The 41,565-nt window shown below is 61.7% G+C and carries 39 protein-coding genes and 1 tRNA gene (1 of these 40 running past the window's edge); 20 read left to right on the forward strand and 20 right to left on the reverse strand.

Features of this window, described 5'->3' with window-relative positions:
* Positions 1-75: the 3' end of an endonuclease III gene (nth, locus tag HY067_00970; GenBank protein MBI3526522.1), read on the forward strand. It extends 582 nt beyond the left edge of the window; the window shows 75 of its 657 coding nt (coding positions 583-657); the start codon falls outside the window, past its left edge; it ends in the stop codon at positions 73-75.
* Positions 53-481: a DUF1841 family protein gene (locus HY067_00975; protein ID MBI3526523.1), complete on the forward strand. Its 429-nt coding sequence runs from the start codon at positions 53-55 to the stop codon at positions 479-481. The genes nth and HY067_00975 overlap by 23 nt, the downstream gene beginning before the upstream one ends.
* A gap of 72 nt (positions 482-553) precedes the next feature.
* Here the strand turns inward: HY067_00975 and HY067_00980 are convergent, their stop codons facing one another.
* The 4 genes from HY067_00980 to HY067_00995 all read right to left on the reverse strand — a co-directional run bounded on the left by HY067_00980 (position 554) and on the right by HY067_00995 (position 3,212).
* Entirely contained in the window at positions 554-886 is a 333-nt protein-coding gene (locus tag HY067_00980; GenBank protein ID MBI3526524.1) for a cytochrome c, read from the reverse strand.
* A gap of 28 nt (positions 887-914) precedes the next feature.
* A complete protein-coding gene (locus tag HY067_00985; protein ID MBI3526525.1) occupies positions 915-1,238 on the reverse strand; it encodes a cytochrome c in 324 nt (107 codons plus the stop codon).
* A gap of 118 nt (positions 1,239-1,356) precedes the next feature.
* A complete protein-coding gene (locus HY067_00990; protein ID MBI3526526.1) occupies positions 1,357-2,190 on the reverse strand; it encodes a quinoprotein dehydrogenase-associated SoxYZ-like carrier in 834 nt (277 codons plus the stop codon).
* 71 nt (positions 2,191-2,261) lie between these two features.
* The gene (locus HY067_00995; GenBank protein MBI3526527.1) at positions 2,262-3,212 is read right to left on the reverse strand and encodes a quinoprotein relay system zinc metallohydrolase 2; all 951 of its coding nucleotides are present in this window, start codon (positions 3,210-3,212) and stop codon (positions 2,262-2,264) included.
* 72 nt (positions 3,213-3,284) lie between these two features.
* On the opposite strand from HY067_00995, the gene HY067_01000 reads away from it, so the two are divergent.
* Both HY067_01000 and HY067_01005 read left to right on the forward strand, forming a co-directional pair.
* On the forward strand, positions 3,285-4,256 hold the full coding sequence (locus HY067_01000; protein MBI3526528.1) for an MBL fold metallo-hydrolase: 972 nt from the start codon (positions 3,285-3,287) through the stop codon (positions 4,254-4,256).
* Between the two features lie 18 nt (positions 4,257-4,274).
* A complete protein-coding gene (locus tag HY067_01005) occupies positions 4,275-4,595 on the forward strand; it encodes a hypothetical protein (GenBank protein ID MBI3526529.1) in 321 nt (106 codons plus the stop codon).
* A 261-nt stretch (positions 4,596-4,856) separates the two neighbouring features.
* On the opposite strand, the gene HY067_01010 is transcribed toward HY067_01005, so the two are convergent.
* Positions 4,857-4,936 (reverse strand) — tRNA-OTHER (locus HY067_01010).
* Between the two features lie 668 nt (positions 4,937-5,604).
* On the opposite strand from HY067_01010, the gene HY067_01015 reads away from it, so the two are divergent.
* The 5 genes from HY067_01015 to HY067_01035 all read left to right on the forward strand — a co-directional run bounded on the left by HY067_01015 (position 5,605) and on the right by HY067_01035 (position 8,155).
* Entirely contained in the window at positions 5,605-5,928 is a 324-nt protein-coding gene (locus HY067_01015) for a hypothetical protein (protein ID MBI3526530.1), read from the forward strand.
* 24 nt (positions 5,929-5,952) lie between these two features.
* The gene (locus HY067_01020) at positions 5,953-6,135 is read left to right on the forward strand and encodes a hypothetical protein (GenBank protein MBI3526531.1); all 183 of its coding nucleotides are present in this window, start codon (positions 5,953-5,955) and stop codon (positions 6,133-6,135) included.
* A 143-nt stretch (positions 6,136-6,278) separates the two neighbouring features.
* Positions 6,279-6,842: a cob(I)yrinic acid a,c-diamide adenosyltransferase gene (locus HY067_01025; protein ID MBI3526532.1), complete on the forward strand. Its 564-nt coding sequence runs from the start codon at positions 6,279-6,281 to the stop codon at positions 6,840-6,842.
* Positions 6,829-7,404, forward strand: coding sequence for a sigma-70 family RNA polymerase sigma factor (locus HY067_01030; GenBank protein MBI3526533.1), 576 nt, complete (start codon positions 6,829-6,831; stop codon positions 7,402-7,404). The genes HY067_01025 and HY067_01030 overlap by 14 nt, the downstream gene beginning before the upstream one ends.
* Before the next feature lie 37 nt (positions 7,405-7,441).
* Positions 7,442-8,155, forward strand: a complete 714-nt coding sequence (locus HY067_01035) for an anti-sigma factor (GenBank protein ID MBI3526534.1) — start codon at positions 7,442-7,444, stop codon at positions 8,153-8,155.
* A gap of 16 nt (positions 8,156-8,171) precedes the next feature.
* Here HY067_01035 and HY067_01040 read toward each other — a convergent pair whose 3' ends face one another.
* The 6 genes from HY067_01040 to HY067_01065 all read right to left on the reverse strand — a co-directional run bounded on the left by HY067_01040 (position 8,172) and on the right by HY067_01065 (position 17,418).
* Positions 8,172-9,041 (reverse strand): cobalamin-binding protein, encoded by an 870-nt coding sequence (locus tag HY067_01040; protein ID MBI3526535.1) that lies wholly within the window; start codon positions 9,039-9,041, stop codon positions 8,172-8,174.
* A 30-nt stretch (positions 9,042-9,071) separates the two neighbouring features.
* A complete protein-coding gene (locus HY067_01045) occupies positions 9,072-9,611 on the reverse strand; it encodes a cyclic nucleotide-binding domain-containing protein (GenBank protein ID MBI3526536.1) in 540 nt (179 codons plus the stop codon).
* A gap of 124 nt (positions 9,612-9,735) precedes the next feature.
* Entirely contained in the window at positions 9,736-10,866 is a 1,131-nt protein-coding gene (locus HY067_01050; GenBank protein MBI3526537.1) for a 3-deoxy-7-phosphoheptulonate synthase, read from the reverse strand.
* A 124-nt stretch (positions 10,867-10,990) separates the two neighbouring features.
* The gene (gene tldD / locus HY067_01055) at positions 10,991-12,451 is read right to left on the reverse strand and encodes a metalloprotease TldD (GenBank protein ID MBI3526538.1); all 1,461 of its coding nucleotides are present in this window, start codon (positions 12,449-12,451) and stop codon (positions 10,991-10,993) included.
* A gap of 179 nt (positions 12,452-12,630) precedes the next feature.
* Positions 12,631-13,539, reverse strand: a complete 909-nt coding sequence (locus HY067_01060) for a carbon-nitrogen hydrolase family protein (GenBank protein MBI3526539.1) — start codon at positions 13,537-13,539, stop codon at positions 12,631-12,633.
* 66 nt (positions 13,540-13,605) lie between these two features.
* Positions 13,606-17,418, reverse strand: coding sequence for a TIGR02099 family protein (locus tag HY067_01065; protein MBI3526540.1), 3,813 nt, complete (start codon positions 17,416-17,418; stop codon positions 13,606-13,608).
* Positions 17,419-17,637: 219 nt separating this feature from the next.
* Between HY067_01065 and glnE the strand changes: the two genes are divergently transcribed.
* Complete coding sequence (glnE, locus tag HY067_01070; GenBank protein MBI3526541.1) at positions 17,638-20,361, forward strand: bifunctional [glutamate--ammonia ligase]-adenylyl-L-tyrosine phosphorylase/[glutamate--ammonia-ligase] adenylyltransferase; 2,724 nt, start codon at positions 17,638-17,640, stop codon at positions 20,359-20,361.
* Here the strand turns inward: glnE and HY067_01075 are convergent.
* Entirely contained in the window at positions 20,349-21,635 is a 1,287-nt protein-coding gene (locus HY067_01075) for an adenylate/guanylate cyclase domain-containing protein (GenBank protein ID MBI3526542.1), read from the reverse strand. The two genes, glnE and HY067_01075, sit on opposite strands and share 13 nt — an antisense overlap.
* 193 nt (positions 21,636-21,828) lie before the next feature.
* Between HY067_01075 and HY067_01080 the strand changes: the two genes are divergently transcribed.
* The 7 genes from HY067_01080 to HY067_01110 all read left to right on the forward strand — a co-directional run bounded on the left by HY067_01080 (position 21,829) and on the right by HY067_01110 (position 27,863).
* Positions 21,829-22,749, forward strand: a complete 921-nt coding sequence (locus HY067_01080; GenBank protein MBI3526543.1) for a branched-chain amino acid transaminase — start codon at positions 21,829-21,831, stop codon at positions 22,747-22,749.
* A 5-nt stretch (positions 22,750-22,754) separates the two neighbouring features.
* The gene (locus HY067_01085) at positions 22,755-22,961 is read left to right on the forward strand and encodes a zinc-finger domain-containing protein (GenBank protein ID MBI3526544.1); all 207 of its coding nucleotides are present in this window, start codon (positions 22,755-22,757) and stop codon (positions 22,959-22,961) included.
* 191 nt (positions 22,962-23,152) lie between these two features.
* Complete coding sequence (gene waaF / locus HY067_01090) at positions 23,153-24,166, forward strand: lipopolysaccharide heptosyltransferase II (protein ID MBI3526545.1); 1,014 nt, start codon at positions 23,153-23,155, stop codon at positions 24,164-24,166.
* Positions 24,166-24,591 carry a nuclear transport factor 2 family protein gene (locus HY067_01095; protein MBI3526546.1) on the forward strand — a complete coding sequence of 142 codons (426 nt, stop codon included), beginning with the start codon at positions 24,166-24,168 and terminating at the stop codon, positions 24,589-24,591. Before waaF ends, HY067_01095 begins: the two co-directional genes overlap by 1 nt.
* On the forward strand, positions 24,591-25,577 hold the full coding sequence (locus HY067_01100; protein ID MBI3526547.1) for a hydrolase: 987 nt from the start codon (positions 24,591-24,593) through the stop codon (positions 25,575-25,577). Before HY067_01095 ends, HY067_01100 begins: the two co-directional genes overlap by 1 nt.
* Before the next feature lie 64 nt (positions 25,578-25,641).
* Positions 25,642-27,018, forward strand: coding sequence for a phosphomannomutase/phosphoglucomutase (locus tag HY067_01105; protein ID MBI3526548.1), 1,377 nt, complete (start codon positions 25,642-25,644; stop codon positions 27,016-27,018).
* 134 nt (positions 27,019-27,152) lie between these two features.
* Positions 27,153-27,863 carry a flagellar brake protein gene (locus HY067_01110; protein ID MBI3526549.1) on the forward strand — a complete coding sequence of 237 codons (711 nt, stop codon included), beginning with the start codon at positions 27,153-27,155 and terminating at the stop codon, positions 27,861-27,863.
* A 74-nt stretch (positions 27,864-27,937) separates the two neighbouring features.
* On the opposite strand, the gene HY067_01115 is transcribed toward HY067_01110, so the two are convergent.
* The 4 genes from HY067_01115 to recA form a co-directional block, all read right to left on the reverse strand.
* The gene (locus tag HY067_01115; GenBank protein MBI3526550.1) at positions 27,938-28,417 is read right to left on the reverse strand and encodes an SRPBCC family protein; all 480 of its coding nucleotides are present in this window, start codon (positions 28,415-28,417) and stop codon (positions 27,938-27,940) included.
* The gene (alaS, locus tag HY067_01120) at positions 28,414-31,068 is read right to left on the reverse strand and encodes an alanine--tRNA ligase (protein MBI3526551.1); all 2,655 of its coding nucleotides are present in this window, start codon (positions 31,066-31,068) and stop codon (positions 28,414-28,416) included. The genes HY067_01115 and alaS overlap by 4 nt, the downstream gene beginning before the upstream one ends.
* Positions 31,069-31,300: 232 nt before the next feature.
* The gene (recX, locus tag HY067_01125) at positions 31,301-31,750 is read right to left on the reverse strand and encodes a recombination regulator RecX (protein MBI3526552.1); all 450 of its coding nucleotides are present in this window, start codon (positions 31,748-31,750) and stop codon (positions 31,301-31,303) included.
* A gap of 9 nt (positions 31,751-31,759) precedes the next feature.
* On the reverse strand, positions 31,760-32,779 hold the full coding sequence (gene recA / locus HY067_01130; GenBank protein ID MBI3526553.1) for a recombinase RecA: 1,020 nt from the start codon (positions 32,777-32,779) through the stop codon (positions 31,760-31,762).
* A 152-nt stretch (positions 32,780-32,931) separates the two neighbouring features.
* Between recA and HY067_01135 the strand changes: the two genes are divergently transcribed.
* Positions 32,932-35,340 carry an HDOD domain-containing protein gene (locus HY067_01135; protein MBI3526554.1) on the forward strand — a complete coding sequence of 803 codons (2,409 nt, stop codon included), beginning with the start codon at positions 32,932-32,934 and terminating at the stop codon, positions 35,338-35,340.
* Positions 35,341-35,356: 16 nt separating this feature from the next.
* On the opposite strand, the gene pncC is transcribed toward HY067_01135, so the two are convergent.
* The 3 genes from pncC to thiL all read right to left on the reverse strand — a co-directional run bounded on the left by pncC (position 35,357) and on the right by thiL (position 37,497).
* Positions 35,357-35,851: a nicotinamide-nucleotide amidase gene (gene pncC, locus HY067_01140; GenBank protein ID MBI3526555.1), complete on the reverse strand. Its 495-nt coding sequence runs from the start codon at positions 35,849-35,851 to the stop codon at positions 35,357-35,359.
* A 205-nt stretch (positions 35,852-36,056) separates the two neighbouring features.
* Positions 36,057-36,560, reverse strand: a complete 504-nt coding sequence (locus tag HY067_01145; GenBank protein MBI3526556.1) for a phosphatidylglycerophosphatase A — start codon at positions 36,558-36,560, stop codon at positions 36,057-36,059.
* Entirely contained in the window at positions 36,544-37,497 is a 954-nt protein-coding gene (gene thiL, locus HY067_01150) for a thiamine-phosphate kinase (protein MBI3526557.1), read from the reverse strand. The genes HY067_01145 and thiL overlap by 17 nt, the downstream gene beginning before the upstream one ends.
* A gap of 207 nt (positions 37,498-37,704) precedes the next feature.
* Between thiL and HY067_01155 the strand changes: the two genes are divergently transcribed.
* Positions 37,705-37,923, forward strand: a complete 219-nt coding sequence (locus HY067_01155) for a hypothetical protein (protein MBI3526558.1) — start codon at positions 37,705-37,707, stop codon at positions 37,921-37,923.
* A 9-nt stretch (positions 37,924-37,932) separates the two neighbouring features.
* On the forward strand, positions 37,933-40,311 hold the full coding sequence (locus tag HY067_01160) for an EAL domain-containing protein (GenBank protein MBI3526559.1): 2,379 nt from the start codon (positions 37,933-37,935) through the stop codon (positions 40,309-40,311).
* A 74-nt stretch (positions 40,312-40,385) separates the two neighbouring features.
* Here the strand turns inward: HY067_01160 and panB are convergent, their stop codons facing one another.
* Complete coding sequence (panB, locus tag HY067_01165; protein ID MBI3526560.1) at positions 40,386-41,252, reverse strand: 3-methyl-2-oxobutanoate hydroxymethyltransferase; 867 nt, start codon at positions 41,250-41,252, stop codon at positions 40,386-40,388.
* Positions 41,253-41,565: the final 313 nt, after the last annotated feature.

Raw genomic sequence — 41,565 nt, forward strand, 5'->3', positions numbered from 1 at the left:
CCGGCCTGCTTGATCCGTGACCTCTGCGAGTTCAAGTCCAAGACCAAAGGCGATGTTCAATCCGTCGCGCGCTGACGCTCGCCGTTTTTTCTTCGAGGCCTGGGGCAAGTATCGCTCGCAGGCGCCCCTGGAAGGACTGGAACGCACCGCTGTGGAGATCATCCTGCTGCACCCCGAGCACCATACTTTGCTCGACGAGGCGCAGCGCAACCTGGATCGGGACTTTTCCCCGGAGAGCGGCGCGATCAATCCCTTTCTGCATCTGTCACTGCACCTCGCAATCGCGGAGCAGTTGTCGATCGACCAGCCGCGCGGCATCAATGCCGCGTATCGTGAACTGGCCAACCGCGCCGCATCCGAACACGATGCCCTGCACGTGCTGCTGGAGTGTCTCGGTGAAATGGTGTGGCGCGCGCAGCGTGACCGCGCCGCGCCGGATGAAGCCGCCTATCTCGAATGCATCCGTTGCGGACTCGGATAGCAATCGCGCATCGACGCGCATAAAAAAAGGAGCCGGTGGCTCCTTTTTTTCAAAATCGAGGCAACCGAAAGCTCAGTATTTGACCTTGAGATGGCCGCTCAGACCGGCGAAATACGTCGCCAGATCCTTCATATCCTGTTTGGACAGGTTCTGTGCTTGTGGACCCATCAGCGGATTCTTGCGCTTGCCGGACTTGTAGTCGCGCAACGCCTTTTCCAGATAGTCATTCGGTTGGCCAGCCAGTCTCGGATATTCGGGGGACAGCGGTGTGTTGCCATCGGCGCCATGACAGGCGCTACAGACGGCAGCTTTTTCCTTGCCCTTCGCCGCATCTCCTCCGGCGACAGCGTTGCCGGCCACGACCAACCCGGCCACGGCAATCATCGCGATCCACAACTTGTTCATATCTTCCCTTTTCAAATCTCGAACGGGCTTACTTGCCCGAATAGTACGCAGCCAGGTCGGCCATATCCTGCTCGGACAGGCTGGCGGCAATCGCCCTCATGGTCGGATGCTGGCGGTCGCCGGCCTTGTAGGCCTTCAATGCGTTCACGATGTAGCCCGCATTCTGTCCACCGAGCTTGGGTACATGGTAAGTCTCCGGATAGGCGGTGCGAAACCCGGCGATGCCGTGGCATCCGGCGCACATGGCCGTCTTGTTCTTGCCTGCCGCGGCATCCCCTTCCGCGTGCAGCGGAGCGGATAGTATCGACAGGACGGAAGCAAGACAGGCGATCGTGAAAGTGCGGATATTCATGGCTTGGAACTTCCTTGGTGAACTTCCCCGGTTCGGGACAGTCAATCGCGACTAAAAAACCGCGCAACTCTATCCGAAGCGGCCTGGCCGGTCAACGTTGGCGCCCGGGCGTCGCGAATCAGCCGCCGGGCATCGGCACGCCTTCGGAAATGTCCATCGAATGGCTGAATTTGCGGTCATGGGTATCCTCCACTTCGATCTTCAATTCCCCTTTTTCCTCGGGAGTGAAGAAGAAGCGGAAGTTCGGATTGTCCGACAGCGAAAAATCCACCTCCGCATCCAACACCGGCTTGCCACCAAACGTCACCTTCACGCTGCGCACGAATTGGGGTACCTGGCCCTCTACAAAATCCGCGGCGAGCGGCGATTCGTTCGGGTGGCGGATCATGAGCTGGACCAGATTGGGCTTGTGGTAGGTGATCGCCTCGTCATCGAAACGCAACTTCATTTTGCCCAGCAGGGATTCCGACAGTTTTTTGCCGTTGGGCGCAGAGCAGCCGCCCGCAGCCTTGACCCAGCGCTGCGACATGTACAACCTTCCGTCGTTCATCTCGGCCACCGCCCTGACGAAGCTGTAGTCCTCGAAGCGCAGCCGCGTCTCGACCTGGGCGCGACCGCTGTCCGGGGTGAAATGGAAGACGCCTGCGGTCGGCGACGGATTGCGCTCCACGATCACGTAAATCGATTTGATGTATTCCTTTTCGGTCTGGTCGATCTGCGCCCTGACCATCACCGGAACCGTGGAAGCGTCGTCGGCACGCACGTTCAGGTAGACGCGGATGATGTCGCGCGCATCGGGATTGATGACGCGGTCGGCGAACATGAGTTGCCGGATCGGGCCCCAGTACGGGCTCTGCGCCGGATCCGGCTCGGCCTTTTCGTTGGCGTAAGCCGGCGCGATTGCAAGCACGGCCAGAAGGCCGGCTGCCGCCAGGCGCAAACAGATTTTCATTCCCGTCTCCCCCTGTTCCTAGCAACTCACAGAGTATACCGCGTCAATGGGCGTACCCATTTTCCGGATCCTTATTCCCATTCCAGTTCGGCGAAGGCCGTCGTCACATTGCGGCGATGGAACAGGTCGAAAGCCGCCCAGTTGCCTGCTTCGGAAAGCCCGACTTCGTCGGTGGCCTGCTGAATGGTCTTGCGACTGCGGATGGCGGCACGGGTTTCATCCAGTATCACCGTGAAGTAGCGTTGCTGTGCGTCCAGCGCCTTCGGCCACGGCAGGTCGCTGCGTCCATGGCCGGGCATGTAGTGATCCGCCGCAATGGTGCGCAAATCCTTCATGACGGCAAGGAAACCGGTGATGGTGCCGTCGATCACCGGCGTGTGACCGACGAACAGCAGATCGGACAACCACAACGTGCGGGTCGGCGCGTCGAATACCGTCAGGTCGTCGTCGGTATGCGCCGGAGGCCAGGCCTGCATGACGACCGTCCTGCCGCCGAGGTCGAGTTCCAGCCGTTCCCTGACCAGCAGCGTCGGCCCGACGATCTCCGATCCTGCCGCAGCCGTGCCGAGGTCGCGTTGTAGCGAGTTCACGTACGAACGGGCGCGCGCGGCCAGTTGCGCAGGATAGTTTTCATGCGCGATGAACTGTGCATGATCATCGAGGAAGGCCGCGGCTCCAAAGAAATGATCCGGGTGCACATGGGTCAGCACGACATAGCAGACCGGCAGCGGCGTGACCCGGCGAATCGCCTGCCGCAACGCACGACCCACCGGCAGGGATCCGCCGGCATCGACCGCCAGCACGCATTGGTCGCCGACGATAAAACCGATGTTGGCGTTGTCGCCGAGATTGTCCGCGGAGCGTTCGTCGAAACTGCCGTAGTGAACGTAATTGCCGGGAGCGACTTCGGTAACGTCGAAATTTGCGATTGACCGGGTGTCCGCAGCGAAAGCAGAGTCCGCGGTCGCTGCCGCAAGGCACGCAATGGCTACCGCGGCGAAGGTTGTGATCGGGGAATGCATCGAATCGGTATGTTAAAGCAGAAAGACATGCCCGCCTTGCCCTTGTCGCCCGCCTCGTTTACGGTATGACCGATGTTCCCGTTCCTGATGCGCGCCATCCGTTTTGCCGCCGCCGCCATCGCGATGCTGCCGTTGACGTTGCTCGCCCGGGAGGCGCTCCATCCGGAAAAGGTCGCCGATGGCGTCTATGCTTTCATCGGCGACGCCGGGGAAATCTCCGCGGCGAATCGCGGCTTCGTCGGCAACAGCGGTTTCATCGTCGGGCCTTCCGGCGTGATCGTCATCGATACCGGCACCTCCTATCGACATGGCCGCCGCATGCTGGAGGCGATCGCGCAAATCACCGACAAGCCGGTGGAACTGGCGATCGTCACCCATGCAGTGCAGGAATTCCTGTTCGGCAATGCGGCGTTCGCCGAACGCGGCGTCCCGATCCTCGCCCATCGGGAAACGACGAAGTTGATGAAGGCGCGTTGCGAACGCTGTCTGGAAAATCTCAAGCCGGTGCTGGGCGAAGAACTCGAAGGGACCCGGCTGGTCCCACCACAACGCGACATCGATGCCACCACGACCATCGAGGTGGGCGGCCGCCGATTGGAGCTGCTTTACCTGGGCTGGGCCAGCACGCCGGGCGATCTGGCCGTGCTCGACCCGGACAGCGGCGTGCTGTTCGCGGGCGGGATGGTTTCCATTGGCCGCATCCCCGATATCCGTGACAGCGACTTCGAAGGCTGGCAGCGTGCACTGCGCGAACTCGCTGGATTTTGGCCTGCGCGCATCGTTCCCGGCTTCGGTCCGGTATCGGATCCGGGGGCGATAACCCAGACTGCCGCTTATCTGGATGCGCTCGACCAGACCGTCAAAACCCTTTACGCCGAAAGCTCCAGCCTGATGGAAGCGGTGGAAAAAGCGATCCTGCCGGCTTACCGCGACTGGTCGATGTACGCGACCACGCACCGGCAGAATGCATTGCATCGCTATCTGCAACTTGAGCTGCAGGACCTCGGCGCCGATCCGCGTTCCACAGCATTGCCGCAACGATGAGGATTGGGCGCGGTCGCGATGCTGAACGAAGACCCCGCATCTGCAAGCGGCAGCACCACGTACCATTCCCTCGGACTGCAGCGGGAACTCGGACTCAAGCCCGACCAGACCATCGACCATGTAAAGCTGAACGAAGCCACGGCGAACATGGCACGCCTTCAGGGCATCAAAACCGCACTTGGGGAATCGGCCAGCCTTGTTCGCCTGATCGACCAGAACACGGCAATTACTGCGGACGAAGAGCGGCAACTCATCGACACGCTGTACGGCGGCATGATTCAGATGGCCAACGCCGGCAACGATGCCTTTGCGGCGATTGGCAAGGCTTTGGGGAAATAAACCGTCTGATTCAGTGCGGGAAATATGAGGAAAGTGTCTTGATAACTAAAGGTTCTCCGACGGTTATCCACAGCGTCTGAGACTTTAGATATGCACATGTTTCTTATGGTCTTTAATTGCAAAACTTGTTGACTTGGGCACAAGATAAACTTGTTGACTTGGGCACAAGATATTGTGTACTTTCATACACAACACACATGCACGATGTGTGACGTAAAAAGAAAAAAGGTCTGAACTCAATTGAGATTCAGACCTTGATGTTGGGCCCGGGAACCAGACTCGAACTGATGACCTTCGGCGCGAGGTAATGCCGACGCTCTATCCTACTGAGCTATCCCGGGGGGCGCTTGCACACCCTATCTTTCAAACCCGCGCACAAACGCGGGTTTTTTCTTGCTCTGTCTCGGGGAATGGACTGATGCTGTGCGGGGCTACTACAGCTAGTGCATTTGCCCTTTCTACCCGACTAATTCTAGTAGCCTCACCAACCTTGTCAAGAAAATATGATATTTGAAAATCATAATGGCCGATCGTACTTTTTTTAGTGCGCGATGTGACGAAACGCGGCAGCAACGGAAATAATTCCCCTGCACATACCGGCGATTACCCTAGCATCCAGGACGCGGTTAATTCTGTTTACCGAAGTCGCTCTTGTCCACTTTCAGATACACCGCGCCCCCGCCTATCTACCGTTTGCGGGGCGTAGCTCCATTATTCGAAAGTCGATGAGGCACGCAAGAAGAAAAATAAAAAAAGCTGTTTTCACAGCAATATTTTTTCGAACGACCGCCTGGGAATCATCTTGTTGTGTCTACCGTTGCTATCGTGATTCGTGTCGAAGGCGATGATGAATTGCATGGAATAGTCTCCGGCTGCGTATGCGACTGCCGCAAGGGCCGCACCATTGCTGAAAGTTGATGAACTCCTTCAAATCAAACCGGCGTCCTGACAGAACTGGATTTCGGCGGGTGTATCATCTTCGCTGGCAATTTATTCGAGGACGAATCTCATGAAGCGGAAAGACTTGAAGACGCTCACGGCCTGCAGTGCCGTCGGTTTGTACGGTGTGGCGATGATTGCAGTAGCAGTTGAACACGGCAGAGAGGCGATAGATGAATCGTGTTCCACCCCTCTTGAGTGCCACGCCCCCCAGGATTTACCGGCCGAAATTTTCGACGGATCGCGGCCGATCGTGGGGCAGCAAATAGTCGCGGTATCGACGAGCACCGCCGGGCCGATTATTCCCGGCACTGGCGCACTGACGTTAACTACCGTTCCGCCCCAACAATACATCGAAACGCCCCAACCGTTCATCACACGACCCGGCGCGTAACTTACCGCGGGAAAGCACAGGGGTATGGCCGACGACCCGGACGAACTGCGCGCCAAAATCGAGGCGGAGCGGGAACACCCCATGTATGCGATGAAACTTGCCATCGAAGAAACCGAGGTCCATCTCAGACATGGAATACCGGCAGTCAAGCTAATTGGATGGGTAGTCGTCGTCCTGCTCGCGCTTATCCTTTGGCGGATTTGGTAACGGGATACATTTCTGCTACTTTTCGAAGGTTCTGGCTTTGCTGCCTGATCGGTTTTCCCTATGCAAACTCCGTTTTACGTCCTATTCCCTTATAGAATGCAGCGTTCGACGAAACCGATTGATCTCGATGGATAAGTGCCTGAATGGCTAACCGCCTCAGCAAGATCTACACGCGCACCGGGGACGCCGGCACCACCGGCCTGGGCGACGGTTCGCGCGTCGCCAAGGACAGCCTGCGCATCGAGGCCATCGGTGCGGTCGACGAACTGAACAGCGCCCTTGGCGTCTTGCTGGCCGAGACGATTCCCGACGACGTACGCGCCGCTCTGCACGAAGTCCAGCACGACCTGTTCGACCTCGGCGGAGAGCTGAGCATTCCGGGCTATACCAGCGTCGGGCCGCAGCACGTGACGCGGTTGGAGAACGAATTGGACCGCCACAATGCCGCCCTGACGCCGCTCAAGGAATTCATCCTGCCCGGCGGATCGCGTGGCGCGGCCCTATGCCACGTCGCGCGCGCAGTATGCCGGCGGACGGAACGCCGGGTCGTCAGCCTGAGCACCGCCGAGCAGTTGTCGCCGTCGCTGCAACGCTATCTGAACCGCCTCTCGGATCTGCTGTTCGTACTTTGCCGTGTTCTCAACCGCGAGGCCGGCGTGACCGACGTCTACTGGCAAAAGGGCAGAAATCGCAATGAATCTGCCTGAAGCGCCGGCTCCGGAACAACTTTCCAACCTGCTGGCACGCTGTGCGCTGCGCGACCAGCGTGCCTTTGTGACGCTGTATCAGTTCAGTTCGGCGAAACTGTTTGCCGTTGCCGTGCGTATAACGCGTCGTAGGGACTGGGCGGAAGAAGTGCTGCAGGAAGCGTTCGTCAACATCTGGAACCACGCCGCGGGCTATAACCCGGCGAAGAGCGCGCCGATGACCTGGATGACCGCCATCGTGCGTAACCGCGCGCTCGACTGGCTGCGCCGGCCACGCGAGGTCGAGATCGACGAGGAACACGAGGAACTGATGGCCTCGGTGCCCGATGAATCCCCGGGCCCCGAGGAATTGCTGCGCCGGTCGCTGGATGCCGGCGCGCTCGCCGAATGCATGAAGACGCTGACCGAAGAACAGCAGCGCAGCATCACGCTCGCATTCTTCTACGGTTTGTCCCACGGAGAACTGGCGGAACAGATGCGCAAGCCGCTCGGCACGGTGAAGACCTGGATTCGCCGCGGGCTCGACCGCCTGAAAGGCTGCCTCGACGAGTCGGGAAGATGAAGGTAACAGCCAACAGGGCAATGACCGGAAGATTGCAATGAGATTCCCCGACGAAGGACTGCGCGACAAACTGGCCGCCGAGTACGTGCTCGGCACCATGTCGGCGCGTGCGCGCCGGCGTTTCGAAATCCATCTGCGCGGCAATCCGCAATTGCGCCGGGCCGTGGCGCAATGGGAGACGCGACTCGCTCCGCTCACCGATGCCCTGCCGGCGATCGAACCGCCAGCGCGTGTCTGGCAGGCGATCAAGGCGCGCCTCAAGATCGGGCAGCCGGTTCGGTCGGGATTCTGGGAAAGCCTGTCGTTCTGGCGCGTATCGTCGTTCGCGTCCGGACTGCTGGCCCTGGCGCTGATCGTCATGGTCGCGCTGCCGAAACCGGAAACACCGGTGGACGCCGGCAGAATGGTGGTCATCATGAACGACCTTGCCACCCAGAAACCGGCCATGACCGCAAGCTGGGAACCGGGACAACGCGGCAGCCGTACGCTGCGCATCCGCGTGATCGGTCATGCCGAGATGGGGCCGAATACGGCGTGGGAATTGTGGATGCTTCCCGACGGCGATCAGAAACCGGTCTCGCTCGGATTGATCACCACGCACGAAACCCAGGTCGTTAAAATTCCGGGAGCGCTGGCCGTAAAACTCGACGCCGCGCATGGGCTCGCGATGAGCGTGGAACCGGCCGGTGGATCGCCGACCGGGCTGCCGACGGGCCCGGTGCTTTACGCCGGCGAATGCATCAAGATCTGACGATCCCGGACGAGCTTCAGTGCCGGGCCTTGTCGAGGCCGGCGCACATGCGCTCGGCGGCATCGACGATGCGAGCCGTTTGCCGGGTGATCAGGTCAGCGGAAACGGTGAACACGTTGCCGGTGCGCACGGCTTTCAGGTAGGAAAATTCCGTCCAGTTATTCACGCCCGCATCGTCGGCTTCGGAGCCGACCACGATGGCATCCGGGTCCATGACCAGCGCCTGTTCCACGGAAACTTCCCCCGCCAGTCGCGGCAGATCGGCAAAGATATTCTGTGCTGCACACAATGCGAGCACTTTGCTGATGATATGGTCGCCGTTCACCGTGAACAGCGGCCTGTGCCAGATCTCGAACAACACCCGCACCGGGGCGCGGCCCGTATAGCGGTCTCTCAGTGCATCGACCCGCCGTTCGAGTTCCAGCGCAACCGCCTGCGCCTGCCCGCCCAGGCCCGTCAGATCGCCCAGCAATCGCAGATGACGCGGAATGTCTTCGAGTCGCTGCGGTTCCAGCACCAGCACGCGCAGCCCGAGGGCACGCAACCGCGCGATGTCCACCGACCTGTTGCCGCTGCCCCAGGCCAGTACGAAATCCGGCCGCGAGTGCAGTATCCGCTCGAAATCGAGCCCGGAAGAATCGCCAATTTCGCGAATTCCAGCCGCTTCGACGGGAAAGTCGCTGCCACGCACGGACCCCACCAGACGATCCCCGGCGCCAATCGAATACATCAACTCGGTCAGATGCGGCGACAGCGAAATCACGCGCTGCGCCGGCCCGTCGAACCGCAGTTCGACCCCCAGATCGTCCATCACCGTGAGCGCCGAAACCGGCATTGCGACAGACAGGAGGATTACAGGCAGCAGGAAGGGAAGAACCGTGCGCACCGGGGGCTGCACGCCAGCGCACGCGCGCGATCAGCGCTCCATGTAATGGAGCAGATTGGAACTGGTCTGGCGCAGACGCTGGGACAGCAGGGTGACGAGCTTGACCAGCACCTTGGCACCGAGCCCCGGCTCTTCGAGGATGATCTGGACCATGCTGTCACGCGAAAGTACGGCGAAGGTAGTCGGCTCCAGCGCCATGCAGGTAGCGAAGCGAGGTTCACCGTCGATCATCGACATCTCGCCCAGCGTGGCGCCGGGACCGACCGTGGTCATTGGCTGCAGGTTGCCGTGGGAATCGATTTTCACGATTTCCACCCTGCCCTGGATAATCAGCAGCATGTAGTCGTCTATGTCGCCTTCGCGAATCATCATCTGCGCCGCTTCGGCACGATAAATATGCATGAACGCCGTCAGCCGCTGGATATCCTCGCGCGTAAAATCGGCAAAGAATTTGGAATGGCCGATCATGTCGAAAATCTGTTGCGCGAGCGCTGTGCCCTCGCCCAGATGTTCTAGCGTATGCAGAAGTGCGTTCTGCGGCGCTTGGAGATCGGAATCAGCCATTTGCACGAGACTAGTCTCTGATGTTATCCAGGCGCCGCTCCCGGAACGGCCCGGACGCCCCTAAGGCTTGGAATGACAAGTCATTATGCTGGAGCGGCCGCAGCCGGTAAAGCGCGGCCGGCGGGACGGCTCAGCCCGGGACCGTAGCGCGAACCTGCCGACTGGCCAGCTCCACGCGCTTCAGGTAGGCGCCGCGGGCAATGGCAACGTCTTCAATGAACTGCGGCAGCTCATCCAGGCGCAATGCCTGCGGCCCGTCGACCAGCGCCTTGGAAGGATTGGGGTGGAAATCCACAAGCACCATGTTGGCGCCGACCAGCACGCCCTGGGCGGTGGCATGCATGACATCGAGGATGCCATCCGGTCCGGCCATGCGCGAGCCGACCGAATGGCTGGGGTCGATGCATACCGGCATGCGGGTCAAACGCCTGACCACCGGAACCTGGGCGAAATCCACGAAATTGCGATGGGGATCGCCAAGGTTGGTCTTCATACCCCGCAACCCGAACACGACGCGGTGGTTGCCCTCGCTGGCGAGATACTCTGCCGCATTCAGGGACTCATCGAGCGTGATGCCGAATCCGCGCTTGATCAGCACCGGAAACTCCTTTTGCCGGCCGACGATTTTCAATAACTCGAAGTTCTGTGTATTGCGCGTGCCGATCTGCAGCATCACCCCGGTCGGATTGCCGGTTTCGCGCAACGCCTGCCGGATCTCCTCGACGTGCGATTCATGGGTCACCTCCATCGCGATGACGCGGATGCCGTGCTTTCCGGCCAGTTCGAACACGAAAGGCAGGCAGGACTTGCCGTGCCCCTGAAAAGCGTAAGGACTGGTGCGCGGCTTGTAGGCGCCCATGCGGGTGCACTGCTGGCCGTTGTCTTTGAGCGCACGCATCATGATATCGACGTGATCGCGGGTATCCACCGCGCAGAGTCCGGCGAAAATATGCAACGTATCCTGGCCGAAGCGCAGGCCCTGATAGTCGAAATGCGTCGGCCGGGTGTCATCCTTGTGACGACCGAGTACGCGAAACTCTTCAGAAACACGAATCACCCGTTCGACGCACGGAAAGCTCTTCATGTCGTCGATCTGCAATGCCTTGGTGTCGCCGAGCAGATAGACCTCGGTCACCGAGCGCTCGGTGCCCTGGATGCGGTGCGCCCGCGTCTTGATGTTCGGCAGCCGCCCCAGCGACTCCATCAACTGGAAGTATTCGGGGCTCTGCGGATCGGTGTTGTCGCTAAGGATGAGGATCATGTAAATGCCGTGACTGCGTGACTGTCGTGACGACGTGACTGCCGTTACGCTATCGCTGCAGCAACAATAATAGAGTTTGAATTTACGATAGTTACAACTACGATAGTCACGCGGTTACGGCCTTTCAGGCCGTTCCCCCGACCGTAAGGCCGTCGATGCGCAAGGTCGGCTGGCCGACACCGACCGGCACGCTCTGGCCTTCCTTGCCGCAGGTGCCGACCCCCGAGTCCAGGCTCATGTCGTTGCCGATCATGGAAACATGCGTCAGCGCATCCGGTCCGTTGCCGATAAGCGTGGCGCCCTTGACCGGATAGGTGATCTTGCCGTTTTCGATCATATAGGCCTCGGCGGCCGAGAATACGAACTTGCCGCTGACGATATCGACCTGGCCACCGCCGAAATTCGCCGCATACAGCCCATTCCCGACCGAGCCGATGATCTCGACAGGATCCTTGTCGCCGTTCAGCATGTAAGTGTTGGTCATGCGCGGCATCGGCACATGCGCGTAGGACTCGCGCCGCCCGTTGCCGGTGGGTGCCATGCCCATCAATCGCGCGTTCAGCGTGTCCTGGATGTAACCCCTGAGGATGCCATCCTCGATCAGCACGCTGCGCTGCGTCGGATTGCCTTCGTCGTCCACATTCAGCGAACCGCGGCGCCTGGAAATGGTGCCGTCGTCGACCACCGTCACGCCCGGCGCCGCGACACGCTGGCCGATGCGGCCGGAAAAAGCAGAGCTACCCTTGCGATTGAAATCGCCTTCGAGTCCATGGCCGATGGCTTCATGCAGCAGGATGCCGGGCCAGCCCGGCCCCAGTACCACGGTCATCGTGCCGGCCGGTGCCGGCCGCGCCGACAGATTGGTCACCGCCTGATGCACCGCCTTGGCTGCGTAGTCGTGCAAGATTTCGTCGGTGAAATAAGCATAATCGAAACGCCCGCCGCCGCCCGCACTTCCCTGCTCACGACGGCCGTCGTGCTCGACGATGACCTGGAGGGAAAGCCTGACGAGCGGGCGCACGTCCGCCGCCAGCATGCCGTCGGAACGCGCAATCAGCACGACTTCATATTCGCCCGCCAGCGAAGCCATCACCTGCGAAATGCGTGGATCGATATCGCGTGCGTAGCGTTCGAGCTTTTCCAGCAGCTTCACCTTGTCGCCGTCGGCAAGGCTCGCCAGCGGATCCTGTGGCAGATACAGTTCGCGGCCGCGAGTCCGGCTCGCAACCTGCGTCGCGCCTTGCTCGCCGCGGCGCGCGATCGCTCGAGTGGCCTGCGCCGCGGATTCCAGCGCCGGGAGACTGATATCGTCGGAGTAGGCGAAGGCCGTTTTCTCTCCGCTGACCGCGCGCACCCCGACGCCCTGATCGATGTTGAAGCTGCCGGACTTCACCATGCCCTCTTCCAGGCTCCAGCCCTCCGAACGCGAATACTGAAAATACAGATCGGCATAGTCGACGCTGTGGATCATGATCTGGCCGAAGACGCGCTCGATCCCGCCGGCGTCGAGGCCATAGGGTGCGAGCAACGTGCGGTCTGCGGTCGCGAACAGCAACTCGTGGTTGTTTGTCGGATCGTTGGGCAATTTCACTCCTTCTAATTCTTAGCCATCGTGCCCCGCTTCGCGGGGTACCGGCCTTCGGCCATAAATGTCGTGATGAATATCGTAAATGACGTGAATATCGCGTTTTTCAAGCAATAGACGCCTGCTCTGCGGTCATGCGAAGCAGGAAAAATTCACGATATTCACGTATTCACGGTCCTTCAAATTCTATGGATCACCCTGTGGGTCAGCGCCGGCAGGCTCTTGCGCAGGCTTGCCTGATATGCGGGATTGACCGAGGCGACAACCACGCCCGACCCGCGCGGCAAACGATCGAGTACCGTGCCCCAGGGATCCACCACCATCGAGTCGCCGTGAGTTTCGCGCCCGCTCAGGTGATAGCCGCCCTGTGCCGGCGCCAGAACGTACGCCAGATTCTCGATTGCCCGCGCACGCACCAGCGATTCCCAATGCGCACGGCCGGTGGTCTCGGTAAAAGCGGCGGGCACCACGATGATGTCCACATCCTTCATCGCCCGGTACAACTCCGGAAAACGCAGATCGTAGCAGACCGACAACCCGATACGCCCGAACGGCGAATCCACGACCTTGACCTGCTTGCCCGCTTCGAGCGTGCCCTCCTCGGCGAACCTCTCTTTGCCGAGATCGAGGTTGAACAGGTGAATCTTGTCGTAACGCGCGACCATCCTGCCGCCATCGTCGTAAAGCTGGCAGGAGTTGTAGATCTTGCCTTCGGTTGGCGCTGTCATCGGCACCGAACAGCCGACCAGCCAGATTTTATGTTTTCTTGCCGTTTCGGAGAGGAAGCGCTGGATCGGCCCGTCGCCGTCCTTTTCACGAACTTTTACTTTGTCGGTCGGACGCATGCCCATGATGGCGAAATATTCCGGCAACGCGACCAGCCGCGCCCCCTGCGCCACCGCTGCCTCGATGAGCCGGCCGGCTTCGTTCAGGTTGGCGGCCACGTTCGGACCGGAGGCCATCTGCACGCCGGCGATACGAAACGCCTGCGCGTGCCCCTGTCCTTTCACCGTCGCCGTTACCGGCGCGGCGTGATCGCGGGCGCCACGCAGTTTTGCGCGGCCGAATCCTGATTGGGTGGTGGCCATGCCGGTTCCGAAGCCTGATTCCTGTCGAGGCGAGGTCGGATTGTAACCTCGTGCGCGAGGAATGCTCTAACGTCCTTTTTCCTTCACGTCGGATGGCGACTTGGACACCCGCGCAATGACCGGATCGGCCCAGCTTCCAGTGACCGAATAATCGAACGATGCGATCTGGCTGAAGGGATCCTTGAGCGCTTTCTGCGCGATGAGCGCGGCAACGCCGATGGCGGGATTGACGATGGCACCGGCGATCGCAATACTCTCCGACAGCGACGGCGTGACCCGCACGATGAGATTCTGGGTTTCGCGGGCGAGATCGACCTGACCGTGCATCGCCACGCGCGCAGCGGAACCCTCCATCCGGAAATCCTGCGTATAGGCAACGCCCGCGGTGATATTCAGGTTTGCCGAGATGCGATCGAAACTGAAACCCTTGCTGAACACGTCGCGGAAATCCAGCGATACGCGTCTGGGCAGTGCCTGCAGGCTCAGGATGCCGAGCAGCTTGGCCACGCCCGGCTCGATCTGGCGGAAACGCCCGCCCTTGGCTTCCAATTTCAATTGACCTGACAGGGACGGAATGTCGAACCGGGTCGGATTGCCTCTCCAGGCAATCGGGCCCTCGAGCAAGGCAGTTCCACCCTGCACGCTGTCCGGCCAGCCCAGTCTCGTGAAGAACTTGCCGACGTCGGAAACCTCGAGCTTTACCTTGACGTCGGTGCGCGAAATTTCTCCGATCGCCCAGCGTCCGCTCATGGCGAACTTGCTTTCCGGATTGGCGATTTCCAGCCGCTGCAATTGCCAGCCGGAGGTCTCCGGTTGCGCCAGCACCGTCAGGCGTCCCAGATCCTTGCCTTCGTAGGTAAAGCTGTCGGCAACCAGATCCACGGAAGGCAGGCGCTGCTCGGCCCCGCCGCCGGGCTTGCCGGCCTGGATTTCCGTTGTAATCGGCGGCAGCACGAGCTTCGACAGGCGGGCAGCCAACTTGCCGTCGCCATCTGATACCCACGACATCTGACCGGCCACTTCGCGGCCGGCGAGCGTAGCCTGCCATCCGGCAGCCTGCCGGGTTGCTTCCACTTTGAGACCGTGAAAGCGCCGGCGACCGACGTCGAGGATGCCGATCTGCAGGTCCACACCGGCAAGATCGATTTGCGAATCTCCCGGGCCGCCGGACAGCAGGCCCTGCCAGACGTCCGCATCCACCAGGTCGAGGCTGCCCCGTAACCATAATCCGTCCGAAGTCGGTAGCGCAGCCGGACTGCCCAGGCTCACCATGCCGCGACTCACCCCACCGGGCGCGCCTCCATCGAGCAGTAGTTGCGCGGAGGCGACCTTGTCGAGGTTGACGGCGAGCACGCCCTGGCGTCCGGGGCGTTCGCGCAGTTCCACGCGCAGCGGCAGGCTGGCGCTGGCGGCCTTGGCGAACGGCGGCGGCAACGTCGACGTGAGGCCGACCAGGTTCGAGTCAAAGCGAATGGTGGCGATCTTGTTACGCACGACGATGGTGCCGCGCCACGGCGTCTGGCCGTCCAGGAAAGCAAGCATGGGATGTTTCCAGACCACCCGTGCCTGATCCACGTCCAGCGTGCCGACGATGCTCGCCGTGATGCCGCCAACCGCCTGATTGGAGGCTTCGAAAGACAGCGGCTCGCCGAACATCAGCGCACGGCCCTCCCTGACGTTGAAGGAATGCTCGGTAAACGCGATGCGCGCGCCGAAATGTTCGAAAGGCGGCAGGCGTGGGTCGAGCGTAACCAGGTTGTTCTGCAGCATCAGTACGCCTTTGACGGCGGACTCCTTGATCTGGTGCAGGGGCAGATCGAGTTCCAGATCGAGTTTGGCGTCGCCAGCGGCTTTCATTTCGTCGGTGAAGCGGTTGATGTGGCCCGCCACCGGCGTCGATGCCGCATAACGCAGGAAGTCCGATGTCGCTCCCTGCGCGACGCCTTTGACCTGCAGATGTTCGTTATGCCTGCCGAGTTCGGCAATTGACGCCCGCACGCCGGACAACTGCAGGCCTAGAATTGCACCGGACTGGCCGCGCAGGTCCATGCGGTCGCCTCTGAAAACGACATCGCCGGTAATACCGGTAATCGGCGGCCAGCCGTCTGCGTAGTCGATGGTCACGCCGCTGGCCTTGGTTGCGACTTCGAACACGCCGTTCTTGTCGCCGGCAAACGGAAAGTCCTTCAGCGGGCCTTTCAGCCGGAAGCGCATATCCTTCGACTCCCCGGCGAGCAGCGCCCGCTTTAACCAGGCCTGCGTAACCGGCGCCGCCACCGGCATGTAGCGCCAGAGCTGGTGCGCATCGGCACGCACCAGCATGCCGGACAGGTCCACGCTGCCGCGGCCCTCGGCCGCGTTGCGATAAGAACCGGAAACACTGCCGGCGAGGTGCTCGTTGGTGAAGTTCGCGTTCTTGATGGCGAGATCGACTACGTCATCATGGAAAGTCCATCCCGCATTGGCCGCGAGATAGTCCAGCGGCAGCGGCTCGGAGAATATTTTCGGCAGCTCCACACCCCCGTTTGTTGCCTTGAGCGATATCGTTCCACCGCGCTCATTCGCGTCGAACTGGCCGCTCAAACCGTGAAACCCGGGGAGCGAGCCGTCGGGCCGCGCTGCCATGGCGGCAAAACGGACCTTCGCCGAGTAGGGGTGGCCGGTGCCCCAATCTCCGTCCCAGGAAAAATTGGCGTCTTCGACAGTCCCGGTCGGAGCAGACCGCGCCAGGCGGCCGCGCAGCGCGGCATCAAGCGGCAGGAACTCCGCGAGATCTACCACGGGAGCGAGGTCAAGGCCTGACAAGTGCAGTTCGGAATGGCGCACGCCGCCAGCGGGCTCGGAACGCGCGTAGCTGAATTGCGTCGGCGCCAGCTTCAGCCCGTCGGCGGCCGTAAAGCCGAACGAAGTCGCGGAAATTTCGGTGCGGTCGCCGCGCTGCATCCAGCCCAGCCTGCCCTCTACTTCGGACAAAACAAGATCGGGCAGATTGGACGCCAGCCGGGTCTGCACATTGACCAGCCTGAGGTCGGCGGTGGCCGCGCCCAGGCGGGTGCCGTTCAGTTCAAGCCACAAGCGCAACGATCCGAGACCGCTCGCCAGTTCCAGCGGTGCCGGTATCCATACCTGCGCTAGCGCGAGGTCGGCGTAGCCGATTTCGGCATAGAGTTTTCCGTTCCACAATTGCACTTCGCGGACATCGCGGCCGAGAAATTCGCCGCGCGCAACGAGCGGGGAGGCAATCTGCGCAGGTGGCACCGCCGTCAAACCGAAGCGATGGATCGCGCCATCGCGGTCGAGCCGGAAATTGACTTTATCGAGCCGCAGTTCGGGGGCACTGCGCATTTCGTCCAGCCAGGTGATGGTGGCGTCGCGCACGAGCACCTGGCGTTGTGCCAGCAGCCACTCGCTGAACCCGCCGCCGTCAGCGGCTTGGCGCTGCATGGCGATGCCCGCGACCCAGAGCACGCCGGAAGCGTCGCGTTTGACCTCGAGCTCGGGTCCGTAGACCGCCAGGGAATCAAAACGCCACTCGGCCGACAGCAGCGACAGCCACGACAACACGGTTTCAACCCGGTCCAGCACCAATGCCGGCTGGCCGTCGGTGCCAAAGACCTTGACGTCCATGAGGTTCAGTTCCGGCCGGTAACCCTGCCAGCTTCCGGTGATCGAACCGATCGTGACGCGCTGCCCAACCGAGCGTGCGATCGTTCGCGCAATCGGCTCGCGATAGTCGTCGATATTGGGCAGCACGAGGTAGCGCAGTCCAAGTACCAGCGCGACGAAAACCAATCCGGCGATCAGGACCGCATAGGTCGCGGCGCGATAGGTCCAAAGCGAACCGTGCTTGAGGAAGGCGAAGCAGTATTTGAGAAACACTTGGTCGACGGCGCGCTATCGGGGCGGTGGAAAGAAACGCTGTTCGGTTAAGATACGCGGACGCAAATAAAATTCTCCGGACATCCACCGTATCCGCGGAAGCCCGATGGCGCACAAACCTGGTGGCGGCGTAATTGACGCACCGGCCCCGGAAAGGTTGACGTCGCTCCCCAGGACAGCGTTGCCGATCGAAGCCCAGCCATTCTAAACCAACGACGCATGTCCGCCGCCGCTTCCATATCGAAAGACTTGCCATCGGCCATCGCCCGCGCCGCGCGGCTGTCGCGCTACGTGCGCGACCTGCTGTCCGCGGAACCGGGACTGGCGACCGGCGTTACGCTGGATGCGCCGCTCGATCGCGGCTGGATGCACGCGCAGATCGAGGGTCGGGACCATGACGACCAGACGCTGAAGACTGAGCTGCGCCGGTTGCGCAAGGCGGTCATGCTGGGATTGATCACGCGCGATCTCGATGGTCGCGCGAACCTGGCGGAGGTGGTCGACACCGTTACCGCACTGGCGGAGGAAGCCGTGGCGGCGGCCACTGCCAGCCATGCGCAATGGCTGGCGCGGGAGTTTGGCAATCCATTGGGCGCAATCTCGGGCGACAAGCAGCAGTTGCACATCATTGCGATGGGCAAGCTCGGCGGCGGCGAACTCAACGTGTCTTCTGACATCGATATCGTGTTCGCCTACCCTGAGGACGGCGAAACCGACGGACCGCGGCGCATTTCGAACCATGAGTATTTCATCCGGCTTGCGCGCAGGATCATCAGCGCAATCGCCGAGGTCACAATGGACGGGTTCGTGTTCCGGGTGGATACGCGGCTGAGGCCTTACGGCGACAGTGGTCCGCTCGCGGTGAGTTTCGACATGCTGGAGGAGTACTTCACCACCCAGGGACGCGAATGGGAGCGCTACGCCTGGGTGAAAGCGCGGCCGGTCACCGGGGAGGCCGGCGCGGACCTCGATGCCGTCGTTACGCCTTTCGTGTACCGGCGTCATCTCGACTACAGCGCTATCGCCAGCCTGCGCAGCCTGCATGCGCAAATCCGCCAGGAGGTGCAAAAGCGCGAAATCGCGGACAACATCAAGCTCGGCCGGGGCGGCATCCGAGAAATCGAGTTCCTGGTGCAGGTGTTCCAGATCATCCGCGGCGGCCGCGAACCGGTGTTTCGGCTGCGCCCGACGCTGAAGGCGCTGGCGCTCCTCGGGGAAAGGCGATTGCTGCCGGGTGCGGCCGTCGATGAATTGCGCACCGCCTACGTGTATCTGCGCAATCTCGAACACCGTTTGCAATATCTGGACGACCAGCAGACCCAGATGTTGCCCCGCGCGGACGAAGATCGCGCGCTGGTCGCCGAGATGATGGGTTGTGCGGATTATGCCGGCCTGCGACGGGAACTCGACGCGCACCGCGCCGTCGTGTCGCGGCACTTCGAGGCGATTTTCGCCGGCGTACGGGAAAACGGCGGGGTGCAGGATCAGGCCGATCTCTGGCTGCAGGCGCTGTCCCGCGAAGACGCGCTCGCGCGGCTCGCCGGCATGGGCTTCAGCGATGTAGGGCGCATTTACGCGAGGCTCATGGCCATCAGAGGCAGTGCGCGCTATCGCCGCATGGCGGCATCCAGCCAGGCTTTGCTGGATCGGCTCATTCCGCAACTGATGGAAACCGCGCACGTGCTGCCGAATCCGGATACGACTTTCGAGCGCATGTTCAACGTCGTGGACAGCATCGGCCGGCGCGAAGCCTACCTGGCCCTGTTGCTCGAATATCCGAATGCGACCGCCCGCCTCGCGCGCCTGGCTTCGGCGAGTCCGTGGGCCGCAGATTATCTGGCCCAGCACCCGGTGCTGCTCGACGAACTGATCGACCCGCAAGGCAGCAGCGATGTGGCGGACTGGCCGCGGTTGCGCGAGACGCTGCACGCGAGCCTCGACGAGCACGACGGCAACACCGAGCGGCAGATGGACATCCTGCGCCACTTCAAGCAGACGCAGACGCTGCGCCTGCTCGCGCTCGATCTTGCCGGCGCGCTGTCGCTCGAGACGCTGTCCGATCACCTGAGCGATCTTGCCTGCACCGTGCTGGAAGAAGTGCTGCGCCTCGCCTGGAATGCGTTGCGGGTGCGTCACCGCGAACAACCGCAGTTCGCGATCGTCGGTTACGGCAAACTCGGCGGCAAGGAACTCGGCTACGCCTCCGATCTCGACATCATTTTTCTCTACGATGACGAGGACCAGGCCGCGCCGGAAACTTACGCGCGCCTGGCACAACGCATCAACACCTGGCTTACCAGCGCAACATCAGCCGGCGTGCTGTACGAAATCGATCTGAGACTGCGCCCCAACGGCGCAGCCGGACTCCTGGTTAGCCAGATCGACGCCTTCCGGGAATACGAGTTCGAAAAGGCCTGGGTGTGGGAACATCAGGCGCTGACGCGCGCCCGCTTCGTCGCGGGCGCTGACGCGATCGGCCGGCGTTTCGAGCGCCTGCGCATCGAAGTGCTGTGCCGGCCCCGCGATCTCGCCGCACTCGGAAGCGAAATCCTGTCCATGCGGGACAAGATGCGCGACGCGCACCCGAATGGCAGCGGCCTGTTCGATCTCAAGCACGATCGCGGCGGCATCGTCGACGTCGAGTTCGTGGTGCAATTTCTGGTGCTGGGCCATGCACACCGGCACGCCGGGCTGACGGGTAACATCGGCAATCTTGCCCTGTTGAAGCTCGCTGCCGGGCTCGGCCTGCTGCCCGATGATCTGGCCAGCGGCGCGCACGCGGCTTACCGTGAATTCCGCCGGCTCCAGCATGCGATGCGGCTGCAGGGCGAGCGTTACGCGCGCGTGGATCCTGCCGGGGTGGCGGAACACGTGCAGGCGGTGCTGCATCTCTGGGAGTGGGTATTCGGCAACATCCGGCGGGTGCCGGCTCAGCCCGAGTAGAGCTTGCCGGACAGGCGGTAGGTAGTGGTGCTGCCCTTGCCCTTGATTTCGATTTCCTGCGGCGCCTCGCAGGAATAGCGGTGTCCGAGACGGCGGAAAGTCGTCTTGTCCACCAGAATCGTGCCCGCTTCGGCTTCGGATGTCAGTCGGCTCGCGAGATTCACCGTGTCGCCCCACAAATCGTAAATGAAGCGCGTCTCGCCGATCACGCCCGCGATCGCGGGACCGGTCGCGATGCCTATGTGAAGCTGCACGCCCAGACGATGCATCTGCGGATCGGATCGAGTCAACTCGATCATCTCCAGCGCCATGTCGGCCACGTGATCCGCATAGTTGAGCCGGTTTTCCGCCAGACCGCCGACCACCATGTAGGCGTCGCCGATGGTCTTGATCTTGTCCAGCCCGTGATGCTCCGTCAGCCGGTCGAAACGCGTGAATACTTCGTCGAGGAAGGACACGACCTGGTTCGGCGTCAGTTCCTCGGCAAGCCGGGTAAAATTCACCACATCGGCGAACATCACCGAGACATCGGCAAATCCATCGGCGATGGTGCCCGGCTGATGCTTCAAGCGCTCGGCCACATGGGCCGGCAGGATGCTGAGCAGCAGCTTCTCGGATTTCTCGCGCTCGGCCCGCACCAGGTCGTGTTGCTCGGCCAGCCTGCGTTCAAAACGATCGCGTTCCTGCACAAAGTGCCTGAGCAGCAGATAGACCATGGTGGAGATGATCGTGAAATTCATCACGAAGAATACCGCCACCGTCTTCATCGGAATGCCGTTGCCTTCCCCCGTGGCAAGGAAGAAGTCGAACACGCCCGACAGGATCGTCAGCACCACATAAGCGACGAACCAGGGGATCGACTCGCGTGGCCCGAAACAGACCATGGCGCCCACCGGCGCCAGCAGCGCCAGCAGCGCAATCCCGGACGAACTGACGAAACTGCCGATCGACCACTGGATGACGAACGGAAAGAACAAAAACAGCGAAAGCTGCGCCACCCTGAAGAAATCGAAATTGCGGGTGCGCAGATAGATGGCCAGAACCGCGGCGGAGACGACCTGAAAGCCCAGCGGGACGGAGGTCGGGAGTTTAAGCCCCATCCACCAGTAGATCAGCAGCCAGAGAATGGCGGCCATGTTCATCAGGCCGCTGGCGAACATCAGCAACGTCTTGCGCAGTCTGAGTTCTTCGCTGTCGGACTCGTCGATCGCCGCCGCCCCGAGACGGGCGATCAGACCCCGGCCCGGTATGGCGCGATTGGAAGTTTTAGCCATGGATGCTGGAAGTTAACGGCTTCGAGGGTTGAAAGCGTTGTTCTTTTTCGGAGGATTCGTCCCGCACGCAAGACGGCAAGAGTAATGCATGCGGTCGCTTTCCGGCAAGGCGTGCCTGTTGTCTTCGTAGGGACGCTCATCAAAAACCGCTGCCTGCGCTAGAATTAGCGCTTTTTCGAGGGAGTGAAGCAACATGTCGATGGCCGACCGCGACGGTCTGATCTGGTACGACGGCAAAATGGTCCCCTGGCGCGAGGCCAACACGCACGTGCTCACCCATTCGCTGCACTACGGACTCGCGGTATTCGAGGGGTTGCGCGCGTACAAGACCGTCAGCGGCACCGCGATCTTCCGGCTCAAGGAACATACCGAGCGGATGTTCAATTCGGCGCACATCTACATGATGAAAATCCCCTACGACCGGGAAACGCTCATGGAAGCGCAAAAGGACGTGGTGCGCGCCAACCAGCTTGAATCCTGTTACGTGCGACCGATCGCATTCTATGGTTCCGAAAAGATGGGCGTTTCTCCCAAAGGCGCCAAAGTGCATGTGGCGATCGCCGCCTGGCCCTGGGGCGCCTATCTCGGCGTCGAGGGTCTGGAAAAAGGCATTCGCGTAAAGACATCCTCCTATGCCCGCCATCATGTCAACGTGTCGATGTGCCGCGCCAAGTATTCCGGTACTTATGCCAACTCGATCCTTGCCAACATGGAGGCCACCGAGCACGGCTATGACGAGGGTTTGTTGCTGGACGTGGACGGGTTCGTCGCCGAAGGCGCTGGCGAGAACCTGTTCATGGTCAAGAACAACAGGATGGTCGAGCCCGAGCTGAATTCCGCGCTGATCGGCATCACGCGCGACTCGGTCATCCAGCTCGCCGGCGATCTGGGCTACACGGTCGATGCGAAGCGCATTACCCGGGACGACCTGTACATCGCCGACGAGGTATTTTTCACAGGAACGGCCGCTGAAGTGACGCCAATCCGGGAAGTGGACGGCCGTACAGTCGGCGCCGGCAAGCGCGGCCCGCTCACCGAAAAGCTGCAAGCAATGTTTTTCGACGTCGTCAACGGCCGTTCGGAGAAATATCGCCACTGGCTGGACTACGTCTGAACGCAATGGAACCGGCCGCCAGGAACAGCAACAAGCAGAAACAGGTCGAGGTCACGGCGGCGGACATGCCGCTGCACTGCCCGCTGCCGTCGCAGGCGTTGTGGAACTCGCATCCGCGCGTATTCCTGCCTATCGGCGGCGACGGCGAGGCGTTGTGCCCGTACTGCGGCACAAGGTATGTATTGCGGGGTGCCGTAAAAGCAGCACACTAACCCTTAACCGCAAAGGCGCCAAGGCGCAAAGAAAACCACGCAAAGGAAATCGAAAGAACATTCTTGTTGGAAATTCCGGCGCCGCGCTCTGGACACGCAACCAAGAGATTCCTGACTGAAATGTCTCTGCCTTTCTTGGCGTTCCCTTTGCGCCTTCGCGCCTTTGCGGTTAACAGGTTTTCCCTGTGGCGATGACTAGAATCCTGGTGGTGGCGCCGTCCTGGGTCGGCGATGCGCTGCTGTCCCAGCCCCTGCTTACGCTTCTCAAGCAACGCGATCCCCGGTCGACGATCGACGTGCTGGGTCCCGGTTGGGCGCTGCCGATCTTCCGGCGCATGCGCGAGGTGGACGAGGCCATCGAAAGCCCGTTCGCCCACGGCGAACTTGCACTGCGCGAACGCCTGCACGTCGGCCTGCAGCTGCGAGCGGGACTTTACGATCGCGCCTACGTGCTGCCGAATTCCTTCAAGTCGGCTCTGGCGCCGCTGTTCGCGCGCATTCCCGAGCGCATCGGCTTCGTCGGCGAAGCGCGCCGCTGGCTGCTGACCGACGCACGCAAGCTGGACGAGCGCGCGCTGCCGCTGATGGTGCAGCGGTTTGCTCATCTGGCCGCACCGCGCGGCACCGCGGTCGAAGGTGAACTACCGAATCCGCGACTGCGAGTCGAGCCCGTGGAGCGCGATCGCCTGATGGCGCAGTTGGGGCTCGTGCGCCCGTCACGCTTGGTCTGCTTCTGCCCCGGCGCCGAATACGGGCCGGCCAAACGCTGGCCGCCGCACTACTTCGGCGAACTCGCCGCCGCGCTGGCCGCCGAGGGCAATGCGGTCTGGATCGTCGGTTCATCCAGGGAACGCGACATCGGTGAAGCGATTCGCGAAAGCAGCGCGGGCGTCGCGCTGAATCTTTGCGGACGCACGACTCTCGACCAGGCAGTGGTGGTGTTGTCCGGGGCGGACATGGTCGTGACCAACGATTCCGGCCTCATGCATGTCGCCGCGGCGCTCGATCGCCCGATGGTCGCGCTGTACGGCTCCAGTTCGCCCGCGTTCACGCCGCCGCTGTCCGGACGCGCGCAAATCCTCAAGCTGGATGTCCCCTGCAGTCCGTGCTTCGAACGCACGTGTCCGCTCGGACATTTCGACTGTATGATGAAACTCATGCCGGGCCGGGTACTTGCAGAAATCCACGGGCACTCTGCATTGTGATCACCAAAAATTGCGCCACGCCGCAGGACGCGGAGCAGGCGTTTTATCGCGCCTTCGAACATGCCGACCTGGTCGAGATGATGGCGGTATGGGCCGAGGAAGAAGACATCGTCTGCGTCCATCCGGGAGGCGGACGCCACAGCGGCCTGGTCGAAGTGCGCGAATCCTGGCGGCAGATTTTTTCCCAAGGGCCGCGCCTGCGCTTCCGGCTTGCGGGAAACCGCGTCTTCGCCGGACGCATGCTGTCGGTACACAGCGTATACGAACATGTGGCAGTGGCGGGCGATCCGCGACCAGCCAATCCGGTCCTCTCCACGAACATCTATCTGCTCACCGATCGCGGTTGGCGCATGCTGGTCCATCACGCGTCGCCGCTCGCGCCCGAAGCCGCGCCGCAGGAAGCACCGCCGTCCGTCCTTCACTGATGCGGCCCTACCGTGCGCCCTGGTGGCTGCCGGGCGGCCACCTGCAGACAATCTATCCGTATTTCCTGCTCAAGCGCCGTCCGCCGCCTTATCGTCGCGAACGCTGGGAAACGCCGGACGGCGACTTCATCGATCTCGACTGGGTGGACGAAAGCGCCGATCGCGCGCCGCTGATGGCGTTGTTCCACGGCCTCGAAGGCGGTTCGGGCAGTCACTATGCGACCGCGCTGATGCGTGCGGCTGCGCGCCGCCACTGGCGCGGCGTCGTCATCCATTTCCGCGGCTGCAGCGGCGAACCTAACTGGTTGCCGCGCGCCTATCACTCCGGAGACGCCGACGAGATCGCCTGGATACTGCGGCGCCTGCGCGCACTCAATCCCGCGATCCCGTTATTTGCGGCCGGCGTATCGCTCGGTGGCAATGCGTTGCTGAAATGGCTCGGACGCAGCCAAGCGTCCGCACGCGGAATTATCGATGCGGCGGCGGCCGTTTCGGCGCCAGTGGACCTGATGACGGCGGGAGACTTGCTGGGCACCGGCGTGAACCGGCTGTACGGCCATCATTTCCTGCAAACGCTGAAGAGAAAAAGCCTCGCGAAGCTGGAACGTTTCCCGGCCCTGTACGCAGCACACGTCGTGCGAAACGCGCGCACTCTTCGCGAATTCGACAACGTCGTGACAGCGCCTTTGCACGGTTACCTGGATACCGACGACTACTGGACGCGCGCGAGCAGCAAACCCGATCTCGGTGGCATCGCAGTGCCGACGCTGATCGTGCACGCGCGCAACGACCCCTTTCTGCCCGGCCGCTATCTGCCCGCAGCCAGCGAAGTCTCGGCCAGCGTCACCCTGGATTTACCGGAGGGCGGCGGACATACCGGGTTCGCATCGGGGCCCTTTCCGGGCCACCTCGACTGGTTGCCGGAGCGGCTGCTGGCCTTCTTTTCCGAAAAAATCACGACAAAGAGGCAATCGGCTCGCCAGTAACCTCGGCGCAGACTATGCAGGTCGCGTGTGTGATAATCGTCCGCAAACCAACTCCCTTTCCACCATGTCCGCCATCCCGTCCGAAATCTTCAAGGCTTACGATATCCGTGGCGTCGTCGGCAAGACGCTTACCCCCGAAATCGCCGAGTCGGTTGGCCGCGCGATAGGTTCGCAGGCGCGCGAACTCGGCCGGGACAAGGTCTGCATCGGCCGCGATGGCCGGCTGTCCGGCCCGTCCCTGTCGCAAGCGCTGGCGCGCGGCCTGCAAGCAGCGGGCGTGGATGTCATCGACGTCGGGCGGGTGACCACGCCGATGCTGTATTTCGCGACCCATCATTTGCAGACGGGATCGGGCGTGATGGTGACCGGCAGCCACAATCCGCCGGACTACAACGGACTCAAGATGGTGATCGCGGGAGAAACACTCTCGGGCGAGGCCATCCAGGAACTGCGCAAGCGCATCGAATCGAACAAGCTGGCCTCGGGCAACGGCGCATACAGCCAGAACGAAGTGGCCGAGGCTTATCTGAAGCGCATTACCGGCGACGTCAAACTGAAGAGAAAAATGCGCATCGCGGTAGACTGTGGAAATGGCGTGCCGGGTGCATTCGCCCCGGATCTGTTTCGCCGCCTTGGCTGCGACGTCGAGGAGTTGTTCTGCGAAGTCGACGGTAATTTTCCAAATCACCATCCCGATCCCTCGCAACCGGAGAACCTGAAGGACCTGATCGCCGCGCTTGAAAAAGGCGATGCGGAAATCGGCCTGGCCTTCGATGGCGACGGCGACCGCCTCGGCGTGGTCACCAAGCAGGGTAAGATTATCTTCCCGGACCGGCAATTGATGCTGTTCGCCGCCGACGTGCTGAAGCGCAATCCGGGCGCGGAAATCCTGTTCGACGTCAAGTGCACGCGCAATCTGGCGCCCTGGATTCGTGGTCACGGCGGCAAACCGACGATGTGGAAGACCGGACACTCCCTGATCAAGGCCAAAATGAAGGAAACCGGCGCACTGCTGGCGGGGGAAATGAGCGGCCACGTTTTTTTCAAGGAGCGCTGGTACGGCTTCGACGATGGCGCCTATGCCGGCGCGCGGCTGCTTGAAATCCTGAGCGCCGTTGCCGGTATCAAGGCAGCGTTCGATACACTTCCCGATTCGATCAACACACCCGAACTGCAGATCAAGCTCGGCGAGGGCGAGAACTACGCGCTGATCGGGAAACTGCAGAAGACCGCCAAATTTCCCACGGCACGCGAGGTCATCACGCTGGACGGGTTGCGGGTCGAGTATGCGGACGGTTTCGGCCTGGCGCGTTCGTCGAACACCACGCCGGTGGTGGTGCTGCGCTTCGAAGCAGACGACACGGCCGCACTCAAGCGCATCCAGGAGGATTTCCGTCGCGTGCTGCAGGAAAGCAGGCCGGGCGTGCAACTGCCGTTCTGATCGCGTAACGCAACCGCAGCGGGTCATCGCACGCCGCGGCTTTCCGGCTAAAGAACTGCCTTCCCGCAACCGTTAACGGGATCGCGTGCATGTGCGCGCAGATTCCCTGTTGGTATACGCACGCCCCTTCGCTCATGGCCGAACCAAACCCCGCACCGGCTGAAGCCGTTGCAGACGAGCCGCCCGTCTATCAATTCGAGGATATGCGGCTGAAAGCCGGCGACCGGCTGCAAATGCAGTTGCCGGCGAGCGTGACCCACGAAAGGCCCATCGTGCGGCTGATCGGTTATCTCGACAAGCAATGCCTGCTGGTCACCGCACCCGCCGGCCTCGGCTTGCAGAAACCGCTGATGGAAGGCGATCGCGTAATCGCGCGCGTTTTCATGGGACAGGGCGCATTCGGCTTCGTCAGCTTCGTGGACAAAGTCATCCGGGTGCCATTCGATTATCTGCATCTGTCCTTCCCGAAGCAAATCCAGGGCTTGATGGTACGCAAGGCGCCACGGGTAAAAACCGAAATCGCCGCAACGGTCGAGACCTCCTCCGGGAATGCCGAGGCGCACGTCTCAAACTTGTCTGCGACCGGCATGTTGCTGCACTCCGCGACGGCCCTTGGCGCCAATGGCGATAATTTGTCGGTCACGCTGCCGCTGAACCTGTACGACGTCAAAACCGAGCTCAGGCTGCGCGGCAGGATCAAGGCTGTCAGCTCGGCCGCGATCGAGGGTGGGGGCGACGAGCATCGATGCGGCGTGGAGTTTCTGGACCTGCAACCGAACGAAACGCTGATCCTGCAAAGCGTCGTCCATCATGAGCTGGCGAAACATCCCCACAGCGTGGTCTGAACCCGCGGTAATCCGTTTTTACCGCTCTTCGAGGACTTTTTTCAGGTTCGCGAGCCCGGAGCGATAAGCACCGTTCAGAAAATCCAGCGCCGCCTTGTCGTCCTGTCCTTCGGGAGGCTGCTCGGTCCAGTAAGCGAGCCGCTTGAAGCGCCCGCGCCACTCGACGATCGAACGGCCGTCACCGGCATCCTTGACATCAATTCCGAGTAGTAGTCGGATGCCCGCACCACGCCATCCACGTAGGTATAGGCCATGCGCCGGTTGTCGGGATCGTAGTCGAGCAGCTTTTCCGTGACCTGGGTGCCGTCGCTGCGACGTCGCAACACACGGATCGCGCCGGTTTCGTTGCGCTCGTGCAATATCAGGCGGCTGGATTCGGTGCCCGGCGCCCAGCGCTGAATGCCGCCGAAATCGCCCGCCATCGCCCACACTTGTTCCGCTGGCGCGTCGATCGTGATCGTGTGGAAGATGGTCAGTTCCAGCGCATCCGCGAACGCGGATAACGAGCTTGCGGCGAGCGACAGTCCCGCCATCCAGTATGCCAGTCCGTTCATGCTCCCCTCCCGGCCGGCGATGCCGGCGTTTGAGCGATTCTCTGCTTCACCCAGTCGCTCACGCTGTCCAGCGCCTCGGACAATTTCGTCGGGTCCGTTCCGCCGGCCTGCGCCATGTCCGCTCTTCCCCCACCCTTGCCGCCTACCTGCTGTGCGACGAAATTGACGAGCTCGCCCGCCTTCACTTTCGCGGTGAGGTCGGACGTGACACCTGCGATCAGCGTGACCTTCCCGCTTTCGACGGCGCCAAGCACGATGGCCGCCGACTTGAGCTTGTCCTTGAGCTTGTCCATTGTTTCACGCAGCGTTTTCGCGTCTGCGCCGTCCAGCTTCGCAGCCAGCACCTTTGCTCCGTCCACGTCAATCGCCTGCCCAGCAAGATCATCGCCCTGCGAACTCGCGAGTTTGGACTTGAGGCGTGTGAGCTCCTTTTCCAGCGCCTTCTTCTCATCTAGAAGATTGTTTACCGCTGCTTCCACCATTCCACCTCCGGGTCCCACCCTGAGATGCCTGGCGACTTCGTGCAATTCCTGCAGCTGGTTCATCATCATTGCGAGCGCGCTCACACCGGTGGTGGCCTCAACGCGGCGAATTCCCGCAGCGACCCCGCTTTCCGAATAGATCTTGAACACGCCGATATCGCCGGTGCGTGACACATGCGTACCGCCACACAGTTCGCGTGAGTTGCCAATGTCCAGCACACGCACCTCGTCGCCATATTTCTCGCCGAACAGCATCATGGCGCCTGATTTTTTTGCCTCCTCAATCGGCATGATCTGGGCTTTGGTCGCGACGTTTTGCATTATCTGATCATTGACCAGGAGTTCGACCCTGCGAATTTCCTCGTCCGTCATCGGCTTGTCTTGGGCAAAGTCGAAGCGCGTCTTGTCCGCGTCGACCAGAGAGCCCTTCTGCTGCACGTGCGGACCCAGCACGTCGCGCAGGGCCTTGTGCATGATGTGGGTGACCGAATGGTTGCGCATGGTGCGCGCGCGCAGGGCCGTGTCCACCCGCGCCTCGAGCTGGTCGCCAACCTTCAGCGTGCCCGCCTTGAGCGTGCCGTGGTGGCCGAAGACCTCGGCCTGAATCTTCTGCGTGTCGGCGACCTCGAATGTGCCGCCGGCGGCCACCAATTCGCCCTTGTCACCCACCTGGCCGCCGGACTCGGCGTAGAAGGGCGTGGCATCCAGCACCACGATGGCCTTTTGCCCTGAGGCGATCTCCTGCACGGCCGTTCCGTCGACGTAGATCGCCGTCACCTTGCCCTCGCCGGCGAGCCGCTCGTAGCCGGTAAAGCGCGTCTTGTCGCCGGTGTACTCGACGCCCAGGCTGGTCTTGAACTTACCCGCGGCACGCGCCTGCTCGCGCTGACGTGACATCGCCGACTCGAAGCCCGCCATGTCCAGGGTGATGCCGCGCTCGCGGGCGATGTCCGCCGTCAGGTCGACCGGAAATCCGAACGTGTCGTAGAGCTGGAATACAGTTTCCCCGTCGAGCATCCTGTCTTCGCGGTGCAATGCGTTCTCCAGCATCTTCATACCGTTTTCCAGGGTTTCGGCGAAGCGCTCTTCTTCCTGCCTGAGCACGTCGGTGACGCGCTGCTGCGCGACGCGCAGCTCGGGATACGCGTCACCCATCACGCGCGCGAGTTCCGCGACCAGCTTATGGAAGAACGGCCGGTTCTGTCCGAGTTTGTATCCGTGGCGAATCGCACGCCGGATGATCCGGCGCAGCACGTAACCGCGGCCTTCGTTGCCGGGGATGACGCCATCTACGATCAGGAAGGAACAGGCACGGATGTGGTCCGCGATCACGTTCAGGGAACTCGACGCAAGGTCCTTCGCCCCGGTCACTTTCGCGGCCGCCTTGATGAGGTCCTGAAACAGGTCGATTTCGTAATTGCTGTGCACGCCTTGCAGCACCGCGGCGATGCGTTCCAGACCCATGCCGGTGTCCACCGACGGTTTCGGCAGCGGATGCATGGTGCCGGACTCGTCGCGATTGAACTGCATGAACACCAGATTCCAGATTTCGATGTAGCGGTCACCATCGGCGTCGGGCGTTCCCGGCGGCCCGCCGGGGATGCCGGACCCATGGTCGTAAAAGATCTCCGTGCAGGGACCGCAAGGCCCGGTGTCGCCCATCTGCCAGAAGTTGTCGCTCTGGAATTTCTGCCCGCCCGGCTTGTCGCCGATGCGCGCGATGCGCTCTTTCGGCACCTTGATGTCGTTGGCCCAGACGTCGTAGGCGTCGTTGTCGGTTTCGTATACGGTGACCCAGAGGAGGTTCGGATCGAGCCCGTATTCCTTCGTCAGCAGTTCCCAGGCGAAACGAATGGCGTCGCGCTTGAAATAGTCGCCGAAACTGAAATTGCCCAGCATCTCGAAGAAGGTGTGGTGGCGCGCGGTATAGCCGACATTCTCCAGGTCGTTGTGCTTGCCGCCCGCGCGCACGCAACGCTGCGACGTGGTGGCACGCACATAAGGACGCTTGTCCTGGCCGAGGAACACATCCTTGAACTGCACCATGCCGGCGTTGGTGAACAGAAGCGTCGGATCGTTGCCCGGGACCAGCGGGCTGGACCCCACGATGGCATGGCCCTGCCTCTCGAAATATTCGAGGAAACGCGTGCGGATTTCGCTGCTATTCATTTGCTGTTGAACCGTCCAAATAGATCCTCAACCTTGCACCACGGAGTACACGGAGGAAAAACAAGACAACAAAAAGCGAATTGGCGAGAAAATCGGGGTGACTGTTCGCGAATCCGAACTGGCAATTTTTTGCCACGGATCATCATTCCATGAAAGATTCCGACCCGCACATTTTCCTTGCCCTTGGTTTTCTCCGTGTCCTCCGTGGTTCAATCCTGTCTCTGCTTTGTCCTCAATCTTCGCACGATTTCTTCAGCACCGCATGCACGATCTCGGCCGAAAATCCCCGGCTGGCGAGGAATCGCGACTGCCTGGCGCGCTCTTCCAGCGTCGTGGGCAGGCTGCCGAATTTCTTTTTCCACACCGCGCGCGCCGCTTCGACCTCGCTGTCCTTCAACTGGGATTGCGCTGCCACGAGTGCGGCGTCAGACACACCCTTTTCGCGCAGTTCGTGAAGGATGCGGGCCGCCCCGAACCTGCGCCTGCGCACGGTGGTTGTGTGCTCGACGAAGCGCGCCTCGGACAGCCAGCCGCGCTTTTCCAGATCGTCGAGCAGGGGCTCGATTTCGTCCGGATCTTCGGCAAAGGGTTGCAGCTTGGCCTGCAGTTCCTGCCGGGAATGTTCGCGCCGCGCCAGGGCTTTCAGCGCGCGGGCGCGCAGGCTGAGCGGTCGCGCCGGCAACTTGAGGCGCTACTCCGCTTTGACAACCTGCGCCAACGGCTTTTCGGCAACGTGGGCGCGAATCTTGGTCTCGATCTCCCTGGCGATCTCAGGGTGTTCCTTGAGGAATTCCCGGGTGTTGTCCTTGCCCTGGCCAATGCGATCCTTGCCGTAGCTGTACCAGGCGCCGGATTTCTCGATCATCTTATAGAGCACGCCCAGTTCGATGAGCTCGCCTTCGAGTGAAATGCCCTCGCCGTAGAGAATGTCGAATTCAGCCTGGCGAAACGGCGGCGCCACCTTGTTCTTCACCACCTTGGCGCGGGTCTCGTTGCCGACCACCTCCTCGCCCTTCTTGATCGAGCCAATGCGGCGGATGTCGATGCGCACGGAGGCATAGAATTTCAGGGCATTGCCTCCGGTCGTGGTTTCGGGGTTGCCGAACATGACACCGATCTTCATGCGGATCTGGTTGATGAAAATCACCAGCGTGTTGGAACGCTTGATGTTGGCGGTCAGTTTTCGCAGGGCCTGAGACATCAGCCGCGCCTGCAGGCCCATCTGCGGCTCGCCCATCTCGCCTTCGATTTCCGCTTTCGGGGTCAGTGCCGCAACCGAGTCGACCACCACGACGTCCACCGATCCGGAACGCACCAGCATGTCGGCGATCTCCAGCGCCTGCTCACCGTTGTCAGGCTGCGAGATCAGCAGCTCGGAAACGTTGCAACCGAGCTTCTGCGCATATTGCGGATCGAGCGCGTGCTCGGCGTCGATGAACGCAGCGGTTCCGCCGATTTTCTGCATCTGCGCGATGACCGACAAGGTCAGCGTGGTCTTGCCCGAGGACTCCGGTCCGTAGATTTCCACGATGCGCCCGCGCGGCAGACCGCCGATGCCAAGTGCCAGGTCCAGGCCCAGCGAGCCGGTGGAAACCACTTCCACATCCTTGGCTATGTCCTTTTCGCCAAGGCGCATGATCGAGCCCTTGCCGAACTGTTTTTCGATCTGGGAAAGGGCGGCGGCAAGTGCCTTGCTTCGATTTTCGTCCATGCAGTTTTCCTCTCTTGTGAACGCAGCATTATTGCATAACAACGCCGGGGCGCCGGAGCTGCAATTTCCGCGCTTTTTCAGGCACCTGCCGCCCATGCTCGGAACATGCGCGGGCTTGTTAAAGGCGCTTGCGGTTTTGCCGTAACCAGAACATGTTGGCCGCGTCCGCTCCAAAAAAAATCAATCGCTTCGAGATTCAGCGCACCCTCGGCGCGGGCGCGCAGGGGACGGTCTACCTGGCCCGCGACACCCGGCTCAACAGACGAGTCGCGATCAAGACACCCGTGGTCGGCGGCAAGGCGGAGGAGCACCGGCGCCGCGTCGATACCCTGCTGGCCGAGGCGCGCATGGTCAGCCAGCTTTCGCATCCGAACGTGGTCCCACTGTTCGATGCGGGCGAGGAAAGCGAACTGCCCTTCCTGGTGTTCGAATACGTCGAGGGCACCGTGCTTTCGCAGATGATCAAGCGCGAGCGCCGCCTGTCACCGTCGCGCGCCGTCGCGATCGCAGTCGAACTGCTCGCCGCACTCGGTTACGCCCATCACAAGGGTGTGATGCACCGGGACATCAAGCCCGGCAACATCATGCTGACCGCCGACGGCGGCACGCGGGTCATGGACTTCGGCATTGCCCAGCGGATCGCCGACAACACCCCTGACACGCCGGACGGCTTGCGCGGCACGCCCTGCTATCTCGCGCCGGAATACGTGAACAGCGGCCTCTACACGCCAAGATGCGACCTCTATTCGGCCGGCGTCGTGCTCTACGAGATGCTGACCGGCCGGCCCGCGGTGAACGGCCGCAACGTCTTCGAGATCCTGCACCGCGCCGCCAACGAGTCCATCGCCGCGCCCTCCACGCTGAATCCCGAGGTCGACGAAAAGCTCGACGACCTGGTGTTCAAGGCACTGGCACCGCAACCGGAACGCCGCTACGCCAGTGCCGAGGAAATGGAAGAGGCGTTGCGCGAATACCTGGACCCCGCCGCCTCCGCCGACGGTCCCGGCGCAGACGCCAGCGGCACGCTCGAGTTCCTGCTGCGGCGAATGCGCCACAAGAGCGACTTCCCGGCGCTGTCCAACACCATCAGCACGATCAACCGCGTCACCGGATCGGCCGATGAAAATGCATCCGCGCTGTCCAACACCATCCTCAAGGATTTCGCACTGACCAACAAGCTGTTGCGGCTGGTCAACACTGCTTACTTCGGACAGTACGGCGGCACCATCAGCACCGTGTCGCGGGCCGTCGTCATACTCGGCTTCGACCGCATCCGCAGCGTGGCGATGACCCTGATGCTGATGGAGCATCTGCAGAACAAGGCCCAGGCCGCGCAGTTGAAGGAAGACGTCGTAGCGGGCTACTTCAGCGGACTGCTGGCGCGCGAACTTGTCGCCAAGGCCAACATCCGCGACGGCGAGGAGGCTTTCATCTGCACCGTGTTCCACGATCTCGGCCGGTTGCTGGCACGCTTCTATCTCGTGGAAGAAGCGCTGCAGATCGATCGCCTGGTGGAACAGGGCACCGCCGACGAGAAGCAGGCGTCGCTGAAAGTGCTGGGCATCAGCTTCGAGGAACTGGGCGTTGGCGTGGCCCGTGCCTGGAATTTTCCTGAACGCATGGTGCAGAGCATGCGCAAGCTGCCGGACGAGCAGGTGCGCCGGCCGTCAGGCGCCGAAGATCGGTTGCGTGCAATTGCGGAACTGAGTTCGAACCTTTGCGCCACCCTTCGCGAATCCGATGCGCGGGCACGCGACCAGCGCATGCACGCGCTGGTCGCCAAGTTCGGCAAGGGTCTGAATGTCACCCCGCAGACCCTGGAGACTGCAATCCAGCAATCGATGCTCGATCTCAAGCGCGATGCGGCCGCGCTCGATCTGCGCGCGGCGGATGGTTTCCTGGCCCGTGTCGCCCTGGCGGTAAAAGCGGAAAAACCGACCGCGGGACAAACGCGGACCGATCAATTGCAGACCGCCATCGAGCACGCAACGCTGACGACACCGGTGGCCGCCCTGCCGGAAGAAGGCGCGCCACGGGAATCAAACCGCAAAGCGCTGCTCACGGCCGGCATCCAGGACATCACCAACGCCCTGGTCAGCGACTATCAGTTGAATGATGTCCTGCGCATCATCCTCGAAGCGATGTACCGCGGCATGGGTTTTACGCGTGTTCTGCTATGCGTGCGCGATCCATCCACCCATACCCTCAAGGGACGCTTCGGCTTCGGCGCGAACATAGACGAGATCATTCGCAAGGGTTTCGGCATCCCGATCGGCGGCTCGCGCGACGTGTTCCAGGCAGCCATCACCAATGGCGCAGATATTCTGATAGAAGACACCGAAGCGGAGAGCATCCGTTCGCATGTTCCGGACTGGTTCCGAAAACTGATTCCGGCGCAGTCGTTCGTGCTGTTTCCTATCCTCATCAACAAGAAACCGATTGGGATGCTGTACGGCGACGCGGACGCCGCCGGGCGATTGAAGATCCCCGCCGACGAACTCGCGTTGCTGAAGACATTGCGCAACCAGGCGGTGCTGGCGATTCGACAGCATTCGTCGTAACGCGGCGATGCAAGGCTCAGGAATTCCGGCCGAGCAACGCGAGCACTCCTTCGAGTGCAGCCATGACCGTCTGCCGGCGTACGGCATCCCGGTCGCCTCGGAAGCGAATGGACTGCGCCGTTACGCCGCCGCCCTTTTCCGCCCACGCCAGCAACACCGTGCCGACCGGCTTGTTCGGCGAGCCGCCGTCCGGTCCGGCGATGCCGCTGACCGCCACTGCAATCTGCGCACGGCTTCGGGTGAGGGCACCAGCAACCATTTCCCGCACCGTCTGCTCGGACACTGCGCCGAATTCATTCAATGTTTCGGCGCTGACCCCGAGCATGTCCTGCTTGGCTTCATTCGTATAAGTGACGAAGCCGCGGTCGAACCACTTCGAACTGCCCGGCACCATGGTAATGGCCTGACCGATCCAGCCGCCAGTGCAGGATTCCGCGGCAGTCATCATCAGCTTGCGAGCCTTGAGGGCATCGCCGACCCTTCCCGACAATTCGTAGAGTTCCGCGTCCATCCCGTTCATCTCATGAAAAGCTATTCACCACGGAGGACACGGAGGAAGAACAAATCGGGGTTAAGAGCAGGATAGTTATTCGCGGATCTGTGCCGCCAACTTTCGCCGTGACGGATCATCAGCCACCGAAACATCCCAACCCGAGCATTTTCCTTGCTCTTGCCTTTCCTCCGTGTCCTCCGTGGTTCAAGTACCGAATTTAAGTTCATCCGAACGAGAATTTCCAGCCGGCCAGGCATAACAGCGTGTAGAACGCCGCCAGCAGATCATCGAACATCACGCCCAGGCCGTTGCGGATGGTGCGATCGAAATGCCGGATCGGCATCGGTTTGACGATGTCGAACAGGCGGAACAGCAGAAATGCAAACGCCTGCCACGCCGGGGAAGCCGGCGTGAAGTACAGCACGATCAGGAAAGCGACGGTCTCGTCCCAGACCATGCCGCCGTGATCGTGCGCCCCGAGTCTCCTGCCGGTGACCTGGCAGGCCCAGACTCCGAGCAGGAACATTCCCGGCAGCAGCGCAGCGAATGCCTGGTCGCCCATCCTGGGAAGCAGCCAGGCATGCATCGGCAGCGCCAGCAACGTGCCGAATGTGCCGGGCGCAACCGGGATCAGCCCGATGCCGAACCCGAACGCGATGCAATGTGCCGGGTGCGAGAAAACGAAACGCGCCGATGGTCGCCCGGCAACGTCAGCGGAAATGGTCAAATCCCTTGTCCTTCACAGGCAACGGCCGGCCGGCCGAATCGAATACGGTAACCGCATTTCCCTCGACGATCCTGCCGATGCGCGTCAAGGCGATGTCCAGCGTCGTCGAAAGCGCCTCGATCCTGGCTGCGCGTTCCGGTGCGGCGGTGAAGCATAGTTCATAGTCGTCGCCTCCGGCGAGTATGGCGCGACTGACCCGCTCTTGATCGCGCAAAGGCAGCAGATCCGCGGAACACGGGACGGCGGAATACTCGACTTTGGCACCGACACCCGAGCATTCGCAGATATGCGCGAGATCGCCCAACAATCCGTCCGATACATCGATTGCGCTGTGGGCCAGCGCACTCAACTCCAGGCCGAGCGCGACGCGCGGCGTCGGCCAATCCAGCCGGATCCGGCAACGATCGAGCGCCGCCTGCTCCAGATTCAATTCGCCGCGCCGGTATGCAACGGCCGCCGCCGCATTGCCGAGCTGGCCGGACACCCAGATATCGTCATCGACTTTCGCGCCGTCGCGCCGCAACGCTTTCCCCCGCCTGACTTCACCCATGATCTGCACGCTGATGTTCAGCGGCCCGCGCGTGGTGTCGCCGCCGATCAGATCCACACCATGCTTGTCGGCCAGCGCAAAGAAACCGCGCGAGAATCGTTCCAGCCATTGCGTATCCACGTCCGGCAATGCCAGCGACAACATCGTCCATCGGGGCATCGCCCCCATTGCCGCGAGGTCCGACAGATTCACCGCCAGCGCCTTGTGGCCGAGTGCCTGCGCATCGACGTCCGGGAAAAAATGCACGCCCTCGACCAGCATGTCGGTCGAGGCAGCCAGTTCGCACCCCGGGCTCACCGACAGCAATGCCGCGTCATCGCCGACCGCGAGCGTGGTGTGGCGCGGCGCGCGCGTGAAATAACGCGAGATCAGATCGAACTCCGACAATGCCGGATGACGGGCGGAACTATCCATCTGCAAAGTTTAAGACGGACGACGGTGACGTGTCCGATATTATTGCCGCCGCCCGGGAAACGCCGCATCCGCACGGAAAAGAAGCATGATCCGCAGCCGCTTCATGCCGGCCTTTCTTTGTTTTTCATTTAAGATTCAACTTACTCCGACCGCTATTGGCGTGGTGAAGCCTGCCCGGCGATGAACACGGCATGCCGATTCTGGACACCGGCGCAACGGGTGGATTTCGACAAACCTGGTCCGGACGAGCGCGGATGCAACATCCATGAGTCGATGGTGGGATATATTTACAGGGTGGACACGCCCTATTTCGCCAAGACCCGCAAATCCGCTTCGGCCAGGCGGGAAGGGCTGCCCGCGGTCGAATATCAGTTACGCGTCTGGCATCCTTACCTATAGACGCTCCCCGTGGTGCTACGCAGCCTTCAGACCCGCATCATCTTTTTTTTCGTGCTCCTGCTATGCGCGCTGCAGGGGGTCGCGCTTTTTTTGATGAGCGCGGCCAACGAACGCATCGCCAAGAATCAGATCGCGCAGGAACTCGTCGTCGGCGAGCGTGTATTCCGGCGACTGCTGGAACAGAACAGCCAGCAGCTCGCACAGGCGGCATCCGTGCTTGCCGCCGACTTCGCTTTTCGTGAAGCGATCGCCACCCGGGACGAAGGCACCATCGCCTCGGTGCTCGGCAATCACGGGCGTCGCATCAACGCCAACGTCGTGATGCTGGCGGACCTGGACAAAAAATTGCTCGCCAATTCCCTGCACACCATAACGCAGCAAGCGGAATTTCCGTTCCCGGAGTTGATCGGGACCGCGCAGCAGCAAGGCAGGGCTTCGGACACGGTACTGATCGACGGCCGTCCCTATCAGGTCGTCGTCGTGCCGGTGCTCGCCCCGATACCGATCGCCTGGGTTGCAATGGGTTTCGTCATAGACGACGCCGTCGCACTGGATCTGCAGGCGCTGTCCGGACTGCAGGTTTCCTTTCTGTCCCGTAGCGGCCGCGGCAACTGGACGGTGCATGCCTCCACCTTGCCGCCCGTCTCGCGCGGGGAACTCGCGGATCGGCTTGGCGCGGAGCGCCCCACCGTAACGCTGCCGTTCTTGGACGAGGACTACGAAACACGGCTCTCGATATTGCACGAGCGCGGCGACATCCAAATCGCCGCAGTTCTGCAACGTTCGTTGAAGGAGGGGTTGGCGCCGTTCACTCGCCTGCGCGACACGCTGATTGCATTGGCGCTGGCAAGCATCGCGCTCTCGGTCCTCGGTTCGATCTTGATCGCCAGAGGCATCGCAGGCCCGATCAATCGGCTGGCCGGCGTGGCCCGCAAGGTTCGCGACGGCGATTATTCGCAGAAGGCCGAGACCGGACGGACGGACGAGATCGGCGATTTCGCCGACAGCTTCAACCATATGCTCCAGGGGATTTTCGAGCGCGAATCGAAAATCCTGCGGCTGGCATACGAAGACACGCTGACCGGGCTGCCCAATCGCGCGATGTTCATCGACCGGCTCGAACACGCGATCCAGAGCAGCCGGCAGAACGGCGAGCCGGTTGTCGTCATGATGATGGACCTGAATCGCTTCAAACCCATCAACGACAGCCTGGGCCACCCGGTGGGCGATCAGGTTCTGCTGGGGGTCGCGCGGCGACTGCGGGAATTGCTGCGCGAATCCGAGACAGTCGCCCGTTTCGGCGGCGATGAATTTGCCGTGTTGCTGCCCACGGGGGGAATGCCGCGCGCCAAGAGCGTCGTGAATCAGATGGAACGGGCTCTGGCGACGCCGATCCTGACGCAAGGACAGCCGATCGACCTGGGCGCAAGCATCGGCATTGCGGTATTTCCGGGATACGCGGAGGACACGGCCACGCTCATCCGCCATGCCGACATCGCCATGTATGTCGCCAAGCGCAACAATGCCAGCTTCACCACTTACGAATCGGACTTCGAACTGGGCAAGCCGAGCCAACTGTCCTTGCTCGGAGAACTTCGCAGCGCCGTCGAAGAAGACCAGTTGACGCTGTACTACCAGCCGAAGGTCGACTTGCGCTCCGGTGCTTCGGACAGCGTGGAGGCACTGGTGCGCTGGGTCCATCCCAAGCGCGGCTTTGTCATGCCGATCGACTTCATTCCATTCGCCGAGCAGACCGGCTACATCAAGGCGGTCACCCGCTGGGTGCTGGAACGCGCGCTAAGCCAGTGCGGCGAGTGGCATATGCGCGGGACAGACGTGAAGATCGCGGTCAACATATCGGTACGCGACCTGATGAGTCCCGATCTGCCGCGTGTGGTATCCGAACTGACTGCAAAGTACAAGGTTCCCGCGCAGTTGGTCTGCCTCGAGATCACCGAAAGCGCGGTCATGGAAGACCCCGCGCGCGCGCACGAAACACTGGAACGATTGCACAAACTGGGCTTACGGTTGTCGATCGATGACTTCGGTACCGGTCATTCCTCCCTTGCGTACATCAGGAAGCTGCCGGTGAAGGAGATGAAGATCGACCGTTCGTTCGTGCGCAACATGGTTGCGGACAAGGACGATGCGGTCATCGTCCGCTCCACCATCGAGCTCGGCCACAACATGGGACTGAAGGTGGTGGCCGAAGGCGTGGAGGACCACGCTGCATTGATGCTGCTGACCAAGCTGGGTTGCGACGAAGCCCAGGGCTTCTTCATCGCCAAGCCGCAACCGCCCGATGAATATGAGACATGGCTTCGCCGCCGCCGTGCGGTCGGAGACAAACTCACGGAGAGCGGTTTCATCGGCGACAAGGGCCGCTGAACTTCCCTCCGGCCGGAAAGGCGAAAACTCATTGAACACGCGTGATCCTTCGTGTTAACCGCAGTTGGTCTTAATCAGCCCTTGCCGACCTTCTGCATGAACGCCTGGTACTCGTCTTCCTTCATGGTGAAGCTGTGTTCGGCCAGCGGGAACCGCCCCTTGTGCACGTCTTCCTGGAAATCGGCCAACGCCTTGCCGATGACGTCCCAGCAATTCGCATAGCGCTTGACGAATTTCGGCGTGAAGCGGTCGAACAGGCCGACCATGTCGTGCAGTACCAGGTTCTGCCCATCGCAATGCGGACCGGCACCGATGCCGATGGTGGGAATCGTGAGCTTCTCGGTAATGACCTGGGCAACGCGATCCGGAATCGCTTCGAGCACGATCGCGAAGCAGCCGGCCTTCTCCATCGACAATGCATCCTTCAGCAACTGCACCCCGGTCTCCGCGCTCTTGCCCTGTACCTTGAAACCGCCGAGCTTGGACACCAGTTGCGGCGTCAGGCCAATGTGGGCCATGACCGGCACGCCGGACTTGACCACCGCCTCGGCCACCGGCGCAAAATCTTCTCCGCCCTCGATCTTGACGACATCGGTGCCGCCTTCCTTGAGCATGCGCATGGCGTTGTTGATCGCATCTACGGTCGACGCATGATAAGCGCCGAGCGGCAGATCGCCGACCAGGATGGCGCGCTTCGCCGCGCGGGAGATTGCCTTGGCGTGATGGATCATCTCGTCCATCGTCACCGGCACCGTGCCGGAATAGCCGAGCGCGGTCATCCCCAGCGAGTCGCCGATCAGAATGCAATCTACGCCGGAGCGGTCGACCAGTTGCGCGGTCGGATAGTCCACCGCAGTGACCTGGAAAATCTTCTCTCCGCGGTCGACTTTGGCCTGCAGATCGAAAATCGTCAGTTTCTTCTGTCCCGCCGCTTCTGCCATCTCTCTCTCCCTGGAAAGTCTGTAAAGAAAATCTCAACGCAGAGGCGCAGAGGGCGCAAAGGACGCAGAGGAAAGGATCGACAAAAACAGAAATCGGGTTTCGGAGATACGCAACGAGCCCATGCAAAACGGGCACCGCGCAATCCGAGATTTCCAGACCCAGTTTTTCTCTGCGTCCTTGTATGTTCGTTTTGTACGTGTATGTTGTTTGTGTTCTCAGGTCTGGCCGGACCTGAGAGCGGGGAAGCGGTAGACCGATTGCGTCCTGGTTCAAGCCGACGCAGAGCAAGCTCGCCGCTTCCTGTTTTGCTTT

It is taken from the genome of Betaproteobacteria bacterium, assembly GCA_016194905.1.
Lineage (GTDB): Bacteria > Pseudomonadota > Gammaproteobacteria > Burkholderiales > JACQAP01 > JACQAP01.

What these genes read in the sequence shown, in the direction of transcription:
- waaF (MBI3526545.1), top strand. Translation starts at nt 23,153, where the DNA reads ATGACTAGAATCCTGGTGGTGGCGCCGTCCTGGGTCGGCGATGCGCTG.
- HY067_00975 (MBI3526523.1), top strand. Translation starts at nt 53, where the DNA reads ATGTTCAATCCGTCGCGCGCTGACGCTCGCCGTTTTTTCTTCGAGGCC.
- panB (MBI3526560.1), bottom strand. Translation starts at nt 41,252, where the DNA reads ATGGCAGAAGCGGCGGGACAGAAGAAACTGACGATTTTCGATCTGCAG.
- HY067_01085 (MBI3526544.1), top strand. Translation starts at nt 22,755, where the DNA reads ATGGAACCGGCCGCCAGGAACAGCAACAAGCAGAAACAGGTCGAGGTC.
- glnE (MBI3526541.1), top strand. Translation starts at nt 17,638, where the DNA reads ATGTCCGCCGCCGCTTCCATATCGAAAGACTTGCCATCGGCCATCGCC.
- HY067_01080 (MBI3526543.1), top strand. Translation starts at nt 21,829, where the DNA reads ATGTCGATGGCCGACCGCGACGGTCTGATCTGGTACGACGGCAAAATG.
- HY067_01050 (MBI3526537.1), bottom strand. Translation starts at nt 10,866, where the DNA reads ATGATCCTCATCCTTAGCGACAACACCGATCCGCAGAGCCCCGAATAC.
- HY067_01075 (MBI3526542.1), bottom strand. Translation starts at nt 21,635, where the DNA reads ATGGCTAAAACTTCCAATCGCGCCATACCGGGCCGGGGTCTGATCGCC.
- HY067_01100 (MBI3526547.1), top strand. Translation starts at nt 24,591, where the DNA reads ATGCGGCCCTACCGTGCGCCCTGGTGGCTGCCGGGCGGCCACCTGCAG.
- HY067_01035 (MBI3526534.1), top strand. Translation starts at nt 7,442, where the DNA reads ATGAGATTCCCCGACGAAGGACTGCGCGACAAACTGGCCGCCGAGTAC.
- HY067_01060 (MBI3526539.1), bottom strand. Translation starts at nt 13,539, where the DNA reads ATGGCCACCACCCAATCAGGATTCGGCCGCGCAAAACTGCGTGGCGCC.
- alaS (MBI3526551.1), bottom strand. Translation starts at nt 31,068, where the DNA reads ATGAATAGCAGCGAAATCCGCACGCGTTTCCTCGAATATTTCGAGAGG.
- HY067_01030 (MBI3526533.1), top strand. Translation starts at nt 6,829, where the DNA reads ATGAATCTGCCTGAAGCGCCGGCTCCGGAACAACTTTCCAACCTGCTG.
- HY067_01005 (MBI3526529.1), top strand. Translation starts at nt 4,275, where the DNA reads ATGCTGAACGAAGACCCCGCATCTGCAAGCGGCAGCACCACGTACCAT.
- HY067_01020 (MBI3526531.1), top strand. Translation starts at nt 5,953, where the DNA reads ATGGCCGACGACCCGGACGAACTGCGCGCCAAAATCGAGGCGGAGCGG.
- HY067_01105 (MBI3526548.1), top strand. Translation starts at nt 25,642, where the DNA reads ATGTCCGCCATCCCGTCCGAAATCTTCAAGGCTTACGATATCCGTGGC.
- recA (MBI3526553.1), bottom strand. Translation starts at nt 32,779, where the DNA reads ATGGACGAAAATCGAAGCAAGGCACTTGCCGCCGCCCTTTCCCAGATC.
- HY067_01155 (MBI3526558.1), top strand. Translation starts at nt 37,705, where the DNA reads ATGAACACGGCATGCCGATTCTGGACACCGGCGCAACGGGTGGATTTC.
- HY067_00980 (MBI3526524.1), bottom strand. Translation starts at nt 886, where the DNA reads ATGAACAAGTTGTGGATCGCGATGATTGCCGTGGCCGGGTTGGTCGTG.
- HY067_01135 (MBI3526554.1), top strand. Translation starts at nt 32,932, where the DNA reads ATGTTGGCCGCGTCCGCTCCAAAAAAAATCAATCGCTTCGAGATTCAG.
- HY067_01000 (MBI3526528.1), top strand. Translation starts at nt 3,285, where the DNA reads ATGTTCCCGTTCCTGATGCGCGCCATCCGTTTTGCCGCCGCCGCCATC.
- HY067_00985 (MBI3526525.1), bottom strand. Translation starts at nt 1,238, where the DNA reads ATGAATATCCGCACTTTCACGATCGCCTGTCTTGCTTCCGTCCTGTCG.
- HY067_01025 (MBI3526532.1), top strand. Translation starts at nt 6,279, where the DNA reads ATGGCTAACCGCCTCAGCAAGATCTACACGCGCACCGGGGACGCCGGC.
- HY067_00995 (MBI3526527.1), bottom strand. Translation starts at nt 3,212, where the DNA reads ATGCATTCCCCGATCACAACCTTCGCCGCGGTAGCCATTGCGTGCCTT.
- pncC (MBI3526555.1), bottom strand. Translation starts at nt 35,851, where the DNA reads ATGGACGCGGAACTCTACGAATTGTCGGGAAGGGTCGGCGATGCCCTC.
- HY067_01110 (MBI3526549.1), top strand. Translation starts at nt 27,153, where the DNA reads ATGGCCGAACCAAACCCCGCACCGGCTGAAGCCGTTGCAGACGAGCCG.
- HY067_01015 (MBI3526530.1), top strand. Translation starts at nt 5,605, where the DNA reads ATGAAGCGGAAAGACTTGAAGACGCTCACGGCCTGCAGTGCCGTCGGT.
- HY067_01115 (MBI3526550.1), bottom strand. Translation starts at nt 28,417, where the DNA reads ATGAACGGACTGGCATACTGGATGGCGGGACTGTCGCTCGCCGCAAGC.
- HY067_00990 (MBI3526526.1), bottom strand. Translation starts at nt 2,190, where the DNA reads ATGAAAATCTGTTTGCGCCTGGCGGCAGCCGGCCTTCTGGCCGTGCTT.